Genomic DNA, 56248 nt, shown 5'->3' with positions numbered 1-56248 from the left:
CCGCCGTGGTCGCGGTTGCGCGAGGTTTCTGCGCGGTACAGGCGCTCAAAGATACGGGGCAGCTCGTGCGCGGGCACGCCGGGCGCGCTGTCGTCCAGCTGCACCTGCAGCTGAGGGGCTCCATCGGCCGGTGGCAGCAGGCGCGCCGCAATGCGCAGCAGGCCGCCCGCGTCGGTGTAGCGCAGGCTGTTTTCCAGCAGGTTCAAAAACACCTGGTGCAGCTGCTGCGCGTCGCCGCGCACCAGGGGGGCCGGCTGGGCGGCGCCTGGTGCGGCCAGGGCATCCAGGCCGCTGGTGTCCACATCGATGCCCGCCTGCGCCAGGCGGGGGCGCATGGAGGCCAGCGCTTCGTTCAGCAGCGACAGCGGGTGCACGGGCACCTGGGCCGAGGGTGCGCTGGTGCCCACCGCATCCAGGCTGGCGCGCAGGTCGCCCACCAGCTGGATCAGGCGCATCACCTGCCGGTGCAGGCGCAGCGCGGTCTTGTCGTCAAAGGGGCGGATGCCATCCTGCACGGCCTCGATCTCGGCGCGCATGGCGGCCAGGGGCGTGCGCAGCTCGTGGGCCACGTCGCCCAGCCATTGGCGGCGGCTGGCTTCGATGCTGCCCAGTTGTTCGGCCATGGTGTTGAAGGTGCGGGCCAGCTGGGCCAGTTCGTCATTGCCGTGCACGGGCACGCGGGTGTGCAGGTGGCCCTGCGCAATGCCGCGTGCGCCGGTGGCCAGGGCCTCGACCGGGGCCAGCCAGCGCCGTGCCAGCCAGCCCGACAGGATCAGCGCCAGCGCCAGGCCGACCAGGCCTGTCCACGCCACAAAGCCCAGGTGCTGAGCCAGAAAGGCCTGGTCGGCCTCGCTGCGCACGCCTTGCGGGGGCGCCAGCACCAGGTGCCCGATGGTCTGGCCGCCGGCGCCACGCAACGCCAGGCGTGCGCCCCCCGGCTGGGGCGGTGTGCCTGCGACCAGCTGATCTTGTGCATCGAGCAGGCCCAGGCGGGGGTAGATGTCATCCGGGTGGCGCTGGGGTGGCGCTGGGCCCCGGTCCAGGGGCCGCAGGTCGCCGGGTGGAGGTGGGGGCGGGCTGTTGCCAAGGTCAGCGCCACGGCCACTGTCACTGGCATTGGAAGGAGGGGGGGCCGTGCCAGGAGGCTCCGACGGTAGGCCGGGCGGCGAGCCGCTGGGGGGGCGGGCGCCACCCGGCCCGCGTGGACCGCCGCCCGGGTGGGTCAGCCGTCCCCACAGGGACGACTGCCCGCGCAGGCTGTCCCAGCCGCCTGCCTGGGTGTGGTGGGCCTGCAGGCGCTCGGCCAGCCAGTCCATGCGGGCCAGCTCGATCTCGGCCACATACGGCCCCAGGCCCCGCTGCAGGCCAAGGCGCGAGAACCCCACAAAGATCAGCAACAGCGCCAGCAGCAGGGCGGCCAGGGCGATGAAGGCTTTGCGGTGCAGCGTCAGATGGGGCACGGGGACGAGGGAGCGCAGGGGCGGCATGGTGGGTCAGCGGGCGGGGGGCGGGCCACCTGCGCCGGGGCCACCAGGCCCGCCAGCGGGCATGGCCACCAGGGTGCCGTCCATTGTGCGGCAAGTGCCTGCGAGGCTCTTGCCGTCGGGCATGGTCAGCGTGACGGAGGCGCCTTCGGTCTTGCCCTTGCAGGCGGCGTAGGCCTCGGGTGGCGGGGCGGGCGGCGTGCCGCGGGATGGCTGGGCGTGGCTGGGGAATGCTGCGGTGATGGATGCCAGGGCCAGTGCGGCCAAAAGGGTGTGGATCTTGAACATCGGGCGTCTTTCTGGTGATCGAAACAACAGGGTGAATGGAAGAAACGAGGCGCTCAGACCGCGATCGAGATCGTGATGCTGGCCGAGTAGCCGCCGCCGGTGTTGGCCTGCATGGTGGTCATCTCCAGCGTGGTGCCATCGCTGAAGACGTTGTCCGTGGCAAACGACATGGAGGCCAGGTTGCGCACGCTGGCGCTGTAGCCCGAATTGCTGCTGTAGATGCTGCTGAGCAGTGCGGTGGGGAAGGCCAGTTGCGTGGTCTTGATCTTGTTGGCGGCCTTGGTGGCCGATGCCAGCGTGGGGTAGATCTCCAGGTGCATGTGCGGCATGCGGCCCGCATAGCAGCCCGGCACGATGGTGGTGAAGGTCACGGTGCCGTTGGCGTCCGTGGCCTGCACGCCGCGCAGGTAGTTGTCGGCGATGTTGTTGGAGGTGTAGACCGAGTAGTTGCCGTCTTGCGTGCAGTGCCACAGGTAGATGGCGTAGCCCGACAGCGCCGCGCAGCTGGCACTGGTGTTCGTCAGCGTGATGGTGATGGACAGCGGCACGCCGCTGACCTGGGTGGACGATCCCACTGAACTGCGGATGTCCGAGCGCACGATGCCGCTGAGCGCGAGCACGTTGTAGGTGTTGTTGCTGGCCGTGGAGCCGTCGGCAGGGTATGGCCCTGCGGTTTCCTCGGGGACGACGGAGCAGGTGGTGGTTGTGCCGGTGCCTGTTCCGGTGCCAGTGCCCGATCCGGTACCGCTGCCAGTGCCTGACCCGGAGTCCGTGCTGCTGCCAGAGTCGGTGCTGATGCTGTCACTGCCGCCGCCGCAGCCCCACAGGGTGGCGACGCCCAGGGAGCCCAGGGCACTGAGTGCCAGGCGGCGGCTGGTGGCCGTGTTTTTGGAGGTGGCAGCGGTCTCGGCGGGTGCCGATGCGGTAGCGGTGGTTGGGGACAGAGGGGGCATGAATTTCTCCTTCGGATGGGGCTGCACCGCACTGTGCCTACCGATTGAGGAGAAATCTGGGAGCGCCCCTGGCGCCGTATGCTGACGGTGTGTTTACTTCGAATTTGATAGCTGCCGGTGCATATGCAGCCGGCGCTAACGGCATTTTTTGACTGAATTTTTTGAGCCCGGGGCTCCCGCAGCGGTGCTGGGGGCCCAGGAGCCAGTGCAGTGCTCAGTGCTTGTCGGACGAGTGCGACATCAGCCGGTCGGTCAGCGCAATCGCCAGGGCGCTGAGCAGGAACACCACATGGATGATGGTCTGCCACATCAGCACCTTGAGGTCGTAGTTGGCGGCGTTGATGAAGGTCTTGAGCAGGTGGATGGAGCTGATGCCGATGATGGCGGTGGCCAGCTTGACCTTGAGCACCGAGGCGTTCACATGGCTCAGCCACTCTGGCTGGTCGGGGTGGTCTTCGAGGTGCAGGCGCGAGACAAAGGTCTCGTAGCCACCCACGATCACCATGATCAGCAGGTTGGAGATCATCACCACGTCGATCAGCGCCAGCACCACCAGCATGATGATGGTCTCGTTGAGCGCGGTGACCTGGAAATCACTCTTGTAGCCAATGCTGGACACCAGGCTCTGCAGGGCCGCCGTGTTGCCAAACGCGGCTTCGATCAGGTGCACCAGTTCCACCCAGAAATGGAACACATACACCGCCTGCGCCAGGATCAGGCCCAGATACAGGGGCAGTTGCAGCCACCGGCTGGCGAAGATCATGGAAGGCAGGGGGCGCAGTGGCGCTGGGGGCTTGTGTTGGGGAGAGGACATGGCACTCGCAAAGGGTTGCAGGAGGCGCGATTTTAGGGGGGCAGCATGTCCCTGCGGTGGCAGGTGGGTCTGCGCAGCCGGTGGCTCGGCCCTTGGCGACAGGCGGGCCGCAATGGCGTACTCTGTAAGCTTCGCGCCAGTCAGTGGCCTGTAAGTGCCGCGCCCGACAGTACCGCCCAATTCCAATTCCCATTAGATCCAGGAGACAACACCATGAGTGCGCCCACATCCGCCATCGAGTCCGTGCTGGTTGAGAACCGCGTGTTCCCGCCCTCGGACGCCATCGTCAAAGCCGCGCGCGTGTCGGGCATGGCTGGGTATGACGCACTGTGTGCCGAGGCCGAGAAGGACTTCGAGGGCTTCTGGGCGCGCCAGGCACGTGGCAATCTGCAGTGGACCAAGCCTTTCACCCGCACGCTGGACGAGTCCAACGCGCCGTTCTTCCAGTGGTTTGCCGATGGCGAACTCAATGCCTCGGCCAACTGCCTGGACCGCCACATCGGCACCGCCACCGAGAACAAGACGGCCATCATCTTTGAAGCGGACGATGGTACCGTCACCAAGATCACCTACAAGGAACTGCTGGCCCGCGTGAGCCAGTTTGCCAACGCGCTCAAGGCCCATGGCGTGACCAAGGGCGACCGCGTGCTTATCTACATGCCCATGACCATTGAGGGCGTGATCGCCATGCAGGCCTGCGCCCGCATTGGCGCCACGCACAGCGTGGTGTTTGGCGGCTTTAGCGCCAAGGCCGTGCACGAGCGCATCATCGATGCCGGTGCCGTGGCCGTCATCACCGCCAACTACCAGATGCGTGGTGGCAAGGAGCTGCCGCTCAAGTCCATCATCGATGAAGCCCTGGCCATGGGCGGCTGCGACACCATCCGCAATGTGTTTGTCTATCAGCGCACAGCCACGGCCTGCAACATGGTGGCCGGGCGCGACAAGACCTTTGCCGAGGCACTGGCGGGGCAAAGCACCGAATGCGCACCGGTGGCCGTGGGCGCCGAGCACCCTTTGTTCATCCTCTATACCAGCGGCTCCACCGGCAAGCCCAAGGGCGTGCAGCACAGCACCGGCGGCTACCTGCTGTGGGCCAAGATGACGATGGACTGGACGTTTGACCTGCGCGCCGACGACGTGTTCTGGTGCACGGCCGACATCGGCTGGATCACGGGCCACACCTACGTCGCCTATGGCCCACTGGCTGCAGGCGCCACGCAGATCATTTTTGAAGGCATCCCCACCTTCCCGAACGCAGGCCGCTTCTGGCAGATGATCGAGCGCCACAAGTGCACGATCTTCTACACCGCCCCCACCGCCATCCGCTCGCTCATCAAGGCGGCCGAGGCTGACGAGGCGGTACACCCCGCGCGCTCTGACCTGTCGAGCCTGCGCATCCTGGGTAGCGTGGGCGAGCCCATCAACCCCGAAGCCTGGATGTGGTACCACAAGAACGTGGGCGGCGAACGCTGCCCCATCGTGGACACCTTCTGGCAGACCGAAACCGGCGGCCATGTCATCACCCCGCTGCCCGGCGCCACGCCGCTGGTGCCCGGAAGCTGCACGCTGCCTTTGCCCGGCATCACCGCAGCCATCGTGGACGAAATGGGCAACGACGTACCCAACGGCGCCGGTGGCATCCTGGTCATCAAGCGCCCCTGGCCCAGCATGATCCGCACCATCTGGAACGACCCCGAGCGTTTCAAGAAGAGCTACTTCCCCGAAGAACTCAAGGGCTACTACCTGGCCGGCGACGGCGCGGTGCGCAGTGCCGACCGGGGCTACTTCCGCATCACCGGCCGCATCGACGACGTGCTGAACGTGTCCGGTCACCGCATGGGCACGATGGAGATCGAATCCGCCCTGGTCGCCAAGACCGATCTGGTGGCCGAGGCCGCCGTGGTGGGCCGCCCTGACGACGTGACCGGCGAAGCCATTTGTGCGTTTGTGGTGCTCAAGCGCTCGCGCCCCACGGGCGAAGAGGCCAAGCAGATCGCCAACGAGCTGCGCAACTGGGTGGCCAAGGAGATTGGCCCCATTGCCAAGCCCAAAGATATTCGCTTTGGCGACAACCTGCCCAAGACCCGCAGCGGCAAGATCATGCGCCGCCTGCTGCGCAGCATCGCCAAGGGCGAGGCCATCACCCAAGACACCAGCACGCTGGAGAATCCGGCAATTCTGGATCAGTTGGCCCAGACCAACTGATCCAGAAGGCGCCGTGAAACGGCGCCAACGCGCAGCGCTTGCCGGGTCTGGGGACACTCATATCCCTTAGCGATGTGACGTGGCCACAAAACCCGTTGATCACCCCGGTACGTGATCGAAGCAGCGGGCCCGCTCACCCGGCGGGCCCGCAGCGCGCGTTGTAGGACGTGATCTCCAATCACTCCTGCGCTGGCAGCAATTGCCCGTGTATGCGTTACAACGGCAGCATGGCGTGACCGGCCACCCTGGCCGGGCGCTGCTGACCGGAGATTTCCCATGCACTTGCGTTCCATCGTTTTGCTGTTGACGGTGCTGGTGATTGCTGCGCTGGCTGCATTGAACTGGCCTGCGCTGGCCGCCCCTTCCCTGGTATCGCTGGGGGTGGTGTCATTTGAAGCGCCGCTCGGGTTGCTCATGCTGGCGCTTACCGTCTTGTTGGGCATCTTCTTCGTGGCCTACGTGTTGTCGCTGCAGGGCTCGGTACTGCTCGAAACCCGCCGCCACACCAAAGAGATGCAGGCCCAGCGCGAGCTGGCTGACAAGGCCGAGGCGTCCCGCTTCACGGAGCTGCGTACATTCCTTGAAATCCAGCACAGTCAGGCCCATGCAGCGGTTCTGGCGCGGCTGGACCACCTGGAAGCCCGCCTGGCTGCCCGGGCTGAGGAGTCAGACAACACCACGGCGGCCTATGTGGGCCAGCTGGAGCAGCAGCTGCGCTCCCGCAATTCGCTGGTGACCCCCATCGTGTAGGGCCCTATCCTGTGGGTGATGTCCTGGAAGGCGCAGGTACGGTCTGCGAACTCAGGGGTCAAACGGGCGTCGTCCGCAGGCATAAAAAAAGCCGCGTCACTGATCGTGCGCGGCTTTTTGCTGGGGCCGGGGCGGTAGAACCCGCGGCCACTACAAGGGCGGCAAATTACTTTTGCGTCAGCACCCAGGCAGCCAGCTTCTTCGCTTCGGCGTCATTCACTTGCGCATTGGCGGGCATGGGTACTGGACCCCACACGCCAGAGCCACCCTTGACGATCTTGGCGGCCAGCTTGTCCACGGCGTCCTTCTGACCAGCGTATTTGGCTGCTACGTCCTTGTAGGCAGGCCCCACCAGTTTCTTGTCCACTGCGTGGCAAGCCATGCAGTTCTTGGAGGTGGCCAAGGCCAGGTCGGCCATCGCGGGTGCCGCAACCGACAGCGTCAAGGCGAGTGTGATCAGGGAACGCTTCATGGTGGGAATTCCTGTGGTTGAGTTACAGTGCTTTTAATGCGATTGTAGTGACTTGGGTTGACACGCAGTTGTCCCTGGTCAATCCCGCTTTTCGCGGCATTCTTTGGAGAGAGCGATGTATCTGCTGGGTCTGTCCCTTCTCATGCTGGCACTGAAATATTTCGAGATCGGCCCCGTGGCCACGTGGTCGTGGTGGTGGGTGCTGGCGCCCTTCGCGGCCACAGCGCTGTGGTGGGCTTGGGCTGATTCCACCGGCTACACCAAGCGCAAGGCCATGGAAAAGATGGATCAGCGCAAGAAGGACCGCATCAACAAACACAAGGAAGCACTGGGCATTCAGCCGCGCAAGCCGCGCTGAAGCCATCACGCCTTGGCAGCAGTTTTCCGTGAGAAGTTCACCGCCAAGGGCGATTTAACCTTCGTCCATCGTTAGCTAGTCAGTCGGCTGTTGCCCAGTTAGCGAATGTTCGCCGTTCTTTACTGGCTTGTCGAACGCTCGGCAATCTCGCGTCGCTAGCGTGAGTGTTACTCTTTGCTGGGGACTGGGTTAGCGTCAGGCAATTTTGAATCACACATGGGTCTGCAATTGACCTGCAGCATCTGCGAGCTGGTTAGGTAGCCTGGAGTCTCTCCTCTGAGTATCCAGGTATCAGCGATCCTTCGTCGAGCGAAATTCCTTGGACAAACTAGAGCGGTGAGCCTACTGGCGCTGGTGCGCTCTTCGCGGCGCAGGCCGCGTATCCGTCTGGTCTTTTGCGTATTCCTTGAAGGCTTGAAAAGGAGTATCTGACCAGATAAAGCACATGGAAAAAAATCGATCAGTGGCGCTTCGTCTCACTGTGAACCGTAGTCGTATGCGGTTTGTTCTGTTGGGGTTAAGAAAGAGAGTCTGATGAAGGTTGCTTTTGGTGTAAGCGTATTGGCGCGATGTATGCAGCAGGGTGGGGTAGACGGGATTGGTACCTACACCCGCGAATTGATGGCTGCTATGCCTCAATCTGCCCAACTGACGCCCTATCTTTTCGATCTTCCTGAAAGCAGTTGGACTGGCGTAACGGCTCCGCTGTCCTTTGGTTCGTTTCGTTACCAAGCGCTGGCTGCCATGTTGCCGTGGATGGACTTTGCCCACGCACGCCGTGCGGTGGGCACTGGCGTGGATCTGATACATGCCACAGACCATCTCGTCCCTCGTTTGCGAGGTGTACCCACTGTAGCCACGATTTTCGATGCCATACCGCTGTCCCATCCGGAATGGGTGCGATACCGTTTGAAGAGCTTAAAGAACGAACTGTGGCGGCGGACTGCGTTGTGGGCGCAGCATGTCATCACCATATCCGACTATTCCCGACAAGAAATTGCGACCCACTTTGGCATTCCGGAGGAGCGAATCACTGCAATCCCGTTGGGCGTGGGGGCTCAATGGCTGAAGCCTGTCGATGCTGCCCAGGGGGCTGCTGTGCGGGCTCGGCATTCGCTACCAGAAAGCTATTTGGTGAGTGTGGGCACGTTGCAGCCGCGCAAGAATATCGGACGACTCTTGTCTGCCCACGCCAGCCTCCCGGAGCACGTGCAGAGGGCGTGTCCACTGATCGTCGTCGGCAAACCCGGCTGGGGGTGTGAGGACGTCGTGGGACGCCTTTCCAGCGGACAGCTGAAGCATGTTAGATGGCTGGGGCATCTGCCAGACACCGAGCTTCAGGTAGTCATAAAGCGTGCGACGGCGTTGGTGTTTCCGTCATTGCATGAAGGATTTGGCTTGCCAGTGCTGGAGGCCTTCGCAGCAGGCGTGCCTGTGGTGGCTTCCAATACAACCTCCATTCCGGAAGTCGCAGGTGATGCGGCGCTCCTGATCGACCCACTTCGTATCGATGAGCTATCAGACGCGATGTGCCGAATTATTGAAGATTCTGCACTCGCAGGCCAATTGCGAGCTCGCGGGCGTGACAGGGTGCGTGGATTTACCTGGCAAGCGTGCGCTCAAAAGACTCTGCAGGTCTATGAGTCGATGATTTAAGTTTTTCTGTGATGACAAAACACACTACAACACCTAATGTATCTACGCGCCAGCGACAGATTCAACTGCTTGGGCGAGATGTCTGGAATGCCATGTTGGCTTGGCGCTTTTGGTGTTTCATGGGCTGGAATGATGTTGCCAAGCAGTATCGGCGGACGTTTCTGGGGCCAGTGTGGATTACGTTCAATACGGCCCTCTTCATCGTGGCATTCGGCTTGATTGGCGCGCAGCTTTTCAAGTATCCGGCTGACTGGTACCTGCCATATTTCTGTGCGGGGCATGTGCTGTTCGGGTATTTCAGCGCCCTGATCAATGAAGGCGCTCTAACGTACATCGCGTCGGATGCCTTCCTGAAGCAGACGCCCTACCCGAAGATGGCCTTTGTCTTTCGCACCGTGTTCCGATGCACCATCTTGATGCTGCACAGTGCAGTGATTGTGCTTGCAGTGTTGTTGTGGGCGGGACGCTTAGGGGACGTGCAGTGGGGAGCATTGCTGGGAGCCTCCTTGATGACTCTGCTGGCAGCCACTTTCACCGTCGCCATCCTTGGGGGATTGGCGGCTCGTTTTCGTGATGTGACGGTAGCGCTCGGCAGCCTGATGCAGGTGAGCTTTTTTGTGACACCTGTTCTGTGGGTGCCCGACCAGCTGACTGAGCGCGCACAGTGGGTGGTGCATCTCAACCCTTTGGCGCTGTTTCTGGAGCTGATGCGTAGCCCCCTCATGGGATCCGTCCCAAGTCCCAGCAGCTGGGGCGCCGCGTTGGGGGTGATTCTGCTGCTGGCCTTGATTTTCTTCTGGCAATACGTGGCGATCCGTCGGCGGATTGTGTACTGGTTGTAATCCCCGTTCCCTTGCAGCATCCAAAAATATGGCCCATATCCAGTTGACTGGCGTATCGATTGATTTTCCCGTGTTCACCGCAAGGTCTCGGGGGTTGCTCAACACGGTGCTGGGGCTTCCCCGGCGCGAGAAGGCGCGCGTGGAATCCAGTGGTTTGCGACAGGTCAGTGTGCATGCGCTGCGCGACGTGAATCTGTCTCTGCGACCTGGCGACCGTGTCGGCCTGATCGGATCCAATGGCGCTGGCAAGACCACGCTGCTGCGTGTGCTGTCCGGTGTCTACGAGCCCATGCAAGGCGAACTGAATTTCGGTGGCAGAGTGGCAGCCCTAACGGACATCATGCTGGGCATGGATGTCGACGCCACCGGCTACGACAACATCATCATGCGGGGCATCGTCATGGGGCTGACGCGCAGGCAGGCCATGGATCTCATCCCTTCAGTAGAGACGTTCACCCAACTTGGAGAACATCTGCAGTTGCCTGTGAGAACGTACTCCCAGGGCATGCTCTTGCGGTTGGCATTTGCTGTGTCCACCAGCGTCGTTCCCGATATTTTGCTGATGGATGAAATGATTGGTGCCGGTGACGCACAATTTTTCAGCCAGGCCAAGGATCGCATCAATGGCCTGATTGAGCAGGTTTCCATCCTGGTGCTGGCGTCCCACAACGAGGTCATTCTCAAGAGCTTCTGCAATCGCGCATTGGTCATGAAGGATGGACGCATCGTGATGGACGGACCCGTGGATGAAGCCCTGGCTTTTCATAACCAGCAGCAAGGAGTGCTGTAGTGAGAGTGGCATGTACGGGCCCTCAAGAATTGCTCGATGCCGTGCTGTCGATGGGGCGAACCGAAGATGTGAGCTGGTCGCCCGATGGACGCCGCTTGGTACTTGCTGCAATCACTTTGGATCGTTTGCTTGTCGTGGGGCTGGACTGTCAGCTCGAGAGTGGTCGGCAGGTGGTTTGTCTGACGGATGCGGTGGAGATATCCTCCACCAGTCTTAGACGCCCCCACGGCGTTTGCTGGGTGGGCAATAGTGTCATCGCAGTTGCCAGCCGAGAGGGCAATGTTTCACTATTCAAAGTGCCTGAGGCAGATGGCCTGACCTCGGCATGCGACCTTCGGCCGGTGGCGGTGATAGGTAAGCGTGAGACAGAACTCCTCAGCACTCCTGGAAGCTTGTGCATACGTGATCTGGGCGCGGACCTGCACGAACTTTGGGTATGCAACGGCTTTTCCCATTACGTAACCCATCATCTGCTGGATGCCGCGAGCGGCTTTGCCCATCTGGACGCCCAACAGCTCATGCACAAGGGGCTGGAGTTGCCGGACGGGATAGCGTTAGACGCCAACGGGGAGTGGGTGGCCGTCAGCAATCACGATCATCACGCAGTAGCGCTCTACCGCAATGACGAGTTTCTTGATCCCGGCAAGGAGCCGGCAGTGCAACTCGGTGGAGTCCACTATCCCCATGGCCTGTGCTTTGTTGCGGGCGGTCGCATCTTGCTTGTTGCGGACGCGGGAGCCCCCACCGTAGCGGTGTTCTACCGCGCTGTGCCGGGGTGGCAGGATCTGCCTGAACCGCACCGTTCGATACGGGTGCTGGATGACGCAGTGTTTCAGCAAGGCCATCACAACCCCCGTGAAGGTGGCCCCAAGGGCATTGATGTGCACGAGCCCTGGGGCTTGATGGTCGTCACCTGCGCGGAGCAGCCGCTGGCCTTTTTCGATATTGGCGAGATCGTAGACGGCGCGCGGGGACAGGGGCATGAAAACGCCTGTGATGCGACGCCTGCAGACCGGATGCGCGTCAACACGCTTCGGCTGGTGCGCGATGTCACCGCGCGCGAGGCCGCGGTGACTGCTGCCGTCCGAAAAGAGGTGGAGCTGATGCGTATGAGCTGGTCGTGGCGTCTGACTGCACCATTGCGGATGGTGACTGACCAATGGATTCGGTGGCGATCCAAGCGGCACCCAATTTAAAGGGAGCTCCAGCCCCGCCTGCAGTCAGACGCGGGTGAGGGCGCAGCCGATTCCTCGCTGGGGCAGAACATGCCGCTGCGTCGCAGCCCTTCAGTCTTTTGCCTCGGCAATCAATAGGCGTCCAGCACCGCTCCCTTGCTGGCGCTGGATGCGTTGAACGCAAACTTGGCTTGCACACCACGGGTATAGCGTGGGGAAGGGGCGGTCCAGGCGGCGCGGCGCTTGGCGATTTCTGCCTCGGGCACGTTCAGCTCCAGCAGCAGCTGGCGCGCGTCGATGGTGATGCTGTCGCCTTCGTTGACGAAAGCAATCGTGCCTCCGGCTGCGGCCTCGGGCGCCACGTGGCCGACCACCATGCCCCAGGTGCCGCCGGAGAAGCGGCCGTCGGTGATCAGGCCCACGCTCTCACCCAAGCCTGCTCCGATCAGCGCACCGGTGGGTGCCAGCATTTCTGGCATCCCGGGGCCGCCCTTGGGGCCCAGGTACCGCAGCACCATCACGTCACCGGCCTTGATCTTGCCGGCCAGGATGGCTTCGAGCGCCGATTGCTCGTCGTCGAATACGCGGGCCGGGCCGGTGATGACGGGGTTCTTCAAGCCCGTGATCTTGGCCACCGCGCCTTCGGGGCTCAGGTTGCCCTTGAGGATGGCAAGGTGGCCTTGCGCGTACATGGGCTTGTCGATAGGACGAATCACATCCTGGTCGGCGCGGGGCTCGTCCGGCACATCCTTCAGCACCTCGGCAATCGTCTTGCCTTCGATGGTGAGGCAGTCGCCATGCAGCAGGCCCGCATTGAGCAAGATCTTCATGACCTGCGGGATGCCGCCTGCGCGGTGCAGGTCCACGGCCAGATACTTGCCGCTGGGCTTCAAGTCGCACAGCACGGGGGTCTTCACGCGCACGCGCTCAAAGTCGTCAATGCTCCACTCCACGCCTGCCGCATGGGCAATCGCCAGGAAGTGCAGCACCGCGTTGGTCGAGCCACCCGTGGCCATGATCACGGCCACGGCGTTCTCGATGGACTTTTTGGTCACGATGTCGCGGGGCTTGATGTCCTTCTTGATGGCCTCGATCAGCACCTTGGCCGACTCCTTGGCCGAGTTCATCTTCTCGTCGTGCGGGTTGGCCATGGTGGACGAATAGGGCAGGCTGATGCCCAGGGCCTCGAACGCGCTGCTCATGGTGTTGGCCGTGTACATGCCGCCGCACGAACCCGTGCCCGGGATGGCGCGCTTCTCGATTTCTTTCAGGTCAAAGTCGCTCAGCTTGCCCGCCGCGTTCTCGCCCACGGCCTCGAACACGCTCACGATGTTCAGGTCCTTGCCCTGGTAGTGGCCGGGCAGGATGGTGCCGCCATACACATAGATGGCGGGCACGTTGGCGCGCAGCATGCCCATCAGGCCGCCGGGCATGTTCTTGTCGCAGCCGCCCACCACGAGCACGCCGTCCATCCACTGGCCGCCCACGCAGGTTTCGATGCAGTCGCTGATGACTTCGCGGCTCACCAGGCTGTACTTCATGCCTTCGGTGCCCATGGCCATGCCGTCGCTGATGGTCGGGGTGCCGAATACCTGGGCGTTGCCGCCGGCTTCCTCAATGCCCGCGATGGCCGCATCCGCCAGCTTCTGCAGGCCGCTGTTGCAGGGCGTGATGGTGCTGTGGCCGTTGGCCACGCCCACCATGGGTTTCACGAAGTCGCCTTCCTCGTAGCCCATGGCGTAGTACATGGAGCGGTTGGGTGCGCGCGACTTGCCCTGGGTGATGTTGGCGCTGCGGCGGTTGATGGGTGCGGAGGGCTTGCTGGAGTCGGTCATCGTGGGGCGTCCTGGTCTCGGGGTTGGGGGCTGGAGCGGAATGGGTCATTCTGCCAGTGCCGTCGCAGCGCGTGGGGGCTGCCCCCGCAATCCCCAACGCCACCGCCCCGTGCGGGCCCAAAGGGCTGGGCGATAATTGACAGGTTTGCCCCCGGCACGGCTCAAGAGGTTGTCTGCACGGGCGCGCGAGGGGCCTTTATGAGTCCGGCCCGCTTCCCTTCCAGCGATTTATCAGAAGCCAGCACGATGCCCATCTACCGTTCCAAAACCTCCACCGCCGGTCGCAACATGGCAGGCGCGCGTTCCCTGTGGCGCGCCACCGGTATGAAAGACGATGACTTCAGCAAGCCGATCATCGCGGTCGTCAATTCGTTCACCCAGTTCGTGCCCGGCCACGTGCACCTGAAGGACCTGGGCCAGCTGGTGGCCCGCGAGATCGAAGCCGCCGGCGGCGTGGCCAAGGAGTTCAACACCATCGCCGTGGACGACGGCATTGCCATGGGCCACGACGGCATGCTGTATTCGCTGCCCAGCCGCGACATCATTGCCGACTCGGTCGAGTACATGGTCAACGCGCACTGCGCCGATGCCATGGTCTGCATCTCCAACTGCGACAAGATCACCCCCGGCATGCTGATGGCCGCCATGCGCCTGAACATTCCGGTGATCTTCGTCTCCGGCGGCCCGATGGAAGCGGGCAAGACCCGCCTGGCCAACCCGGTCACCAAGGTCATGGAGTTCAAGAAGCTCGATCTGGTGGACGCGATGGTGATTGCCGCCGACACCAACTACTCCGACGCCGATGTGGCCGAAGTCGAGCGCTCGGCCTGCCCCACCTGCGGTTCGTGTTCGGGCATGTTCACCGCCAATTCCATGAACTGCCTGACCGAGGCGCTGGGCCTGTCGCTGCCCGGCAATGGCACGGTGGTGGCCACCCATGCTGACCGCGAGCAGCTCTTCAAGCGCGCAGGCCGCCGCATCGTGGACCTGGCCAAGCAGTACTACGAGCAGGACGACGAACGCGTGCTGCCCCGCTCGGTAGGCTTCAAGGCGTTTGAAAACGCCATGACCCTGGACATCGCCATGGGCGGCTCGACCAACACCATCCTGCACCTGCTGGCGATTGCCAAAGAGGCCGAGATCCCCTTCACCATGGCTGACATCGACCGCCTTTCGCGCGTGGTGCCGCAGCTGTGCAAGGTGGCGCCCAACACCAACAAGTACCACATCGAAGACGTGCACCGCGCAGGCGGCATCATGGCCATCCTGGGCGAGCTGGACCGTGCGGGCAAGCTGCACACCGACGTGCCCACGGTGCACACTGCCACGCTCAAGGACGCGCTGGACCAGTGGGACATCGTGCGCACGCAGGACGACGCCGTGCGCACTTTCTACATGGCAGGCCCCGCAGGCATCCCCACCCAGGTGGCGTTCAGCCAGAACACGCGCTGGCCCAGCCTGGACCTGGACCGCGCCGAGGGCTGCATCCGCTCGTACGACCACGCCTTCAGCAAAGAGGGCGGCCTGGCCGTGCTGACCGGCAACATCGCGGTGGACGGCTGCGTGGTCAAGTCGGCCGGTGTGGACGAAAGCATCCTGGTGTTCGAGGGCACGGCCCACGTGACCGAGTCGCAGGACGAAGCCGTGGCCAACATCCTGGCCGACAAGGTCAAGGCCGGTGACGTGGTCATCGTGCGCTATGAGGGCCCCAAGGGCGGCCCCGGCATGCAGGAAATGCTCTACCCCACCAGCTACATCAAGTCCAAGGGCCTGGGCAAGGCCTGCGCGCTGCTGACGGACGGGCGCTTCTCGGGCGGCACTTCGGGCCTGTCGATTGGCCACTGCTCGCCGGAAGCCGCAGCGGGCGGTGCCATCGGACTGGTGCAGAACGGCGACCGCATCCGCATCGACATCCCCAACCGCACGATCAATGTGCTGGTGAGCGATGAAGAACTGGCCAAGCGTCGCGAAGCACAGAACGCCAAGGGCTGGAAGCCTGCGCAGCCGCGCCCGCGCAAGGTGTCGGCCGCGCTCAAGGCCTATGCCAAGCTGGTGATGTCTGCCGACAAGGGCGCCGTGCGCGATTTGTCGCTGCTGGACGACTGAGGGGCAGCCTTGCAGGGCAAAGAGCCCTGCCGCCGCACCGAAGCCGCGCCTGGAGGGCGCGGCTTTTTTGTTTTTGCTCCACTTTTGATAGCTGTCAGCACATGACGGACTAGCGCTTGCTCGGCTTTTTTCTCAGAAATGTGGTGTGTGGCTCCAGCGGATCGCCCTGGCGCGGCAATGGCCGCCCGGTGGTCCTGCCCCGGGGCAGGCGGCCCTGCGTGCGGGGTCATCCCCAGCGCGGGCACAATACCCGCCACCATGTTGACCTATCCCCACATCGACCCCGTCGCCCTGCAGATCGGCCCACTGGCTGTGCACTGGTATGGCCTGACCTATCTTGCGGCCTTTGGCCTGTTCATGCTGCTGGGCATCCGGCGCCTGCAGCACCCGCCCTTTGCTTCCATCACGGGGCCCGGCGCCTGGACGCGCAAGGATGTGGAAGACATCCTCTTTCTGGGGGTGGCTGGCGTGGTCATTGGCGGGCGGCTGGGCTACTGCCTGTTCTACAAGCCGGGCTACTACCTGAGCCACCCGCTGGAAATTTTTGCCGTGTGGCAGGGCGGCATGGCCTTCCATGGCGGGCTGCTGGGTGTGGTGGTTTCGATGCTGTGGTTTGCCCATTCGCGCCGGCGCCCCTGGCTGCAGGTGGCTGACTTTGTGGCGCCCTGCGTGCCCACGGGGTTGGCGGCAGGGCGTGTGGGCAACTTCATCAACGGCGAACTGTGGGGTCGCTTTGCCAGCCCCGATCTGCCCTGGGGCATGGTGTTTGCGCACAGCGGCTCCATGCAGCCGCGCCATCCGTCGCAGGTCTACCAGTTCCTGATGGAAGGATTGCTGCTGTTCATCCTGCTGTGGCTGTATGCCCGCAAGGAGCGTCGCCCTGGCCAGGTGGCGGCCGCTTTCCTGTTCGGCTACGGTGTGTTCCGCTTCATTGCCGAATACTTCCGCGAGCCCGACGCCTTCCTGGGCATCCTGTCGCTGGGCATGAGCATGGGACAGTGGCTGTGTGTGCCCATGATCGTGGGTGGCGCAGCGATGTGGCTGTGGGCGCAGCGGCAGCCAGTGGGGGCGTTGGTTTCAAGGTAAAACAGGCGATAGCGCCGGTGTTTCATGCCCGAGCAGCTATCAAATTGGTAGTGATTGGGGCGAGTGGCGGGTAAGCAGGCGGTCAATGCCGCGCATCACCCCGCCGCGCCATCGTCCACAGGGCGGCCCCCACGATGAGTGCACCGCCCACCCAGCCCGTGACGCTGAGCTGCTCGCCCAGCCAGAACACTGCAAACAGTGCGCCAAAGGCGGGCTCGCTGCTGGTCAGCAAGCCCACCCGCGTGGGCGAGCTGTGGCGCAGTGCCCAGTTTTGGGCCACAAACGCAAACACGGTGCAGCCTGCCACCAGGTAGACGCAGGCCCACCAGAAGGCGCTGGCTTGGGTGAGCGACGGCAGTGGAGGCAGCTTGCCCGGCAAAGCCAGCGCCAGCAACAGGCAGCCCACCCCAATCACGCCCGACTGCACCGCCGTGAGGGCCAGCACCGGCGCATTGCGGCGACGGGTGAGCCGCGTGGTCTGGCACACGGTGATCGCGCGCAGCACGGCGGCCGCCAGCATCAGGGCGTCGCCCCAACCCCACTGGCCGGTGTACCCCCCGCTGAGCAGGGCTGCGCCGAGCAGCGAGACGGCGGCAAAACCAAACATCGCACGCTCGGGCCGCTGGCGCAGCAGCCACCACTCGGCAAACGGTGTGAACACCACGCACAGGCTGATCAAAAACGCTGCATTGCTGGCCTGCGTGAGCGCCAGGCCAAAGGTCTCGCACAGAAAAATGCCCAGCATCAGCCCACCCAGCGGCAGGCCGGCCACCAACGCATCGCGCCGCTCGGGCGCAGTGGCGCGCAGCAGGGCCGGGAGCAGCACGGCAAAGGTCAGGATGAAGCGCACGGCCAAAAAGCCCAGAACCGGGTAGAACACCAGGGCCCCCTTGGCCACGCCATAGCTGGTGCCCCACACCACGGCGACCAGCAGCAAGGCCAGGTCAGAAAGGCGCGGGGCCAGCAGGGAAGGGGCGGACAGGGGCAGGGTGTGTGACATGGGACGCAGACTGGGGTGGAGGCAGTGGGGCACCGCACGTGGCGGCGATGGGCTGGGGAAATTATCAATTTGCGTCCATGCATTGATAATCGCTGCCAAAGAACTGCACTTGTTCCCCATGCGCATCAATCAACCCCTGGACAGCCTCCCTGACATGGCGGTGTTTGCGCGTGTGGTGGATGCGGGCAGCTTCTCGGCCGCCGCGCGGCAGCTGGGCATCACCCCGTCGGCGGTCAGCCGCCAGGTGGCCCGGCTGGAAGGGGCGCTGCGCGTGCGGCTGCTGGAGCGCACCACCCGCAAGCTGCGGCTGACCGATGCGGGCACGGCGGTCTACAGCCGCTGCCAGGACATGGTGTCTGCCGCGCGCGAGGTGTGGGCGCTGAGCGACACCCACTCTGCCGCGCCATCGGGGATGGTGCGCATGAGCATGGCCAAGGCGGTGGGGCGCCAACTCGTTCACCCCCTGGTGCTGCCGTTTTTGCAGAAATACCCCGAGGTCGATGTGCAACTGCTCATCACCGACCGCACGGTGGACCTGTTCGAGGAACCCATCGACCTGGCCCTGCGCGTGACCGACACGCCACCCCCGGGCCTGGCCGGGCGGCCGCTGGCCACGTTGCGCCACCTGGCCTGCGCCAGCCCGCATTACCTGGCTGAGCGGGGCCACCCCCAGCACCCGCGCGACCTGGAGCACCACGCCTGCATCACCCTGGGCGAGGACGAGCGCGACCGGCACTGGCGCTTCGAGCGCGCAGGCGAATCCGCCACGGTGGCTGTGCGCGGGCGCTATGTGGCCAACCACAGCGAGGTGCGACTGGAGGCCGCGCTGAGCCACCTGGGCATTGCCAGCCTGCCGGGCTTTACCGCGCGCGCTGCGTTGGCGCGGGGTGACCTAGTGACCGTGCTGCCCGACTGGGAGCACAAGACCTCGTACGCGGGCACGGCCTGGGTGCTGTACCCGTCCCACCGGTTTCTGCCCGCCAAGCTGCGGGTGTGGATCGACCACCTGGTGGAAGGTTTTGCGGGCGTGGAGTGAAGCGGGTGAGGGGCGTGAGGGCAGGGCGACCGTGCGGTGGGCGCAGCGGGTGTTGCACCCTCGGCCGCTCATCTGGCCCGGGGCTGATCACCCAACGACGGTGCCTTGGGGCCAGCAGCAAAGTTCGCCGCCTTTGCTGCTTCATGGCCCGCAGCGTTGCGCAACCACCGCAGTCGCCGTCTTTTGTGTAACCAAAGTCTGCAAATCAGGGTTTACACCTTGTCATTTTGCGTAATTATGAGAAATTACACACATGGCGAGGCAATCGCCTCTGTTGTCAGCTGTTAGTGGTGTGTTGCAGGCATTCGGCCTGCGCCGTGCTTCAGCCGCTGACAGCCGATGCCTCGCGGGTTGGTGCCCTGGAGCCTTGTTTTACATGCGTCCTGTCCCGAATTCACTGCACGACGAAGTCGCCTCCCGGCTGCGGGAGCAGATTTTCGCGGGCGCCTTGCCGCCCGGCAGCTTTCTGGACGAGGCGGCCTTGTGCGAGCGGCTGGAGATCTCGCGCACCCCGCTGCGCGAAGCGCTCAAGGTGCTGGTGGCCGAGGGGCTGCTGCGCCATGAGCCGCGCCGGGGTTGTTTTGTGGCCGAGGTCACCGAGAGCGATCTGGACAACATCTTTCCCGTCATCGCGTTGCTGGAGGGGCGTGCCGCACACGAGGCCACGCGCAAGGCCGTGGCGGCCGACATTGCCGCGCTGGAGCTGCTGCACGAGCGCCTGCAACAGTGCGCGGCCGATGGGCGCATGACCGACTACTACGAAGCCAACTACGCCATCCACGAGGCCTTCATCACGCTGGCGGACAACCGCTGGCTGGCCCAGGTGATTGGTGACCTGCGCAAGATCCTGCGGCTGGCACGCCACAAGACGCTGCATGCCCCCGGGCGCATGCAGCAAAGCCTGGCAGAGCATCTGGCCGTGTTTGCCGCGCTCAAGGCGCGCGACTGCGACGCGGCCGAGGAGGCCATGCGCACCCATCTGTTGCGCCAGCGCGATGCGCTGCGCGATGTAGCCCGCAACCAGCAATCGAGGTTGACCCCATGATCAACAGCACTCCCGAATGGATCACCCGCAGCGTGTCACGCCTGCGCACTGCCGCGCCTGCCGCCGACAAGGCGGGGGACAAGACCGCCGACAAGTCTGCCAAGGCCTCACTCGACAAAACCGTGACCGATGTGGTCGCCAAGGTCGCGGTGCCGCGTTCTACCAATGAGCGCCTGCAGGCCACCCTGCGGCGCGGCCAGGAGGCGTTGTCGCCCCGCGCATTGCGCCGTCTGCTGGCCGATTTGCAGGAGGTGGTGGCGCCGCAGGTGAGCGAGATCGAAGGCGGCCGCCGCGCCCAGGCCGTGGCCGAGTGGTATGCGAAGGCCGAGCCCGAGGAGCGGCGCGACATGTGGCTGCTGATGTGCGAGCAGTTCGCACCCGACGCCACACGCTTCAAGTCGGCCCGCCAGCGCTACGAGGCGGCAGCGGGTACTGCCGAAGAAGGGCAGGCCGAGATCAGCCTGCGCCGTGCGCTGGTATCGCCGCGCACGCGGCTGCTGCAGCGGTTTTCGGCATTCCCCGAGGGCATGCGGTTTCTGGTAGACCTGCGTGCCGAAATTTTGCCGCTGCTCAAGGCCGACAAGCGCCTGCTGCCGCTCGATGCCGAGCTGGAGCATTTGTTTTCGACCTGGTTTGACGTGGCCTTTCTGGAGCTGCGCCGGCTGTCGTGGGACTCGCCCGCATCGCTGCTCGAAAAGCTCATCAAGTACGAGGCCGTGCACGACATCCGCAGCTGGGCCGACCTGAAGAACCGGCTGGACAGCGACCGCCGCTGCTATGGCTTCTTCCACCCGCGCCTGCCCAACGAGCCGCTGATCTTTGTGGAGGTGGCGCTGGTGGACAAGATTTCGTCCAGCATCACGCCGCTGCTGGATGAGGCTGCTGCGCCCGTGGACATCACACGGGCCACCACGGCCATCTTCTATTCCATCAGCAACACGCAAACAGGCCTGCGCGGCGTGAGCTTTGGCGACTCGCTCATCAAGCATGTGGTGGAAACGCTCACGGCCGAGTTCCCGCGCCTGCGCACCTTCGCCACGCTGTCGCCCATTCCGGGTTTCCGCGCTTGGCTGAGCAAACATGCAGGGGCCATGCTGGACCGCCTGGACGACAAGCGCCGCAGCGAACTGGGCCGCGCGGTGGGCTTCGAGCCGCCGCAGGCCACGCATTTGCTCGGGGCGGTGGACAAGGCGCTGGAGCTGGACGCCAAATCCCCCGTGCGCCAGATGTTGCTGGAATGCGCCGCGTACTATCTGGGCCGCGAGCTGCAAGAGGGCAAACCGGCAGACCCCGTGGCCCGCTTCCACCTGGGCAACGGCGCGCGGGTAGAGCGCCTGAACTGGGCGGGTGACCCGTCCGGCAAGGGGCAGAAACAATCGTACGGGCTCATGGTGAACTACCTGTACGACTTGAAGCGCATCGACAAGCATCGCAGCTTGCTTGCGCAGGGCAAAGTGCCAGTGTCGGGGGACATCGACAGCCTTTGCCGCGACTGACGGGGCGGCCGGCAAGATGCCGGGTGGACCAGTGACCGCGTATTTTTACAACGACAGGAGACAAGGAATGACTGATTTGCGAATCCAACGCCGGGGTGTATTGCTCGGCGCGGCGGCTGCAGGCCTGGGCTTGGCCAGCAGCAACAGCTGGGCCCAAAGCACCTGGCCCAGCAAGCCCGTGACGGTGGTGGTGCCGTTCCCTGCCGGTGGCGGCACCGATGCGTTTGCCCGGCCGCTGGCTGCGCAGTTTTCCAAAAGTACGGGCAAGACGCTGGTGATCGACAACCGGGGGGGCGCCGGGGGCACGCTGGGTGCCAGCATTGCGTCCAAGGCGGCGCCCGATGGCTACACGCTGTTCATGGGCGCCGTGCACCACGCGATTGCCCCTGCGATGTACCCCAAGCTCGACTACGACATCGAGAAAGACTTCATTCCCCTGGCGCTGCTGGCCAACGTGCCCCAGGTGCTGGTGGTCAATCCCAAGACGCCGTCAACCAACTTCAAGCAGTTTCTGGACTACATCAAGCGCAACCCTGCCAAGCTCAACTACGGTTCGGCCGGAGCGGGCACCTCGCACCATCTGGCGGGCGAGCTGTTCAAGCAGCAGACAGGCACCTTTATCACCCACATCCCCTACCGGGGCGCGGGCCCCGCGCTGCAGGATCTCATTGGCGGCAACGTGGACATGATGTTCGACGGCCTGGGCTCGTCAGCCAATCACATCAAGAGCGGCCGTATCAAGGCGCTGATGGTGTCCGGCGCCAAGCGCAACCCCGCATTCCCCGACGTACCCTGCGCCTCCGAAGTGGGCCTGCCCGACTACACCGTGACCACCTGGTACGGCCTGTGGGCGCCCAAAGGCACACCGGCCGACGTGCAGGCCCGCATCGTGGATGAGATCAAGCGCCTGGGCACCGCCGATGAACTCAAGGCCGTGTGGGCCAGCAACGGCGCGGATTACGGCGGCATGACGCAGCAGCAGTTTGGCGCGTTTGTGAGCAGCGAGGTCAAGCGCTGGGCGGCGGTGGTGAAGGCGTCTGGCGCAAAGCTGGACTAACCCCCAAGGAGAACGCCATCCGTGGCCTGCCAAAGCCAGTTCCACGGTGGCGCTGGCGATGGCATGGCGGGGTGAGAAGGTCGTCGGCGGTATGTGAAGGAAATGGATACCAGGATGTCGGGTGAAGTGTTGATGAATGCTGGTGAGGGCGGGGTGGTGCATGTCACCCTGCGCCACACCGGGCGGCTGAACGCCATGTCGCGGCCCATGTGGCGGCAGTTGCGTGCGGTGTTTGAAGACGTTCAGCGCTCGGCCGATGCGCGCTGTGTGCTCATCGCGGGCGAGGGCGGGGCGTTCTGTGCGGGCGGAGACATTTCAGAGTACCCCGGCTTCCGTTTTGACGCGGCCGCGCTGCGCGACTTTCATGAAAACGACGTGTGGGGCGGGCTCAATGCCATGCTCCAGTGCGACGTGCCCATCGTGGCCCAGATCAGCGGCGCCTGCATGGGCGCCGGCGTGGAGATTGCCAGCTGCTGCGACATCCGGGTGGCGGGCAATGGCGCGCGTTTTGGCGCGCCGATTGCCAAGCTGGGTTTTCCGATGGCCCCGCGCGAGGCGCAGCTGGTGGCAGGTGCAGTGGGTGACGTGACCGCACGCCGGATGCTGCTGGAAGCCGCCACCTTCAGCGCTCCCGACATGCTGGCACGCGGCTTTTTGAGCCGCGTGGTGGCCGACGACATGGTGGCCACCGAAGCCCTGGGCAGTGCCCAGCGCATTGCCGCGCTGGCGCCCCAGGCCGCCCGCATGAACAAACAGACGTTTCGGGCGCTGAAAGCGCCTGTAGCGCTACAGAATCATGCCTTGTTTGCTATTGAAAACATAGTAAATGGCCCTGCCGACCCCTATGCCTACGCCGCCAGCGCCGAGCATCGCGAAGGGATCTCTGCCTTTCTGGACAAGCGCGCGCCGGTGTTCTGACCGACGCCTCCGTCCCCGCTTTCTCCCATTCAGTCGGTCCCAACCTCTCAACCCAGCCACCCAGCCCATTGAAGTCTGAGCCATGAGCCAACACAACCTCTTCAGCGCCCTGCGCGCCGCTTTCCCGTCCGACCTGGACAGCACTGCCGTTGAGACCACGGCGGCAGACGGCACCCCGCTGTTCTACACCTGGCGCGATCTGGACCGCGCCAGCGCCCGCATCGCCAACCTGCTTGCATCGCTCAAGCTGCCCGAAGGCAGCCGGGTGGCCGTGCAGGTCGAAAAGTCGGTCGAAGCCATGGCGCTGTACCTGGCCACGCTGCGTGCGGGCTACGTCTTTTTGCCGCTCAACACCGCCTACCAAAGCGCCGAGATCGAATACTTCATCGGCAACGCCGAGCCGGCCGTGGTGGTGTGCTCGCCCGGCAACTTTGGCTGGGTCAGCAAGATTGCCTTCACCCTGGGCACGCAGCATGTCTTCACCCTGGGTGACGACCGCACCGGCAGCCTGCTGGAGCGTGCAGCACACCACGGCGACGAGCACCAGGCCGTGTCCCGCAGCGCCGACGACCTGGCCGCCATCCTGTACACCAGCGGCACCACCGGCCGCAGCAAGGGCGCCATGCTCACGCACGGCAACATGCTCAGCAATGCCGTCATGCTCAAGGACTACTGGGGCTGGAAGAAGGGGGACGTGCTCATCCACGCGTTGCCCATCTTCCACGTGCATGGCCTGTTCGTGGCCATCCATGGCGCGCTCATCAACGGCAGCAAGATGATCTGGATGGCCAAGTTCGACCCCAAGGCCGTCATCGCCGCCATGCCCCGCGCCACCGTGTTCATGGGCGTGCCCACACTGTACGTGCGCATGCTGGCCGAGACTGGTTTGAACAAACAGGCCGTCAAGAACATGCGCCTGTTCATCGCAGGCTCTGCACCGCTGCTCATCGAAACCTTCAAGGAATGGCAGCAGCGCACCGGCCACACCATCCTGGAGCGCTACGGCATGAGCGAAACCATCATGCTCACCAGCAACCCCTACAGCGCCGACCAGCGCTACAAGGGCCAGGACGAACGCCGTGGCGGCACCGTGGGCTTCCCTCTGCCGGGCGTGAGCCTGCGCGTGCAGGGCGACGACGGCAAAGACCTGCCCGTGGGCGAGATCGGTGGCATCCAGGTCAAGGGTCCCAACGTGTTCAAGGGCTACTGGCGCATGCCTGAAAAGACCGCCGAAGAGTTCACGAAAGACGGCTACTTCAAGACCGGCGACGTGGGCAAGGTCGATGAGCGCGGCTACGTGCACATCGTGGGCCGCAGCAAAGACCTCATCATCAGCGGCGGCTACAACGTCTACCCAGCAGAGATCGAGGGCTACATCAACGACATGCCCGGCGTGGCCGAAAGCGCCCTGGTGGGTGTGCCGCACCCTGACTTTGGCGAAGTGGGCGTGGCCGTGGTCATTGCCAAGCCCGGTGCCAGCCTGGACGCCGATGCCATCGTGGCCCAGCTCAAGTCGCAGTTGGCCAACTTCAAGATCCCCAAGAAGTGCTTCGTGGTGTCCGAGCTGCCGCGCAACACCATGGGCAAGGTGCAAAAGAACCTGCTGCGGGATCAGTACAAAGGGTTGTTCGCCTGAGGCAGGCCCGCAAGTGGAGGCCTTCGCACTGGCAAAAATAGTGTGAACAGGCCCTAGCCCGCTGCAGAGGCCTGGGGGTTGCAGAAAATGCAGGGCGTGGCGGCTGGCGCCGCGGCGCCCTCGGCATGGTTGCAGCAGTGTTCCAGCCACCCCGCCACCAGCCGGTACACCGACAAATTGGTGCGTGCCGTGGGCGCGCACAGGTAGTAGCCGAGCGGGCTGTCAAAGCGGTCTTTCAGGGGCTCTACGAGAGTGCCTGCCTGCAATTCGTCTTCTACCAGGCAGGTGGGCACGATGCCCACGCCAAAGCCTGAAACCGCTGCGCGGATGATGAGTGAATACAGGTTGAAGCCCGGCCCGAAGCGGCTGGCGCTGGTGTCCAGGCCGTGGGCTTCCATCCAGTCCTGCCAGGCCAGGGGCACCTCAATGTGCTGCAGCAGCGTGGCGCGCATCAAATCTTGTGGGGTGTTCAGGGGCAGGGCGGCCTGCAGTTGCGGGCTGCACACGATGCTGGTTTCCTTGCCAATCAGGTAGCGCGCATTGGCGCTGGGCCAATTGCCGTAGCCGTACTGAATGGCCGCGTCGAATTCATGCGGTGTCGCAAAGTCGTGCGCATGCTGGTAGCGCACAAAGTTCAGCGACACCTGCGGCAGCGTGCGCTTGAAGTGCCCCAGGCGCGGAAACAGCCACTGCGCCGCAAACGTGGGCGGCACGGACAGGTTGAGCGAGCCGCCATCGCCCCCGTACGACATGAGCTGTGCCGTGGCAGATTCCAGCGCGGCCATGGCCGGGCGGGTGGCGTTGAGGTAGGTAGCGCCCGCCTCGGTCAGCTCCAGCCCGGTGGCTTTGCGGATGAACAGCTTCTGGCCCAGGTAGTCCTCCAGCGCCGCGATGTGGCGGCTGATGGCGCTTTGTGTCACGCACAGCTCGCGCGCTGCCATGGTGAAGGCCTGGTGCTTGGCGGCGGAGTGAAAGGCGTTCAGCTCAGAGATGGTGGGGCACAGGCGGCGCATAGATGTGGCCTAGGGGGTATGAGTAGGGCTCATGGGATGGTGAGATTTTAGGCGTTGCGGATAAGGTCAATTGGCCCGATAAATGCGTCCTGTGACAGCAACGTGTCAAGCGCCACACTCTGTAGATGCTGCAATGCACCAGATGGATGCTTGATGGTCTTCATGGCCCTCTGAAAAAGCAGGCTATGAGTAATTTTGAAGCCATCGCGCCCACTTTGACGAATCTCATGACCTCTTTGTTGATTGAAAACAGCCGTGTGCTGGATGTCCACGCACTCACACTGCGCACCGGCCTGTCCGTTCTGGTGCAGGACGGCCGCATTGCGGCGGTAGGCACCGACCTGCAGGTGCCAGAAGGGACCACCACGCTCGACGCCAAGGGCATGACCCTGATGCCCGGCCTGATCGACTGCCACGTGCACGTGGTGGCGTCTTCGTTCAACTTGGGTGCCGTGGCCAAGATGCCCAACGTGTTCACCATGATGCGCTCGCTGCCCATCATGAAGGGCATGCTGGAGCGGGGCTTTACCACCGTGCGTGATGCGGGCGGCGCCGACTGGTCGCTGGCCGAGGCGGTGCGAACGGGGCTGGTGCAGGGGCCGCGCATCTTCCCTGCGGGCAAGGCGCTGTCGCAAACCGGCGGGCATGCGGATTTCCGCCAGCGCAACGATGACCTGGATGTGTGTTCGTGCGCCTACAAGCTGGGCAACATCGGCCGCGTGGTCGATGGCGTGGATGCTTGCCGCCTGGCGGTGCGTGAAGAAATTCTGAAGGGCGCCACGCAGATCAAGGTGATGGCTTCGGGCGGCGTGGCATCGCCCAACGACCCGATTGGCAACCTGGGCTATTCCGAGGCCGAGCTGCACGCCATTGTGGAAGAAGCATCCAATGCCAACACCTATGTCATGGCCCACGCCTACACGCCCCGCGCCATCGCCCGCGCCGTGCGCTGCGGCGTGCGCACCATCGAGCACGGCAATCTGGTGGATGCGCCCACGGCAGAGTTCATGGCCGAGATGGGCGCTTTCATGGTGCCCACGCTCATCACCTACGAGGGCCTGGCCAACGAGGGCGAGCGTTATGGCCTGCCTGCGGTGTCGATTGCCAAGATCGACTCGGTACGTGGCCAGGGCAAGCAGGCCATCGAGATCCTGGCCAAGGCGGGCGTGAAGATGGGCCTGGGCAGCGACTTGCTGGCCGAGACGCATTACCTGCAGTCGGACGAGTTGCGCCTGCGCGCGGAGATTCTGGGCAATGGCCCGGTGCTGCAGCAGGCCACGCTGATTGGCGCGGAGATTCTGGGCCAGCAAGGCCAGCTGGGCGAAGTCACGGCCGGTGCCATTGCCGACATCTTGCTGGTCGATGGCAACCCGCTCACCGACATCACCTGCCTGCTGAACCAGGGCGAGCGCATTCGCGCCATCGCCAAGGACGGCGTGTGGGTCAAGAACACCCTTTGAGTCCCTTTCACCCCCTCACCCCCATCCCATTCCCCTACCGGAGATCACCATGCAACGTAGAAATTTCGTCAAGCTCGGCGGCGCCGCTGCGGCTCTGCAGTTCCTTCCCTCCATCGGTTTCAGCCAGCAAGGTGAGGTGTTCCGCATTGGCTCGCTCACGCCCATCACCGGTGCAGGCAGCCCCTACGGCCCAGGCATGCAGCAGGCCATCCGCCTGGCCGTGGATGAGGTCAATGCCGCGGGCGGCGCGGGTGGGCGCAAGCTCGAACTCTTCACCGAAGACGACCAGACCAAGCCTGACGCGGCCGTGCTGGCCGCCAAGAAGCTGATCGAAGTGAACAAGGTGCAGGCGGTGCTGGGCACCTGGGCCTCGGGCGTGACGCTGGCAGTGATGCCGCTGACCGACGCGGCAGGCATCATCCAGATGAACGTGTCGGGTGCGCCCGCCATTTCCACGCTGGACACCAAGGACCTGGTGTGGCGCTTTCAGGCCACCAACGACCGCTTTGGCGCGGCCTTCGCCGAGATTTGCACCAAGCGCGGCTTCAAGCGCCCGGCCACGATGGCGTTCAACAACGCATCCGGCCTGGGCAACGTGGAAGGCTTCACCAAGGCCTGGGAGAAACGCGGCGGCAAGGTGGCGGCCCATGTCACCTACGAGCCCAGCCGCCCCAGCTACCGCAGCGAGCTGCAGAAGATTCTGGCCGCCAAGCCGGATGTGATCGTGATGGGCTCGTACCTGCCCGACACCACCATCATCCTGCGCGAGTGGTTCCAGTCCGGTGCGGAAACGAAGTGGATCATCCCCGGCTGGGCGGCCAACCCCGACCTGGTGAAGGCCTTGGGCGCAGAGGTGTGTGAAGGCATCATTTCGGTGGACACGGTGTCCAACGAAAAGAGCGCCTCCTACGCCCAGTTTGACGCGGCCTTCACCAAGGCCACGGGCAAGGCCGCGTCCACCAACATCTACGCCGCCATGGCGTACGACATGGTGATCTCGCTGGCGCTGGCCATGGAGGCCGCTGGCCCCAAGGCCACGGTAGAGCAGGTCAACGCCAAGATGCGCGATGTCTCCAACGCCCCCGGCACGGCAGTGTTCACCTTTGCCGAAGGCAAGGCGCAACTGGCCAAAAAGGCCAAGGTGAACTACGAAGGCGCATCGAGCAAGCTGGACTTTGACAAGGCGGGCGATGTGACGCCGGACTTTGGCGTGTTCATCATCGAAAAGGGCCAGCTGGTGCGGCGCGACGTGGTGTCCATCACGATGTGATGGACCGCGCCCGGTGCGCCTGCCAGGTGCAGGCCCCGGGCATTTTTTTTGCGGCGCACAGCGCAGATGTGCATGGGATGACGGAATGACGCAATGACCTGGATCGACTTTGTAAACCTGCTGATCAACGGATTGATCGAAGGCCTGGTGGTGGCACTGCCTGCCCTGGCCATGACCCTGGTGATGGGCGTCAACCGCTTTCCCAACGCAGCCACGGGCGACATGCTCACCACCGGCGCCTACGCTGCCGTGGCGGTGCAGCTGTTGGGGGGCTGGCCGCTGTGGGCGGCGGCGCTCATCAGCATGGTGGTCACGGCCGTGGTGTCGGCGGGCTCGTACACGCTGATCTTTCGCAAGCTGGCCGGGCGGCCCATGGTGTCGTCCATGCTCGCAGCCATTGGCCTCGGGTTTTTGCTGCGCAGCCTGATCGGTTTCTTTGCTGGGCATGAACAGCGCACGTTTGACCTGCCCCTGGTGCGCGCCTGGAACTTTGGTGGCATTCGCGTGTTGCCCACCGACCTGGCCATTGCGGCGGTGGCTGCCGTTTGCCTGCTGGTGGTGTTTGTGCTGATCTACCGCACCAGCTTTGGCCGCCAGCTGCGCGCCGTGGCCGATAGTGCGGACCTGGCGCGGGCCAGCGGCATCCGCGCCAATGGGTTGATGCTTAGTTTGTGGCTGCTGGTGGGGGCCTTGTCCTCGCTGGGTGGCGTACTGCTGGGCATGAAGGCCGTGGTCAGCCCCGAGATGGGGTGGGAGAGCCTGATCCCCGCGTTTGCCGCCATGGTGCTGGGCGGCATCGGTAGCCCGGTGGGCGCGGTGCTGGGTGCGCTGCTGCTGTGTGTGGCGCAAGAGCTGGCGGTGCCACTGATGGGGCCGTCGTACAAGCTGGTGCTGTCGTTTGTGGTGTTGGCCCTGGTGCTGCTGGTGCGCCCGGCCGGCATCATGGGCCGCGTGCAGCTGGTGCGGTAAGGAGTTCGACCGATGATTGCTTACCTCTGTGCCATTGGCATCGTTGCCCTTATTTACTGCCTGCTGGCGCTGGGCCTGAACCTGCAGTTCGGCCTGACCCGGCTGGTCAACTTTGGCGTCGTGGCGTTCTTTGCCGTGGGCGCCTACACCTCGGGCCTGCTGGCGCTGCAAGGCGTGCCGCTGGTGCTGTGTTTTGTGGCGGCGGCTGTGCTCTCGGGCTTGCTGGCGCTGCCCATTGGCCTGCTGTCGCTGCGACTGCGCGATGACTACCTGGCCATCGTGACGCTGGGCTTTTCGGAGGCGGTGCGCATCTCCATCCAGCAAGAAAGCTGGCTGACCAAGGGCGTGCAGGGCTTGCCCGGCTTGCCCAAGCTGTTTGCGTCCTGGGGCAGTGGTGTGTCGGACATGGCGATTTTTGCCACGCTGCTGGCGGTGGTTGCGGTGGTGGCCTGGGGCACGGTGCGCCTGGCGGCCAGTCCGTTTGGCCGGCTGCTCAAGGCCATTGGCGACGATGAGCCCGCGTTGTCGGCCCTGGGCAAGGACCCGGCCAGGTTCAAGGTGCAGGTGTTCATGCTGGGGGCGGCGCTGGCTGGCGTGGCGGGGGCGTTCTATGCGCACTTCATCACCTTCATCACGCCAGAGCAGTTCATCCCGCTCATCACGTTCTATGTGTGGATGGGACTGGTGATGGGCGGCTCGGGCACGGTGCGCGGCGCGGTGTTTGGCTCGCTGCTGCTCATGGTGTTTCTGGAGGGCTCGCGCTTTGCCAAGGACTGGGTGCCGGGCGTGTCAGAAGTTGGCATGGCCAGCCTGCGTTTGGCTGCGGTGGGCCTGGCGCTGATTCTGGTCACCCTGTACAAGCCCAACGGCCTGTTTGGAGGCAAAACCCAATGACCGCAACAACGATGCTGAAAGTGGAGGCCGTCACGCGGCAATTCGGGGGCTTCAAGGCGGTGGACGGTGTGTCGCTGCAACTGGGCACGGGCGAGATTCTGGGCATTGCAGGCACCAACGGTGCGGGCAAGAGCACACTGTTTGCGGCCATTGCCGGGCAGCAGCCAGCGGACGCGGGGCAGATCCACTTTGAGGGGCATGACATCACCCGCATGCCCCCCTACCGCCGCGCGCGGCTGGGGCTGGTGCGCACGTTCCAGATTCCGCGTGAGTTCAAGAGCCTCACGGTGCACGAGAACCTGATGGCGGCTGCCGCCAACCCGCAAGGGGAGCGGCTGGTGAACGCCTTCTTCCAGACGCGCAGTCTGCGCGAGCACGAGGCGCAGTTGTCTGCCAAGGCGGACCGAATCCTCCAGTTTTTGAACCTGGCACGGGTGCGCGATGTGACGGCGGGGGGCTTGTCGGGCGGGCAGAAGAAGCTGGTGGAGTTGGGCCGGGTGCTGATGCTGGACCCGCGCTGCATCTTGCTGGACGAGCCGTTTGCCGGGGTGAACCCGGTGCTGATCGAAGAGATCTGTGACCGCGTGCGCGAGCTGAACGGGCAGGGCATTGCGTTCATCGTGATCGAGCACCACCTGCAGGCGCTCAAGTCGCTCTCCAACCGCATGATCGTGATGGACCGGGGCTCCATCCTGGCCGAGGGCGACCCGCACACGGTGCTGGACGACCCGCGTGTGCAGGAAGCCTATATGGGAGGGGTGGTATGAGCGGCGCAGACAACTTGCTGCAGATCGCGCAATTGCGCGGCGGGTATTCCGAGGTGGACATCATCCACGGCATTGACCTGGCCGTGGCGCCGGGCGAGATCGTGACCATTGCGGGCACCAACGGCGCAGGCAAGTCCACCCTGGTGAAGGCGCTGCTGGGCCTGCTGCCACGGGTGGCAGGCACCATCCACTTGGGGGGGCGCGACATCACGGCCTTGTCGGCCGAAGACCGCTTTGACGCAGGGCTGGCCTACGTGCCGCAGGTGGCCAATGTGTTCCCTTCGCTCACCGTGCGCGAGAACCTGTTGGTGGTGCGCGGCGTGGCAAACGTCAAGCGCCGCATGGACGAGGTGCTGGCCGACTTTCCGGCGCTGGTGGAACGTTTGCCTCAGCCCGCTAGCAACCTCTCGGGTGGCGAGCGCCAGCAGCTCGCCTTTGCGCGGGCCCTCATGCCATCGCCGCGCATCATGGTGCTGGACGAACCCACGGCAGCGCTGGCGCCCTCGCTGGTCGGCAAGGTGTTTGACATGGTGCAAAAGCTGCCCGCCGCAGACGTGGCGGTGCTGATGGTGGAGCAGCGCGCGCGCCAGGCGCTGCAGATCAGCCAGCAGGGCTACATCCTGGACCAGGGGCGCTGCGTGCTGCAGGGCCCGGCGCAGGGGCTGCTGGCCGATGAGCGCATGGCGCAGCTTTACCTGGGCAACCACTGAGCCACAGGGCACCCAGCCCTCAATGAAGAACACCGAGGAGGCTGCACGCCTGCTCGGTGTTTTGCTATATATTTGATAGCTACTAGTGCATGTTGTACTGGCGCTAGCAGCTGTTTTTATGCTTAGCGAAGCACCAGCACAGGGATGTGCGAATGTGTCAGCACATGCTGCGTTTCGCTGCCCAGCAGCAGGCGCTTGAGGCCCTTGCGGCCGTGCGATGCCATCACGATCAGGTCGCACTTGTGCTTCTTGGCGGCTGCAATCACGGCTTCGGCCACCAGGTCGGACTTGGCGACCACGGCCTTCACGGTCACGCCTTGTGCGCCGCCCTGGGCTTTCACGCCATCGACCATGGCCTGTGCGGCATCGCCCCACTGGGCTTCGATGCGTTTGACGTCGTTCATGTCCACCGGCATGCCGCCTTCAAAGTAGCTGCGGGGGTAGCGGGGCACCACCTTGAGGGCGACCACGGTGGCGCCGGTCAGTGCGGCCAGGGACAGGCCATGTTCCACCGCTTTGTCCGACAGAGGGGATCCGTCTGTAGCGATCAGGATGCGTTTGTACATAAAAGGGCTCCTCAAAGTGATGGAACAAGCTTAGGATGAATCATGTTCCGGGGCTTGATCCAGGTCAATGTAGTTGTCATGCCCCACAGATAGGCTTGAACCATGTCCATGTTTCAACCCGGTGCGCCGGCTTCTTCTGCGGTGCATCCTTCTGACAGCGTGGCAGATCCGTTGCCGCCGCAGCGGGTAGAGCTGCTGGATGACCCCCAGGAATGGCTGGCGTTCGGCCGACCCTGCACCCCTGCCGGCAGCCCTTTGCCCAGCGGTGCAGCCGATAACGTCGCCGCTGACGCCGCAGCCACCGCATGGGACTCCCATGTGGTGCTGGAGGGCATGCACTGCGCGGCCTGTGCCCTCACGATCGAAGACGCCCTGCGGGCCGTGCCCGGCGTGTTGCAAGCCGATGTGAGCGCCGCTACGCGCCGGGCGCGCGTGGTGTGGCAGCCTGGCCGGGTATTGCCGTCGCAGTGGATGGAGGCCGTGCGCCACGCGGGTTACCGTGCCATGCCCGCCATGGATGCGTTTGCGCGCGACCAGCGCCTGCGCGAGAGCCGCCGTGCGCTGTGGCGCTGGCTGGTGGCGGGCTTTTGCATGATGCAGGTGATGATGTATGCGTGGCCCGCCTACGTGGCACAGCCGGGCGACCTGTCGGGCGAGATGGAGCAGCTGTTGCGCTGGGCCTCCTGGGTCATCACGCTGCCCATGGTGGTGTTTTCCTGCGGTCCATTTTTTACCAGCGCGCTGCGCGACATTCGCCTGCGCCGCGTCAGCATGGACCTGCCCGTGGCGTTGGGCATGGCCATCACGTTCGTGGTCAGCACCGCTGGCACTTTTGACCCTGCAGGTATCTTTGGCAAGGAGGTGTACTACGACTCCTTGACCATGTTCGTGTTCTTCCTGCTCACCGGCCGCTGGCTGGAGCTGCGCCTGCGGGATCGCACGGCGGGTGCGCTGGAGGCCGTGATGAACCGCCTGCCCGACAGTGTGGAGCGGCGCGCGGCGGATGGCAGCTTCACCCGCGTGGCCACGCGGCGCATTGTGGTGGGGGACACCATCCGTGTGCTGCCCGGCGAGGCGTTTCCTGCCGACGGCCGCATCACAGCAGGCAGCACCCACGCCGATGAGGCTCTGCTGACGGGCGAATCCACACCCGTTGCACGCCCTGTCGGCAGCACCGTGACGGCGGGCAGCTACAACCTGCAGGCGCCGGTCGAGGTGCTGGTGGAAGGCACAGGTGGGCAAACCCGCTTTGCGCAGATCGTGGCACTGATGGAGAGCGCATCGCTGCAAAAGCCACGGCTGGCGCAGCTGGCGGACCGCATTGCACGGCCTTTCCTGGTCGCCGTTTTGCTGGCGGCGGCGCTGGCGGCTGCCTATTGGTGGCCGTCGGACCCCGGGCATGCGCTGATGGTGGCGGTGGCCGTGCTCATCGTCACCTGCCCGTGCGCGTTGTCACTGGCCACCCCGGTGGCCATGCTCACGGCGGCAGGCACGCTGGCGCGCCACGGCGTGCTGGTGCGCAATCTGCAGGGGCTGGAGGCGCTGGCCCAGGTAGACACCATGGTGTTTGACAAGACCGGTACGCTGACCCGCGACGGCATGGCGCTGCAAGCGGTGCATCCTGCGGGCGGTTGCAGCGCAGAAGAGGCACTGGACCTGGCCGCAGCGCTCGCGCGCCAGTCCATGCACCCGGCTTCGCGGGCCTTGGCTGCGGCGGCTTCTGCACAGCAGCTGCCGTTGGGGCGTTGGCAGGTGACGGGTCTGCAAGAGGATGCAGGGCAGGGGCTGACTGCTACCGTGGAGGACACCACCGGGGCAGCAGTTGCTCGCACGATCCGCCTGGGCTCTGCCCGCCATGCGGGCGTTGCCAACGATGCCGGCGGTGCTGCGCTGCAGGTCGTGCTCTCTGAGCAATCGGCAGATGGAGTCTTGCGCGAACTGGCCCGCTTTGATCTGGTGGAAGACCTGCGGGCTGAGGCCTCCGCCGTGGTGCACGCCTTGCAGCAGGACGGTGTGGCCGTGCAATTGCTGTCGGGTGACCGCCGGGGTGCAGTGCAGCGGGTGGCCACGCAGGCGGGCATTGCCCAGGCCCAGGGCGAGTGCACTCCGCAAGGCAAGCTGGCCGCGCTGCAGGCACTGCAGTCGCAAGGACACCACGTGGCCATGGTGGGCGATGGCCTCAATGACGGCCCGGTGCTTGCGGGGGCCCATGTCTCTTTTGCCTTCGGCCGCGCAGTGCCACTGGCGCAGTCCCGGGCGGACTTTGTGGTGCTGGGCGACAGCCTGGTGCTGGTGCCGCAAACGGTGCTGCTGGCACGCCGCACCCTGCGCGTGGTGCGCCAGAACCTGTGGTGGGCTGCGGCCTACAACGCGCTGTGTGTGCCGCTGGCGGTGCTGGGCTGGATGCCCGCCTGGCTGGCCGGGCTGGGCATGGCGCTGAGTTCGCTGCTGGTGGTGCTCAACGCAGCGCGCCTGGCGCGCGACCTGCCTTCCTTGCCTGGTTTGCACAGTGCGCCATTGCCCACGGTGGCGTTGCCTGCACGATCCGACCCCATGGCTGGCAGCGCGCCGCAGCCGCCCCTTGATCTTTCCAAGACCCCGCTGGAGCTTGTCTGATGGACATACTTTATTTGCTGATTCCTCTGTCCGTGATGCTGGTGCTTCTGATTCTGGGAGGCCTGTGGTGGGCCGTGTACCACGGCCAGTTCGAGAGCGTAGAACAAGAGGGGGAGCGCATTCTCCGAGACGGTTGACTTGTGTCAATGCCCGATAGCCGCGACTGCAACAAACTCTTACTGCAATACAAAGAGGTGCCCGATGGATTTTCCAAAAACAAATGCTGCGCACTACAACGATACGGTAGTGCGGCAGTTCTCTATCCTGGCCGTGGTGGTGGGGGTGGTCGGCATGCTGGTGGGCGTCATCATCGCCGCCCAGTTGGCCTGGCCAGAACTCAACTTTGGCATTCCGTGGCTGAGTTATGGCCGCTTGCGACCCTTGCACACCAATGCGGTGATCTTTGGTTTTGGCGGCAGCGCGCTGTTTGCTACCAGCTACTACGTGGTGCAGCGCACCTGCCAGGTCCGGCTTTTTGCCGGCCCACTGGCTGCATTCACCTTTTGGGGCTGGGTGCTGGTCATTGCGGCAGCGGTCGTCAGCCTGCCCATGGGTTACACCCAAGGCAAGGAATACGCTGAACTTGAATGGCCCATTGACATCCTGATCACGCTGGTCTGGGTGTCCTATGCCATCGTGTTCTTCGGAACCATTGGCACCCGCAAGGTCAAGCACATCTATGTGGCCAACTGGTTCTTTGGTGCCTTCATCCTGGCCGTGGCTCTGCTGCACCTGGTGAACAGCGCAGCCATCCCTGCGGGCATGATGAAGAGCTACTCGGCCTATGCCGGTGTGCAGGACGCCATGGTGCAATGGTGGTACGGCCACAATGCAGTGGGCTTCTTCCTGACCGCTGGCTTCCTGGGCATGATGTACTACTTCATCCCCAAGCAGGCGGGCCGTCCGGTGTACAGCTACCGCCTATCGATCGTCCACTTCTGGGCGCTGATCTTCACGTACATGTGGGCGGGCCCACACCACCTGCACTACACCGCGCTGCCTGACTGGACGCAATCGGTGGGCATGGTGTTCTCGCTCATCCTGCTGGCCCCCAGCTGGGGCGGCATGATCAACGGCATCATGACCCTGTCGGGCGCATGGCACAAGCTGCGTGACGACCCCATCCTCCGCTTCCTGATCGTGTCGCTGTCGTTCTACGGCATGTCCACGTTCGAAGGCCCGATGATGTCCATCAAGACCGTCAATGCCCTGAGCCACTACACCGACTGGACCATTGGCCACGTGCACTCCGGCGCCCTGGGCTGGGTGGGTCTGATCTCGATGGGTTCGCTGTACTACCTGGTGCCACGCCTGTTCGGCAAGGACAAGATGCACTCTGTCAAAGCGATCGAGCTGCACTTCTGGATGGCCACCATCGGCATCGTGCTGTACATCGCAGCGATGTGGATTGCCGGCGTGATGCAGGGCCTGATGTGGCGCGCGGTCAACCCCGACGGCACCCTGACCTACACATTCGTGGAAAGCGTGAAGGCCACCTATCCCTTCTATGTGATCCGTGTGGCGGGTGGCTTGCTGTACCTGGGCGGTATGCTGGTCATGGCCTGGAACGTGTGGCTGACTGCCATCTCGGGCCGTTCGGTCAAGGTGGCCATTCCTGCTGTGAACGCGGCCCACGCTTGAGTCCGAAGGAGATCATTCATGTCCAACAACAACACATCTGCTTCGACCGGTTTCTCCCATGAAAAGGTGGAGACCAACAACTTTCTGATGATCGTGCTCATCCTGATCGTGATCGCCATTGGCGGTCTGGTCGAGATCGTGCCCCTGTTCTTCCAGAAGTCCACGACCGAGGCGGTCAAGGGTGTGGAGCCCTACAACGCCCTGCAGCTGGCGGGCCGCGACATCTACATCCGCGAGGGTTGCTACAACTGCCATTCGCAGATGATCCGCCCCTTCCGCGCCGAGACGCTGCGCTATGGCCACTACTCGGTGGCAGGCGAGTTTGTGTATGACCACCCCTTCCAGTGGGGCAGCAAGCGCACTGGGCCTGACCTGCACCGCGTGGGTGGCAAGTACAGCGACGAATGGCATCGCATCCACCTGAACAACCCCCGCGATGTGGTGCCCGAGTCCAACATGCCCGCGTACCCCTGGCTCGAAAAGAACCAGGTGGACCCTGCAGTGATGGCTCCCCGCATGAAGGCCCTGCGCACCGTGGGCGTGCCTTACACCGACGAGCAGATCACTGCTGCGGCGGGCGAGGTCAAGGGCAAGACGGAGCAGGACGCGCTCATCGCCTACCTGCAAGTCATGGGCCGTGCGCTCAAGTAAGCAAAGGAGATATCCCATGGACATCACCACCATGCGCATCGTCGCCACCCTGGCATCGATGGCCTGCTTCATTGGCATCTGGGTCTGGGCCTACCGAGGCCGCAACAAGGCCCGGTTCGACGAGGCAGCCCAGCTGCCTTTCGAGACAGATTGACCTTCACCAGAACGAGAACACCCCATGAGTGACTTCACCAGCAATTTCTGGTCGGTCTTTGTGACCACGCTGACCCTGGTCGGCATCATCGCCTGCGGCATCCTGCTTTGGATGGCAGGCCGCAAGAAGGTGGTTGCCACCTCCGACAACACCACCGGCCACGTCTGGGACGAGGACCTGGTTGAAATGAACAACCCCCTGCCGCGCTGGTGGGTGTGGCTGTTCGTCATCACCATCGTCTTTGGCCTGGGCTACCTGGCTGCCTACCCAGGTCTGGGCAGCTTTACCGGCAAGCTCAACTGGACGCAAAAGGGGGAGTACGAAGCCGAAATGGCCAAGGCCAAGACGGAGCTGGAGCCCCTGTATGCCCGCTTTGTATCCATGAAGCCCGAAGACGTGGCCAAGGACCCGCAGGCCCATGCCATTGGCGAGCGCTTGTTCATGAACAACTGCGCGCAGTGCCACGGCTCGGATGCACGCGGCAGCAAGGGCTTCCCGAACCTGACGGACAACGACTGGCTGCATGGCGGCACACCCGAAAAGATCCGCGAGACGCTGGAGAAGGGCCGCATCGGCAACATGCCTCCCATGGCAGCGGCCGTGGGCACCCCAGAAGACGTGCGCAACCTGTCGCATTACGTGTTGAGCCTGTCGGGTAGCCCGCACGACTCGCTGCGTGCATCGCTGGGCAAGTCCAAATTTGCGGCTTGCGCGGCCTGCCACGGCATGGATGGCAAGGGCAACCAGGCACTGGGTGCACCCAATCTGACCGACGATATCTGGCTGCATGGCTGGGGCGAGGCTGCCATCACGGCCATGATCAACAACGGAAAGGTCAACCAGATGCCTGCACAAGCCGAGAAGTTGACCGAGGCGCAGATCGGCGTACTCTCTGCCTATGTGTGGGGCCTGTCGAACAAGCAGGTGGCTGCACGTTGATATGTCCACCGGGCGGTGCTTGAGGCACTGCCCGGGTTTCCTTTTCAAAGTAAGCCTGTCCTCCGTTCATAAAGCGACACCATGAGCACACCCAGCGAGCCTGCTCGCAAGGTCATCCCGATTACGCCAGTCGCCGCCGATGCGTCCTCTGCGGGCGAGATCATCTCGCTGTACGAAGCGCAAAAGAAGATCTACCCGCGCTCGATCAGCGGATTGTTTGCGCGCTGGCGTTGGGGCATGGTGCTTTTGACGCAGCTGGTGTTTTACGGGCTGCCGTGGTTTGAATGGGGCCAGCGCCAGATGGTGCTGTTTGATCTCGGGGCTCGCAGGTTCTACATCTTTGGCCTGGTGCTCTATCCGCAGGATTTCATCTATCTCACCGGCCTTCTGATCATTTCGGCGCTGTCGCTGTTCCTCTTCACCGCCGTGGCAGGGCGCCTTTGGTGTGGCTTTGCCTGTCCGCAGACGGTGTACACCGAAATGTTCATGTGGATCGAGCACAAGATCGAAGGTGATCGCAGTGCCCGCCTCCGTCTGGACAACGGTCCCTGGACGTTCGAGAAGATCCGCAAAAAGTTTCTCAAGCAGGTGGTGTGGATCGCCGTGGCCCTGTGGACCGGGTTCACTTTCGTAGGGTACTTCGTGCCCATCCGCGAACTGGGCAGCGAGCTGCTGGCGTTTGAAGGCGGCTGGCAGATTTTCTGGGTGCTGTTCTACGGTTTTGCCACCTACGGCAACGCAGGCTTCATGCGCGAGCAGGTCTGCAAGTACATGTGCCCCTATGCGCGCTTTCAGAGCGCAATGTTTGATAAAGACACGCTCATCGTCACCTACGACCCTGAGCGTGGCGAGCAGCGCGGCCCGCGCAAGAAGAACATTGACTACAAGGCCCAGGGGCTTGGCGACTGCATTGACTGCTCGCTGTGTGTGCAGGTCTGTCCGGTGGGCATCGATATCCGCAAGGGCTTGCAATATGAGTGCATTGGTTGCGGGTTGTGTGTGGACGCCTGCAATACGGTGATGGACAAGATGCAGTACCCGCGTGGCCTGATCCGCTATTCCACCCAGAACGGCGTGGCCAAGCGCTGGACGCAGTCCCAGATGCTGCGTCGCGTGTTGCGTCCCCGTGTGCTGATCTACACCGCCGTGCTGGTAGCACTGTGCGTTGCCATGCTGGCCAGCCTGGTGGTGCGCACGCCGCTGAAGGTGGATGTCGTGCGTGACCGGGCCGCGCTCTCGCGCATTGTGGCGGGGGGCAAACTGGAGAATATTTACCGGCTGCAGATCATGAATGCCACGGAGGGCGAACAGCGCTACCGCATCAGTGCGCGTGGACTGGAGGGGCTGGAGGTGGCCTCCGAGGTCGAAGTGGATATTGGCGCAGCAGAGTCGCGCTGGGTGGCCGTGCGTTTGCAGATTCCGTACGGTTCCGCCACGTCGGGCTCGCATGCGGTTCAGTTTGACGTGCAGGCCGTAGGGGCAGCTGCCCACGTGACGGAAAAATCCGTGTTTCTTGTGCCGCGTTGAGCGGCATCCCGGTGGGGCCTTTCAGGGCCGCACTTTGACCGATATTGTTGAGGAGTAGAGCACCATGTCTTCAAACCCTGCCATCGCTACACCGGCAGTTCCCGTGCCCTGGTGGAAGTTCGGCCATGTGTGGCTGGTGATTGCCGGGCCTGCCATCGTGATCGTGGCTGGCTTTGTGACGCTGTGGCTGGCGATTTCTCGGCCTGACCCGGTGGTGGCCGAGGATTACTACCGCCAGGGCATTGAGATCAACAAGACCTTGGTGGCGCCGGAGAAAAGCCTGGCACCGGCCCTCAAGGCCCGCAACCATGCGGCCACCCCCGTGCAAGACCAACCACGCTGACAACCCGCCGGTCGCTGCCCCCAGCGACCCCAGGCAGCACCAGGAGACAGAACCGATATGTGGACGCAACGCCTGATGTGGATTGCATGGCCCGCCTTCTTGATGGCGGGCGTGCTGGAGATGCTGGTTTTTGCCATGGTGGACCCCCAGGACCTGCACTGGTTCGGCCAGCCCCTGGCGCTGTCACGGCAAGGGGTGTACACCCTCGCATTTTTTGTGTTTTGGGCCATCACCATGGCCACGAGCGCATTGACGACACTGCTGTCCATGTCTCCGTTCGAGGTCAACCGGTGCCCGGTGCCCGATGGGGAGCGCCCCGACGATTGCCGCAAGACTTCGTCCTGCCCCTGAACCCTTTTCGCCTGCTTGTCTGGGCATGCAATGCATGCCGTTTCGCAAGAGATGGTTGTACTTTGTGCGGAACCGACCCTCTGCGTGGAAGTGGCTCGGTGTCAGTGTCGTCAGTGGCAGGTCTGCTGGCTGTTCACGATGCGTCGCAGGGCATCGGTGTCGAGAATGCGCACATGGCGCTGTTTGACTTCCACGATCCCTTCTTCCACAAACTTGGAGAAGGTCCGGCTGACCGTTTCGAGTTTGAGGCCGAGGTAGCTGCCGATTTCTTCGCGCGTCATGCGCAACACCAGTTCCGACTGCGAGAAGCCCCGTGCATGCAGGCGCTGCACCAGGTTCAGCAAAAAGGCGGCCAGGCGTTCCTCGGCACGCATGCTGCCCAGCAGCAACATCACGCCGTGCTCGCGCACGATCTCGCGACTCATGATTTTGTGCACGTGGTGCTGCAGGGCTGTGACTTCGCGTGACAGCTCTTCAATGCGGTCGAAGGGCATGACACACACTTCGGCGTCTTCAAGTGCCACCGCATCACAGGTATGGTGGTCATTCACGATGCCGTCGAGCCCGATGATCTCGCCCGCCATCTGAAAGCCCGTGACCTGGTCGCGACCGTCTTCCGTGGCCACGCAGGTCTTGAAGAACCCGGTGCGGATGGCATACAGGGACGTGAAGGACTCGCCATTGCGAAACAGCGTGCCTCCGCGTTTGACTTTGCGACGGACGGCAACCACCTCGTCAATGCGCTGGAGCTGCTCTTCGTTCAAGCCCACGGGCATGCACAGCTCGCGGAGGTTGCAGTTGGAGCAGGCGACTTTGATGGTGAGCGGGTTCATAGGCACATGGACTTGGGTTGTTGGTCGAGCATATCGTGCTTGCCGTACACGAACCTGAATACAGGGCGCGGGCGAGCGGCTGACCTTCATCAAATTGTCGCCGTATCGCTTGTTGGTTCACTTGATGCAGGTCAAGGACATGTCCCGGAGCCTACGGCACAGTCAAGGTGTACGCAAGGAAATTTCCCCATGACTGCTGTTTCGCCAGATCTTCTGCGCCGCTTTGACGTGCCAGGGCCCCGTTATACGTCCTATCCAACGGCCGACCGATTTGTGGAGGCCTTCGGTCAGGAAGATTATGTGCTGGCGCTGCAACAGCGCCGTTCGGGCACGCTGGCCAAGGCCATGCCGCTGTCCCTGTACGTGCACATCCCGTTTTGCGAATCCCTGTGCTACTACTGCGCCTGCAACAAGATCATCACCAAACACCATGACCGCGCCGAGGTCTACTTGCGCTACCTGAGCCGCGAGATCGACCTGCACACCGCGCACTGTGGCGTAGGACAGGTGGTGAGTCAATTGCACCTGGGCGGTGGCACGCCCACCTTCCTCTCCGATGCGGGCTTGCGGGAGCTGATGGCCATGCTCAAGCGCAGCTTCACGCTGGCGCCCGGTGGCGAATACTCGATCGAAGTGGATCCGCGCACGGTCAACTCCGAGCGTCTGGCGCTCCTGGCTGAATTGGGCTTTAACCGCCTGAGTTTTGGCGTGCAGGACTTTGATGCCGAAGTGCAAAAGGCCGTGCACCGCATTCAGCCTGCAGAGCAGGTTTTTGCACTGGTGGAGTCCGCCCGCTCGCTGGGCTTTGATTCGGTGAACGTGGACCTGATCTACGGCCTGCCGCGCCAGACGCCAGAGTCTTTTGACCGCACGCTGGCGCAGGTGGCGCAGCTGCGGCCTGACCGTATTGCGTTGTATGCCTATGCACACTTGCCGGAGCGTTTCAAGCCGCAGCGTCGCATCATCTCCGCCGAATTGCCCACGGGCGCGAGCAAGCTGTCCATGCTCTCGCGCTCACTCGATGCGTTCATGGACGCTGGGTATGTCTATGTGGGTATGGACCACTTTGCTCTGCCTACCGACGCACTGGCTGTGGCCAAGCGCCAGGGACGCTTGCACCGCAACTTCCAGGGCTACAGCACGCAGCCAGACTGCGACCTGATTGGGCTGGGCGTATCGGCCATCGGCCGGGTAGGGGCGACTTACAGCCAGAACTCCAAGACGCTGGACGAGTACTACGACTTCCTGGACCAGGGGCGGCTGCCTGTGGTCCGCGGGCTGGCCCTGACCCGCGACGACCTGGTGCGCCGCGCGGCCATCATGGCCCTGATGTGCCAGGGCGAGTTGCTGTTCGAGCCGATGGAGCAGGCGTGGCTGATCGATTTCCGCCAGTACTTCGCAGCAGAGTTGGCGCAGCTGGAGGGTATGCAGGAGCAGGGGTTGGTACGGGTGGGGCCGGAGGGCATTGAAGTGACCGCCACCGGGTGGTTCTTCGTGCGCGGTATCGCCATGGTTTTTGACCGTTATCTGCAGGCGGACCGCAACCGCGCCCGGTTTTCGCGCATCATCTGACACCTATGCTTGCCACGGTTGGCTGGACTGCTTTGCTCATGGGACTCGCCGGCGGGTCCCATTGCTTGGCCATGTGTTCCGCGCCCTGCGGAGCGTTGGTGCGGCAGGGCGGCGCACCACAGGCGGACGGTGGTGCGGAGCAGGAGGTGCGCTGGGCGCCGCGTGGCGGTGCGCTGCAGCGCACCATGGCCTTTCACGCAGGGCGCCTGGTGGGGTATGCCAGCGCAGGTGCACTGGCGGCCTTGGCCATGGACAGTCTGGCATGGCTGACCCAGCAGACTAGCGCGCTGCGTCCCGCCTGGACACTCATGCATGTGGCGGTGATGGCCTGGGGGCTCATGATGATGGTGCAGTCGCGGCAGCCTGCCTGGGTGGAGCAGGCGGGCCGCTCCGTGTGGGCGCGTGTTCGTCCGCTGGTCGGGGCTCCGGGCGGAGTGATGGCGGCCGGGGTTCTGTGGGCCCTGATGCCTTGTGGACTGCTCTATTCGGCCCTGTTGGTCGCGGCGCTCAGCGGGGGGGCGCTGGAGGGGGCCCTCACCATGGCTCTGTTTGCAGTGGGCAGCGGGGTGTGGCTGGTGGGCGGCCCCTGGGCTTGGAGCAGCCTTCGCAACCGGCTGAACCTCGCGCGGGCGCAGTGGGGCACGAGGGCCGCAGGCGCCATGCTGTGCGCGGTAGCTGCCTGGGCACTGTGGATGGATCTCATTTACAAGCCGTCGCTCTGGTGCCGCTGAGCGCGCGGCGCTGATCCGTCCACATCCCCCCAGTCGCCCCGGGGCTGGAAGGTGGGCGATGCCTTTGTCGCGGGGACTGGGGCGGTCCAGCCAGGCCCGCTTTCAGTCAAGTGTTGCCGGATCGCTGCGCGGCCTGTCGGTTCTTCGCCACGTCACTGGAACTGGTGATAATCTGCGTAACTATTGGTGGCATTGATGTCGCCATGTATCGTGCGCCTGACGTGAACTCATCCATCCTCATCGACATCAGCCAACTGCGTGTCGGCATGTACATCCAGCTCGACGTGGGCTGGATGCATCATCCGTTCCCGATCAGCAGTTTTCGGGTGGCGTCGTCGGATCAGATCACCACCTTGCGGGAGCTGGGACTGACCGAAGTGCGTTACGTCCCCAAGAAGAGCGATCCTGAACTCCCGGAGCTGGTGCCGGCCGCCTGGAGCGTGCCTGAAATGACAGTGCCGCCGCCCAACGGCCTGGATGCGCCCGCGTCTGGCACGACCACTGTCGTGGACCCCGAAGCACAGCGTCGCCGTGAGCTGCTGGAAGCGCAAAACCGGGCCTTGGCCGCCTGCAACCAGCGTTTCTCGGAAGCCACGCGGCAGTACCAGTCCATGGAGCGCACGGTGTCAGAGCACCCGGACCAGGCCAGGGCCAAGGGGGAGGCGCTGGTCTCTGGATGCGTGACCGAACTGCTGGAAAACGGCGACTCCGTCATCCGGCTGCTATCCGAGGGCGTGGGCGAGCGCAACGGGTTGCATCCGATCAATGTGATGGTGATTTCGCTGCTGCTGGGGCGATCCCTGGGCATGAAGAGCGAGGAGCTGCACGATCTGGGTGTGGCCGCATTGATCCACGACATTGGCAAGCTCAAGCTTCCGCCCAATCTGCGCCAGCCCACCCCGTCCATGATCCCCATGGAGCGCACGCGCTACGAGACCCACGTGGTGGAATCCGTGGCCTTGGCCAAACGTATGGGGTTTGCCGATGCGGTACTGACTGCAGTGGCCCGGCACCACGAGATGTGTGACGGCAGCGGGTTTCCCCAACGCTTGAAGGGGCCTGACCTGGGGCGCATGAGCCAGATCCTGGCCCTGGTCAATCAATACGACCGGATGTGCAACCCGGCCATGGGTGTGACGGCGCTGACCCCGCATGAGGCGCTATCCGTCATCTTTGCCCAGCTCAAGGCGCGGTTTGATTCGGTGGTCCTGGGGGCTTTCATTCGCATGATGGGGGTGTACCCGCCCGGCTCCATCGTGCAGTTGGTCAACGACCGGTATGCCATCGTGGCATCGGTCAACTCGTCGCGGCCCCTGCGGCCCAAGGTCATCGTGCACGACCCGCGCGTACCGAAGGATGAAGCGCCGATACTGGATCTGGAAACCGTACCTGAACTGGGCATACGGCGCAGCCTCAAGCCCGCGCAGCTCCCGCGTGACGCGCTGGACTACCTGTCGCCTCGACAGCGGATCTGTTACTTTTTTGAGCGAGCGGTCAGTCCCGGCCCTGACGAGGCCTCGGCGTGAACGACTTGCAATCGCTCGGATGGCTGGATGGCCTGCAGGAGGCCGTGTGGCTGCTGGATGAGACAAACCAGCACATTCTGCAAGCCAACGCAGGCGCCGAGCGTCTGACAGGGCTGTCTGCCGCCGACATGCAGGGGCGGTCTGTGCTGGATCTGGCCAGCACGCCCCAGGAGCTGGCGTTCTGGTCCGAGCCGGCCGATGTGATTGCCCAAGGCGTTCCTGCCCACACCAGTTTGCTGCGTGCCGATGGCAGTCTGGTACCGGTGCAGCGTTGCGTCCGGCGAGTGCCCTGGGGGGCGAGTGGCACCAGTGTGCTGCTGCTGACCATGCTGGACCGCAGCCGCCAGGAGACCACCGAGCGCGAGTTGGAGACATTGCTTTCTGAGTTGCGTGCCACGCTGGATTCCGCTGCCGACGGCATGCTGGTGTGTGGACTGGACCGCGGTGTGCGGGCATTCAACCAGCGCCTGGCGCAACTGTGGAACCTGCCGCGCCAGCTGCTGGTAGAGCGTGACGATGCTGCTGTATACGCCTTCATGGCGGACCAGGTCGCAGACGCCCGTTTGTATGCCGAGCGCTTGGCAGCCATCGACCGCGAGCCGACGCAAGAGAGCACCGACATCGTCGAGTTGCGCAATGGTGTGGTGCTGGAGATGCGCACGGTGCCGCAGTTCAGCCAGGGCCGTGCGGTGGGCCGGGTGTATTCGTTCCGGGACATTACCCGCCAGACCGAGGTCCAGGCCAGCCTTCGCCTGGCTGCGCGCGTGTTCGAGTCCAGTCTGGATGCGATCTTCATCGCAGACAGCCAGCACCGCATCATGCGCATGAACCCGGGGTGTGAGCGGCTCGTGGGGCCCACGGCCAAGGGTTTTGAAGGCTGTGTGGCGGCCTCGCTCTTTGGCGGTGGCTCGGATGCCTCGTTCATGGAGCAGGTGCTGCAGGGCTGGGCGCAGGATGGCTTCTGGGAAGGCGAGTTGTGGCTGCCCCGTGACAACGGCGCGTATTGTGCTGTCCAGTTGTCCTGGGTGGCCCTGCGGGATGATGAAGGGCGGCTGGTGCAAAGCATTGGCTTCATGCGCGACCTCACACTGCAGCACGCCGCACAAAAGCGAATCGAAGAGCTGGCCTACAGCGATGCCCTCACCGGTCTGCCCAACCGCCTGCTGCTGTCTCAGCGGGTGGATACCGCCATCCAGGGAGCTCGCCAGAGCGACACCGGCTTTGCGATCCTGTTTTTGGACATGGACCGATTCAAGATCATCAATGACTCCCTGGGGCACCCCTTTGGGGACCGGGTGCTGCAATTGGTGGCCGAGCGTCTGCAGACCTGTTTGCGGCAAACCGACATGCTGTGCCGCCTGGGGGGGGATGAATTTGTCATCTACCTGCACGGTGGCGACGCATCCGTTGCGGAGAGCGTGGCGCGCCGGATTCTGGACGACATGCTCAAGCCCTTCATGCTCGACAGCATGGGCTTTTCGATCCAGTGCAGCATCGGTATTGCGCTGTACCCGCAAGATGGCGCTACGCTGGACGACCTCATCAAGCAGTCCGACACCGCGATGTACCGCGTCAAGGAGCGTGGGCGCGGCAGTTATGGCTTCTACCAGCCGCAGATGAACGCCAACCTGCTCGCGCGCATGCAGATGGAACATGCGATGCGCCAGGCGCTGGGTCTGCAGCGCATGGCTGTGCACTACCAGCCTCAGGTCAATATGGCGACCGGGCGCATCACCGGCGCCGAGGCGCTGTTGCGCTGGACGGATGCAGAGTTCGGCGCCGTGTCGCCTGCCGTGTTCATTCCCTTGGCCGAAGAATCAGGTTACATCGTGACGCTGGGCGCCTGGGTGATGGAGCAAGCGGTGCGCGAGGCCGCCCTGTGGATGCACAGCGGCACGCCCATCATGATTTCCGTGAACGTGTCTGCGCTGGAGTTTCGCCAGCCCGATTTTGTGGATCGCATCACGCGCCTGCTGGCGGTGCATCAGCTGCCACCGACGTTGCTGGAGCTGGAACTGACAGAAACCATCCTGCTGCAGGACGCACAGGAGATGGAGCAGCGCCTGCGCGTGCTGGCAGACCTGGGCATTGGCCTGGCGATCGACGATTTCGGCACCGGCTATTCGAGCCTGGCCTATCTCAAGAAGCTACCCATTCACAAGCTGAAGATCGATCAGTCCTTTGTGCGCGGCCTGCCCGACGACGATGGCGACCGTGCAATTGTCAGTGCCATCATCAGCATGGGCCGCGCCATGCACATCGAAGTGGTGGCCGAAGGGGTGGAGACTGAAACCCAGCAGGCGGTGCTGCAGCAAATGCAGTGCGAGCACTACCAGGGCTTTTTGTGTGCGCCGGGGCTGCCGGCAGACCAGTTCCGCGCCATGCTGAGCCAACCCCTGCCGCTGAAGGCCCAGGGGCGTCACCGACCGCTGAGCACCTGAAGCTCCAGCGCTCAGCGACCGGAGGCTGCGGCTCGGCAGACGGCCGAGAGTCCGCCTCTGTGTCGGCCTTATACGGCCGAAACGCCCTTCCAAAGCATGTAGGCCGCCAGGCCAAACAGCAACGAGGCAAACACGCGCTTGAGCTGCTTGACGGGAAGATTGTGCGCCGCCTTGGCTCCCAGCGGGGCCGTCAGCACGCTGCAGCTGGCAATCACCCCCAGTGCCGGCAGCCAGATATAGCCCAGCGATGCCGGTGGCAAGCCGCTCACGTTCTGTCCGCCAATGGCGTAGCCGATCACGTTGGCCAGCGCGATGGGAAAACCCAGAGCGGCGCTGGTGGCCACCGCGTTGTGGATGGGCACATTGCACCAGGTCATGAAGGGCACGCTGACAAAGCCGCCACCCGCGCCGACCAGACCCGACAGAAAGCCGATCACGCCGCCTGCTGCCACCTGGCCTGCGCCACCCGGCATCTGGCGCGTGGGCGCAGGCTTCTTGTCCAGAAACATCTGCGTGGCAGAAAAGCTCACAAACAGCGCGAAGAAGACCGCCAAAAACGAGCCCTTGAGCAGTGCAAACACACCCAGGCTGGCGACGAAACCACCCAGCACAATGCCGGGCGCGAGGCGCTGGACGATGTCCCACCGCACGGCGCCGCGCCGGTGATGGGCACGCACGCTGGAGATGGAGGTGAACATGATGGTGGCCATGGAGGTGGCAATCGCCATCTTCACCGCCAAGTCAGGCGCCACCTGACGAGCGCCCAGGATGTAGGTCAGGAACGGCACCAGCAGCATGCCGCCTCCAATGCCCAAGAGCCCCGCCAGAAAACCTGTGGCCAGGCCGAGCACACCGAGTTCAACAATCAGCAAGGGATCGAGCATGGCGGGATATCAGGCAACAAAGGACAACAAAGCACGCGGAGAGCCGCGAAAAATGCCCTGTCATGGACGCAGCAGCAAGTGCTTGCAATGACAGGGCATGGGGAAGAGGGTGTCTGCGAATACCACCGAACTCTCATCCTGAACCGGGGGTTCAGGTGGGCGAGGGCAGCCTGGCGTTGGGTTCATCTGACGCGAGATGATCACGCTCACCGGACGATGTACCAAGCCCGAGCTCAATGAGCATTGGTTCAAGGAAATATAAAGCCCGACAGCTTCGCAGACCCGCCAATTGTAGGTGCTGCCAGCGGGCGCTGCGCGCTCGGGGTGATGTAAAGCCCGCAAGCGGCTGTGACGGACGGGTAGGAGGAGCGGTGTGCCTCAGCGTACCAAGGACTAGAGAAGGCGTCCGTCGTCGCCCAGAGCGTCGTCCAGACGCTGCACCAGGCTATGCAGGCGCTGCTGGTCGGTATCCGGCAGCTGGCTTTCCTGGTGCCCCACCACGGGAGCGCTGGCGCTGCCAGATGGACTTGCCACGGGCTGTGCTGCAGCCGCAAGGTCTGCGGCTTCGCGGTCGGCGATCTCGAAGGCCAGGTTCAGCGCGGCCAGTACGGCGATACGTTCCCGCGCCCGGACCTTGCCCGCATCGCGGATGCGCGTCATCGCGGTGTCCACGCGCTCCACGGCGTCCAGCAGGCGGCTTTCGTGGCCCTCGGGGCAGGTCAGCAGATAGCTTTGCTGCAGGATCTGCACCTCGATTTGCTTCATTCGGCTTCTTTCGTGAGCGGCGCGGCGGCGGGCAGGCGTTCGAGCAGGGCATCCACCCGGGCGCGTGCTGCGCTCAAGCGGGATTTGAGCGAGTCGCGCTCCTGCGTCAGTGCCGCAACTTGATCAGCCAGCAGGGCATTGGTGCGCTGCAACTCCGCATGTCGCAGCAGCAGGCGCTCCACGCGCTCGGCGATCTGGTCGGTGGGGGACGGTATTGCCATACAGCCTTGGATTGTAGGCGGTGTGACACCGAGCGGTCCCTGGCCCCAGGCTGCGGTGGTGTGCAATGCGCAACAGATACAAGTGCATTGTCGGCCGCGTGGGTGCCATGCGGAGTTGCCCACTTGATCTGGCGTGCTGGGAGCAGCTTGTAAACGGTCGTAAAATCCCGACGTTGGTGCTCGCGGTGTGGTTCACATGCCGCAGTTCAACGGGAAGCAGGGAGGCGCCGTACCACCGGTACCCGCCCAGCCTGCGCTGCCCCCGCAACGGTCAGCGGACGAATCACCTGATTCTCTCTCCATCCATAAGCCACTGGGCGCCTTGAACAAGCGCCTGGGAAGGCATTGGGGGGGTGTTCCGCCAGCCCGGATACCGGCCAACACGGTGGCTGCGTGCGCCCTTTTTTGGCGCTGCGCGGCTGTATCACCCACATGCTGGCGGGAGGCCGGCCCGGGTTGTTTGTTGACCTTGATCCCCATGAAAATCCGTACCCTTCGTGCGCGCCCTGTGGCGTCGTTGCGCCTGCCCGCCCCACGCCTGGCCCTGCTGTCACTGTTGGCTGGCAGCGCCTGCGGCACTTTCGCACAGACCGCCCTGGCCACCGGCGAGCTGCTGGCGCAAAACCTGCGCGCACCGTCGTTGTCTGAAACGGTGGTGGCAGCCACGCGCACCCCGCAGCCGCTGGCCGATCTGGTGGCCGACATCTCCATCGTGGACCGCGAAACCATCGAAAGCAGTGGCGCCACCGGTCTGGCCGACTTGCTGGCCCGTCTGCCCGGTGTGGAGTTCTCGCGCAACGGTGGCCCTGGCACCACCACTGGCGTGTTTTTGCGTGGCGCGGAATCGCGCTTTACTGCGGTGTACATCGATGGGGTGCGCATCGACTCGCAATCCACCGGTGGCGCGCCCTGGGAGAGCATTCCGCTGGGCCTCATCGACCGCATTGAAGTGCTGCGCGGTCCGGCGGGTGCTGTCTATGGCTCGGACGCCCTGGGCGGCGTGGTGCAGATCTTCACCAAGCGCGGTGAAAACGGCACGGCGCCTTACGTGGGCGTGGGCGTTGGCAGCCATAACACCACCAAGCTCGAGGCAGGGATCAGTGGTGCCAGCGGCACGCTGGACTACGCCCTGGGACTGGCGCGTGATGACAGCAAGGGCTTCAACGCGCGCCCCATCGCTGGACAGAACCCCGACCGTGACGGCTACCGCAGCACGGCAGGCCACGCGCGGGTAGGCCTGCAGGTGAACGCAGTGCATCGCCTCGAAGGCACCCTCATGCTGAACGACACCAACAGCGGCTACGACAGCGGCCTGGGCAAGGACGACCGCAACCTGCACACCATGCACGCGTTGGGCCTCAACTGGATCGCGCAGTGGAGCAGTGCCTACAAGACGCGCTTTTCCATCACCGACTCGCGCGACGAATACGAAACCCGCCCCTCGCCGTACCTGAGCGATACGCGCCTGCGCGGCTACTACTTCCAGAATGAATGGCGCCAGGGCGCACACCTGGTCACGGCGGCCCTGGAGCGCCGTGAAGATCGGCTGGAGAACAAACCCATCGACGCCAAACGCTCGCAAGACGCGCTGGCGCTGGGCTATGGCTACAACGCTGCAGGCCACACGGTGCAGCTCAACCTGCGCCACGACTCGGACAGCGAGTTCGGTGGCAAGAGCACTGGCAGCGTGGCCTACGGCTACGCCATCACCCCGCAGTGGCGCGCCACGGCGTCGGTGGGCACGGCCTTCCGTGCGCCCACGCTGTACCACCGCTTCAGCGAATATGGCGTGGCCACGCTGCGCCCCGAAAGCAGCCGCAATGCCGAAGTGGCGCTGCGCTACGCCCAGGGCAACAGCACCTTCTCTGCCACGCTGTTCCGCAACCGTGTCAGCAACCTGATTTCGTTCTCTGGCCCAGGCACGTGCCTGTCGGACTTTGGCTGCTACGCCAACACGGCCCGCGCCGAATACAAGGGCGTGACGTTTGCGGGCTCGCACCGCGTGGGCGACGTGCAATTGCATGGCTCCATTGACCTGCAACGCCCGCGTGATCTGGACACTGGCAAGCAGCTGGCGCGCCGCGCCAAGCAGCACGCCACCTTCGGCGCCGACACCCGTCTGGCGGGCTGGACCGTGGGCGCCGAAGTGCAGGCATCAGGCCGCCGCTTCGACACCGTGGCAAATACCAATGTGCTCGGCGGCTATGCGCTGGTCAACCTGTATGCCAGTACCCGCCTTGCACGCGACTACACGCTGCTGGCGCGCATCGACAACCTGGCCGACAAGGACTACCAGCTAGCCCGCACCTACGCCACCGCAGGCCGCACGGTGTACGTCGGTGTGAAGTGGGCGCCGCAGTGAAGCCCCCCCTGAGGCGCTGCGCGCCTTCCCCCCACGGGGGGACGCCACGCGTGGCCTGGCGGAGCCAGTTCCACGGTGGCACTGGCATCGTGCGTGCCAGTTTCATAGGCATGCTGGGCATGTGTTCCCCAGGGTGGCTGAAATGACCAGGTGCCCCGCGTTGCTGATTGCAGCCCCGGCTTCCGGGCAGGGCAAGACCACCGTCACTGCCGCCTTGGCGCGCCTGCATGCGCGCCAGGGCCGGCGGGTGCGAGTGTTCAAGTGCGGGCCGGATTTCCTGGACCCGCATTGGCACCAGCTGGCCAGTGGTGCGCCGGTGCACCAGCTCGATTTGTGGATGAACGGTGAGGCCGACTGTGCGCAGCGTCTGCACGATGCTGCGCGCGAGTCGGACCTGATCCTGATCGAAGGCGTGATGGGTCTGTTTGACGGCAACCCCAGCGCAGCCGACCTGGCCCGGTACTTTGCGGTGCCGGTGCTGGCGGTGGTCGATGCCTCCGCCATGGCGGGCACGTTTGGTGCGCTGGCCTATGGCCTGCGCCACTACCGCCCGGGCCTGCCCTGGGCCGGTGTGCTGGCCAACCGCGTCGGCAGTGCCCGCCATGCCGACATGTTGCGTGACGGCTTGCACGATGTGGATGACTGGATGGGGGCGCTGATGCGGGTGCAGCCTGGTGCTGCCTCTGCTGCGGGCAAGGCTGGCGCCGCGCTGCTGCCCGAGCGCCATCTGGGCCTGGTGGCCGCGCACGAGCTGGACGACAGCTTGCAGCGGCTGGACGCAGCGGCCGATGCCCTGGCCGCTACCCCCCTGGGCCAGATGACGCTGGAGGATATGCAGCGCTGGGCTGCGGACTTTCCGGCGCCCGCCTCGAAGATTGCTGCGCCATCGCTGCTCGCGGGCCGCACCGTGGCCGTGGGGCGTGACGCGGCGTTCTGTTTTACCTACGCCGCCAATGTGCAATGCCTGGAACAGATGGCCGCCCGCGTGGCGTTCTTCTCGCCCCTGCAAGACACGGCGTTGCCGGACTGCGATGCCGTGTGGCTGCCCGGCGGTTACCCCGAGCTGCACACCGCGCAGATCGCGGCCAACACCGGCATGTTGGCCAGCCTGCGTGCCCATGTGGCCGCAGGCAAACCCCTGTGGGCCGAGTGCGGCGGCATGATGGCGCTGTTTGATTCCATCACGCTGGCCGATGGCAGCGCGGCTCCGCTGTGGGGCCTGCTGCCCGGCCGCGTGACCATGCAAAAGCGCCTGGCGGCCCTGGGGCCGCAGCAGCTGACCGTGGCAGGACATACGCTGCGCGGCCACACCTTCCACTATTCGACCAGCGACAGCAGCGCTCCCGTGGTGGCCCGCACGGCGCGGCCCAACGAGGCGGTTGCGCCGGATGCGGGGGAGGCTCTGTACCAGCAGGGCAGCATCCATGCCAGCTACTTCCATGCGTGGTTCCCGTCCAGCCCCGAGGCGGTTGCGCATCTTCTCGGCGGCCAGAGCAAAGCATGACATCCGCGTCGCATCCCATCACTACCCAACTCATCCTGGGCGGTCAGAAAAGCGGCAAATCCCGCCGCGCTGAGCTGCTGGCACGCGACTGGCTGGCCCGGTCCGCCGACCACCGCGCCGTGCTGATCGCCACCGGGCAGGCCTGGGACGACGAGATGCGCGACCGCATCGCCCGCCACCAGCGCGACCGTGCCGAGCGCGTGCCAGGTTTGCAGACGGTGGAAGAGCCGCGCGATGTGGCCGCTGCCGTTGCGCGGCACAGCGCGCCGCAAACCCTCGTGGTGGTGGACTGCCTCACGCTGTGGCTCACCCACTGGACCATGCCCCTGGGGTTCGAAACCATGGATTTGAAGCAAAAACAGGCGCAAGCGCTAGAGTGGAATGCCCAGGCCGCTATGTTTTTGGAAGCAATTCGGCAGTCCCCCGGGCCCGTTGTTCTGGTGGGCAACGAAATTGGCCTGGGGGTCATCCCGATGGGGCGCGAGGTGCGCGCCTTTGTCGATGCGCTGGGCATGCTCAACCAGCAGGTGGCGCAGGTGTGTCCACGGGTCACGTTGATGGCTGCCGGTCTGCCTCTCACTTTGAAGGAACCCTGCTGATGAAACCAACCCCCGTGCGCCGCATCCTGTGGGTCATCGCCATCCTGGTGCTGCTGGGCCTGCTGATGGCCGGCCTCGCGCGTGCGCAGCCGGTGCACATCCGGGACGACCGGGGCCGCGAGGTCTCGCTGCCCCGGCCCCCCCTGCGCATCGTCAGCCTGTTGCCCTCGTTGACCGAAAGCGTGTGCGAACTGGAGCAATGCCACCGGTTGGTGGGTGTGGACCGCTACTCCAACTGGCCGGAGGCCGTGATTGCCAAGCTGCCCAAGGTGGGGGGCGGGCTGGACCCGAGCATCGAGGCCGTCGTGGCACTCAAGCCCGATGTGGTGCTGATGTCCGTCAGCTCGCGCGCCAGTGACCGGCTGGAGGCGCTCGGCCTCACCGTGGTGCAGCTGGAGCCCAAGACGCATGCCGACGTGCGCCGCGTGCTGGGCACGGTGAGCGACCTGCTGGGCGTGCCCCGCGCGCAAGGCTCCGACCGCCTCTGGCGTGTGATCGACGCGGGCGTGCTGGCGGCTGCACAGTCCCTGCCGCCCAAGGCCAAAAATGTGCGTGTGTACTTCGAGGTGAGCCGTGGGCCCTATGCCGCGGGCGAGGCGTCGTTCATTGGCGAATCGCTCACCCGGCTGGGCGTGCGCAACGTGGTGCCAGCATCGCTGGGGCCGTTTCCGCGCCTGAACCCCGAGTTCGTGGTGCGCGCCAACCCCGACATCATCATGATCGGCAACCGCAGCATGCAGGCCATGGTGCCGTACCCCGGCTGGGCTTCCATGCGTGCCATCCGCGAGAACCGGCTGTGCGTGTTTGGCCCCGGCGATTCCGATGTGGTGGTGCGCCCTGGGCCGCGCATGGCCGAGGCGGCCCGCATCATGGCGCGGTGTCTGGTGGACAAGGCGTCATGACCAGCAGTGCGATCGACTTGCCCACGGGTTCCGCCAGCCGCCGCGCCGCATGGTGTGCCGCCTGGCTGTTGCTCGCCAGCGCGTTGCTGGCGGTGTGTGGCGCCAGCGTGGGCAGCACGGGTTTTGACAGCGTGCTGCGCATGTACGGCGACTCCGTGGCCTGGCAGATCGTGTGGGACATCCGCTTGCCGCGCACGCTGGGCGCGTGGCTGGCTGGCGCGCTGCTGGGCCTGTCGGGCGCGGTGGCGCAGGGTTTGTTTCGCAACCCGCTGGCCGATCCGTACCTGCTGGGCAGCGCCTCGGGCGCAGCGCTGGGCGGGGCTGTCGCCATGGCGCTCTTCGGGGTGTCGCCGGTGGCGGCGCAGTGGATGGCCCGTATCGGCATCACGGGCATGGCATTTTTGGGCGCGGCGGGGGCGGTGGTGCTCACGCTGCTGCTCGCCAAGGGCGTGCAGCACACGCTGCGCTTGTTGCTGGCGGGGGTGATTGTGGGCGTGGTGCTGGGTGCGCTGCGTGACCTGGTGGAACTGGCCTCGCCCGACATCCTGCAGGCCATGCAGGCCTTCACGCTGGGCAGCACGGCTTTTGTGGGCTGGGCGGCCTGCTTGCTCATGGCCGTGGCCTGGGCGCTGTGCTCGGTGGTTGCCTGGATGCTGGCACGTGCGCTGGACGGCCTCACGCTGGGCGAGGCCACCGCCGCCAGCCTGGGCCTGCCGCTCATGCCCATGCGTGTGGGGCTGGTGGCTGCCATGGCGCTGGCCACGGGCACGGCGGTGGCGCAGACGGGGCTCATCGCCTTTGTGGGGCTGGCGGCCCCGCACCTGGTGCGTTCCATCGTGCGCGTGACACACGAACGGCACATCGTGCTCTCCAGCCTGATGGGCGCGGTGCTGCTCATGGCGGCCGACATCCTGGCGCGCTGGCTGCTGGCGCCGCAGGAGCTGCCCGTGGGCGTCCTAACGGCGGCCCTGGGCGGCACCTATCTGCTGTGGCTCATGCACCGGCGCACCTCGCAGGGGGGCGCACTATGAA

At 64.4% G+C, this 56248-nt stretch carries 53 protein-coding genes and 1 riboswitch (2 of these 54 running past the window's edge); of the genes, 40 read left to right on the top strand and 13 right to left on the bottom strand.

Annotation, left to right across the window (positions count from 1 at the left end; translation table 11 throughout):
* From IB236_RS17320 to IB236_RS17305, 4 genes are all read right to left on the bottom strand, one after another.
* Positions 1 to 1487, bottom strand: partial view of an ATP-binding protein gene (locus IB236_RS17320; RefSeq protein ID WP_192421574.1) — the 5' portion only. It extends 133 nt beyond the left edge of the window; the window shows 1487 of its 1620 coding nt (coding positions 1-1487); the start codon lies at positions 1485 to 1487; its stop codon lies off the left edge, out of view.
* A 6-nt stretch (positions 1488 to 1493) separates the two neighbouring features.
* Positions 1494 to 1772 (bottom strand): hypothetical protein, encoded by a 279-nt coding sequence (locus IB236_RS17315; protein ID WP_192421573.1) that lies wholly within the window; start codon positions 1770 to 1772, stop codon positions 1494 to 1496.
* A gap of 53 nt (positions 1773 to 1825) precedes the next feature.
* Positions 1826 to 2725, bottom strand: coding sequence for an intradiol ring-cleavage dioxygenase (locus IB236_RS17310; protein WP_192421572.1), 900 nt, complete (start codon positions 2723 to 2725; stop codon positions 1826 to 1828).
* A 214-nt stretch (positions 2726 to 2939) separates the two neighbouring features.
* Entirely contained in the window at positions 2940 to 3539 is a 600-nt protein-coding gene (locus IB236_RS17305; protein WP_192421571.1) for a TIGR00645 family protein, read from the bottom strand.
* Between the two features lie 213 nt (positions 3540 to 3752).
* Here IB236_RS17305 and acs point away from each other — a divergent pair, with 213 nt between their 5' ends.
* Together acs and IB236_RS17295 are read left to right on the top strand one after the other, a co-directional pair.
* Positions 3753 to 5747 (top strand): acetate--CoA ligase, encoded by a 1995-nt coding sequence (acs, locus tag IB236_RS17300; protein WP_192421570.1) that lies wholly within the window; start codon positions 3753 to 3755, stop codon positions 5745 to 5747.
* A gap of 276 nt (positions 5748 to 6023) precedes the next feature.
* Positions 6024 to 6497 (top strand): LapA family protein, encoded by a 474-nt coding sequence (locus IB236_RS17295; RefSeq protein WP_192421569.1) that lies wholly within the window; start codon positions 6024 to 6026, stop codon positions 6495 to 6497.
* A 166-nt stretch (positions 6498 to 6663) separates the two neighbouring features.
* Here the strand turns inward: IB236_RS17295 and IB236_RS17290 are convergent, their stop codons facing one another.
* Positions 6664 to 6969 carry a c-type cytochrome gene (locus tag IB236_RS17290; RefSeq protein ID WP_056064447.1) on the bottom strand — a complete coding sequence of 102 codons (306 nt, stop codon included), beginning with the start codon at positions 6967 to 6969 and terminating at the stop codon, positions 6664 to 6666.
* Positions 6970 to 7084: 115 nt separating this feature from the next.
* On the opposite strand from IB236_RS17290, the gene IB236_RS17285 reads away from it, so the two are divergent.
* The 5 genes from IB236_RS17285 (at position 7085) to IB236_RS17265 (ending at position 11811) form a co-directional block, all read left to right on the top strand.
* Positions 7085 to 7327: a TIGR04438 family Trp-rich protein gene (locus tag IB236_RS17285; protein WP_056064444.1), complete on the top strand. Its 243-nt coding sequence runs from the start codon at positions 7085 to 7087 to the stop codon at positions 7325 to 7327.
* Between the two features lie 534 nt (positions 7328 to 7861).
* Complete coding sequence (locus IB236_RS17280) at positions 7862 to 8983, top strand: glycosyltransferase family 1 protein (RefSeq protein WP_192421568.1); 1122 nt, start codon at positions 7862 to 7864, stop codon at positions 8981 to 8983.
* An 11-nt stretch (positions 8984 to 8994) separates the two neighbouring features.
* On the top strand, positions 8995 to 9825 hold the full coding sequence (locus IB236_RS17275) for an ABC transporter permease (RefSeq protein ID WP_121942545.1): 831 nt from the start codon (positions 8995 to 8997) through the stop codon (positions 9823 to 9825).
* Between the two features lie 28 nt (positions 9826 to 9853).
* Entirely contained in the window at positions 9854 to 10615 is a 762-nt protein-coding gene (locus IB236_RS17270) for an ABC transporter ATP-binding protein (RefSeq protein ID WP_056747136.1), read from the top strand.
* Between the two features lie 29 nt (positions 10616 to 10644).
* Complete coding sequence (locus IB236_RS17265; RefSeq protein ID WP_156401046.1) at positions 10645 to 11811, top strand: YncE family protein; 1167 nt, start codon at positions 10645 to 10647, stop codon at positions 11809 to 11811.
* A 110-nt stretch (positions 11812 to 11921) separates the two neighbouring features.
* On the opposite strand, the gene ilvD (IB236_RS17260) is transcribed toward IB236_RS17265, so the two are convergent.
* Positions 11922 to 13625 (bottom strand): dihydroxy-acid dehydratase, encoded by a 1704-nt coding sequence (gene ilvD / locus IB236_RS17260; RefSeq protein WP_192421567.1) that lies wholly within the window; start codon positions 13623 to 13625, stop codon positions 11922 to 11924.
* A 246-nt stretch (positions 13626 to 13871) separates the two neighbouring features.
* On the opposite strand from ilvD (IB236_RS17260), the gene ilvD (IB236_RS17255) reads away from it, so the two are divergent.
* Both ilvD (IB236_RS17255) and lgt read left to right on the top strand, forming a co-directional pair.
* The gene (gene ilvD, locus IB236_RS17255; RefSeq protein ID WP_192421566.1) at positions 13872 to 15731 is read left to right on the top strand and encodes a dihydroxy-acid dehydratase; all 1860 of its coding nucleotides are present in this window, start codon (positions 13872 to 13874) and stop codon (positions 15729 to 15731) included.
* Between the two features lie 258 nt (positions 15732 to 15989).
* Positions 15990 to 16817 (top strand): prolipoprotein diacylglyceryl transferase, encoded by an 828-nt coding sequence (lgt, locus tag IB236_RS17250; RefSeq protein ID WP_192421565.1) that lies wholly within the window; start codon positions 15990 to 15992, stop codon positions 16815 to 16817.
* 82 nt (positions 16818 to 16899) lie between these two features.
* Here the strand turns inward: lgt and IB236_RS17245 are convergent, their stop codons facing one another.
* Positions 16900 to 17817: a DMT family transporter gene (locus IB236_RS17245; protein WP_192421564.1), complete on the bottom strand. Its 918-nt coding sequence runs from the start codon at positions 17815 to 17817 to the stop codon at positions 16900 to 16902.
* Between the two features lie 118 nt (positions 17818 to 17935).
* Here IB236_RS17245 and IB236_RS17240 point away from each other — a divergent pair, with 118 nt between their 5' ends.
* From IB236_RS17240 to IB236_RS17215, 6 genes are all read left to right on the top strand, one after another.
* Positions 17936 to 18853: a LysR family transcriptional regulator gene (locus tag IB236_RS17240; protein ID WP_146871368.1), complete on the top strand. Its 918-nt coding sequence runs from the start codon at positions 17936 to 17938 to the stop codon at positions 18851 to 18853.
* 376 nt (positions 18854 to 19229) lie between these two features.
* Positions 19230 to 19898 carry a GntR family transcriptional regulator gene (locus tag IB236_RS17235; protein ID WP_056064427.1) on the top strand — a complete coding sequence of 223 codons (669 nt, stop codon included), beginning with the start codon at positions 19230 to 19232 and terminating at the stop codon, positions 19896 to 19898.
* Positions 19895 to 21394 (top strand): malonyl-CoA decarboxylase, encoded by a 1500-nt coding sequence (locus tag IB236_RS17230; RefSeq protein ID WP_225581223.1) that lies wholly within the window; start codon positions 19895 to 19897, stop codon positions 21392 to 21394. The genes IB236_RS17235 and IB236_RS17230 overlap by 4 nt, the downstream gene beginning before the upstream one ends.
* Positions 21395 to 21461: 67 nt before the next feature.
* Positions 21462 to 22451, top strand: coding sequence for a tripartite tricarboxylate transporter substrate binding protein (locus IB236_RS17225; RefSeq protein ID WP_056064424.1), 990 nt, complete (start codon positions 21462 to 21464; stop codon positions 22449 to 22451).
* A gap of 114 nt (positions 22452 to 22565) precedes the next feature.
* Positions 22566 to 23369 (top strand): enoyl-CoA hydratase/isomerase family protein, encoded by an 804-nt coding sequence (locus IB236_RS17220; RefSeq protein WP_192421796.1) that lies wholly within the window; start codon positions 22566 to 22568, stop codon positions 23367 to 23369.
* Positions 23370 to 23451: 82 nt separating this feature from the next.
* Positions 23452 to 25005 (top strand): malonyl-CoA synthase, encoded by a 1554-nt coding sequence (locus IB236_RS17215; RefSeq protein WP_056747145.1) that lies wholly within the window; start codon positions 23452 to 23454, stop codon positions 25003 to 25005.
* Between the two features lie 53 nt (positions 25006 to 25058).
* Here the strand turns inward: IB236_RS17215 and IB236_RS17210 are convergent, their stop codons facing one another.
* Positions 25059 to 26018: a LysR substrate-binding domain-containing protein gene (locus IB236_RS17210; RefSeq protein ID WP_056064417.1), complete on the bottom strand. Its 960-nt coding sequence runs from the start codon at positions 26016 to 26018 to the stop codon at positions 25059 to 25061.
* 227 nt (positions 26019 to 26245) lie between these two features.
* Between IB236_RS17210 and IB236_RS17205 the strand changes: the two genes are divergently transcribed.
* The 6 genes from IB236_RS17205 (at position 26246) to IB236_RS17180 (ending at position 32088) form a co-directional block, all read left to right on the top strand.
* Positions 26246 to 27478, top strand: a complete 1233-nt coding sequence (locus tag IB236_RS17205; protein ID WP_056747221.1) for an amidohydrolase family protein — start codon at positions 26246 to 26248, stop codon at positions 27476 to 27478.
* A 49-nt stretch (positions 27479 to 27527) separates the two neighbouring features.
* Positions 27528 to 28748 carry an ABC transporter substrate-binding protein gene (locus tag IB236_RS17200; protein WP_056747147.1) on the top strand — a complete coding sequence of 407 codons (1221 nt, stop codon included), beginning with the start codon at positions 27528 to 27530 and terminating at the stop codon, positions 28746 to 28748.
* Positions 28749 to 28841: 93 nt separating this feature from the next.
* Positions 28842 to 29717, top strand: coding sequence for a branched-chain amino acid ABC transporter permease (locus IB236_RS17195; protein WP_192421563.1), 876 nt, complete (start codon positions 28842 to 28844; stop codon positions 29715 to 29717).
* A 12-nt stretch (positions 29718 to 29729) separates the two neighbouring features.
* Complete coding sequence (locus IB236_RS17190; protein ID WP_056747149.1) at positions 29730 to 30611, top strand: branched-chain amino acid ABC transporter permease; 882 nt, start codon at positions 29730 to 29732, stop codon at positions 30609 to 30611.
* A complete protein-coding gene (locus IB236_RS17185; RefSeq protein ID WP_082565070.1) occupies positions 30608 to 31378 on the top strand; it encodes an ABC transporter ATP-binding protein in 771 nt (256 codons plus the stop codon). Before IB236_RS17190 ends, IB236_RS17185 begins: the two co-directional genes overlap by 4 nt.
* Positions 31375 to 32088: an ABC transporter ATP-binding protein gene (locus tag IB236_RS17180; protein ID WP_056747151.1), complete on the top strand. Its 714-nt coding sequence runs from the start codon at positions 31375 to 31377 to the stop codon at positions 32086 to 32088. Before IB236_RS17185 ends, IB236_RS17180 begins: the two co-directional genes overlap by 4 nt.
* Positions 32089 to 32210: 122 nt before the next feature.
* On the opposite strand, the gene IB236_RS17175 is transcribed toward IB236_RS17180, so the two are convergent.
* Positions 32211 to 32654 (bottom strand): universal stress protein, encoded by a 444-nt coding sequence (locus tag IB236_RS17175; RefSeq protein ID WP_056747152.1) that lies wholly within the window; start codon positions 32652 to 32654, stop codon positions 32211 to 32213.
* Positions 32655 to 32762: 108 nt separating this feature from the next.
* On the opposite strand from IB236_RS17175, the gene IB236_RS17170 reads away from it, so the two are divergent.
* The 9 genes from IB236_RS17170 to IB236_RS17130 all read left to right on the top strand — a co-directional run bounded on the left by IB236_RS17170 (position 32763) and on the right by IB236_RS17130 (position 40876).
* Positions 32763 to 35270 (top strand): cation-translocating P-type ATPase, encoded by a 2508-nt coding sequence (locus tag IB236_RS17170; protein WP_225581245.1) that lies wholly within the window; start codon positions 32763 to 32765, stop codon positions 35268 to 35270.
* On the top strand, positions 35270 to 35407 hold the full coding sequence (gene ccoS / locus IB236_RS17165) for a cbb3-type cytochrome oxidase assembly protein CcoS (RefSeq protein WP_010460651.1): 138 nt from the start codon (positions 35270 to 35272) through the stop codon (positions 35405 to 35407). Before IB236_RS17170 ends, ccoS begins: the two co-directional genes overlap by 1 nt.
* 64 nt (positions 35408 to 35471) lie before the next feature.
* The gene (gene ccoN / locus IB236_RS17160) at positions 35472 to 36911 is read left to right on the top strand and encodes a cytochrome-c oxidase, cbb3-type subunit I (RefSeq protein ID WP_056747153.1); all 1440 of its coding nucleotides are present in this window, start codon (positions 35472 to 35474) and stop codon (positions 36909 to 36911) included.
* An 18-nt stretch (positions 36912 to 36929) separates the two neighbouring features.
* On the top strand, positions 36930 to 37562 hold the full coding sequence (gene ccoO / locus IB236_RS17155; protein WP_056747154.1) for a cytochrome-c oxidase, cbb3-type subunit II: 633 nt from the start codon (positions 36930 to 36932) through the stop codon (positions 37560 to 37562).
* A gap of 16 nt (positions 37563 to 37578) precedes the next feature.
* On the top strand, positions 37579 to 37716 hold the full coding sequence (locus tag IB236_RS17150) for a CcoQ/FixQ family Cbb3-type cytochrome c oxidase assembly chaperone (RefSeq protein WP_015014811.1): 138 nt from the start codon (positions 37579 to 37581) through the stop codon (positions 37714 to 37716).
* Between the two features lie 24 nt (positions 37717 to 37740).
* Positions 37741 to 38655, top strand: coding sequence for a cytochrome-c oxidase, cbb3-type subunit III (ccoP, locus tag IB236_RS17145; RefSeq protein ID WP_056064389.1), 915 nt, complete (start codon positions 37741 to 37743; stop codon positions 38653 to 38655).
* 81 nt (positions 38656 to 38736) lie between these two features.
* A complete protein-coding gene (gene ccoG / locus IB236_RS17140; protein ID WP_056064386.1) occupies positions 38737 to 40182 on the top strand; it encodes a cytochrome c oxidase accessory protein CcoG in 1446 nt (481 codons plus the stop codon).
* A gap of 64 nt (positions 40183 to 40246) precedes the next feature.
* Positions 40247 to 40525 carry a FixH family protein gene (locus tag IB236_RS17135; RefSeq protein ID WP_056064383.1) on the top strand — a complete coding sequence of 93 codons (279 nt, stop codon included), beginning with the start codon at positions 40247 to 40249 and terminating at the stop codon, positions 40523 to 40525.
* 57 nt (positions 40526 to 40582) lie between these two features.
* Positions 40583 to 40876 (top strand): hypothetical protein, encoded by a 294-nt coding sequence (locus IB236_RS17130; protein ID WP_056064380.1) that lies wholly within the window; start codon positions 40583 to 40585, stop codon positions 40874 to 40876.
* A 110-nt stretch (positions 40877 to 40986) separates the two neighbouring features.
* Here the strand turns inward: IB236_RS17130 and fnr are convergent, their stop codons facing one another.
* The gene (gene fnr, locus IB236_RS17125; RefSeq protein ID WP_015014806.1) at positions 40987 to 41709 is read right to left on the bottom strand and encodes a fumarate/nitrate reduction transcriptional regulator Fnr; all 723 of its coding nucleotides are present in this window, start codon (positions 41707 to 41709) and stop codon (positions 40987 to 40989) included.
* A 189-nt stretch (positions 41710 to 41898) separates the two neighbouring features.
* Between fnr and hemN the strand changes: the two genes are divergently transcribed.
* The 4 genes from hemN to IB236_RS17105 all read left to right on the top strand — a co-directional run bounded on the left by hemN (position 41899) and on the right by IB236_RS17105 (position 47979).
* Positions 41899 to 43281 (top strand): oxygen-independent coproporphyrinogen III oxidase, encoded by a 1383-nt coding sequence (gene hemN / locus IB236_RS17120; protein ID WP_056064378.1) that lies wholly within the window; start codon positions 41899 to 41901, stop codon positions 43279 to 43281.
* A gap of 5 nt (positions 43282 to 43286) precedes the next feature.
* Entirely contained in the window at positions 43287 to 44012 is a 726-nt protein-coding gene (locus IB236_RS17115; protein ID WP_192421562.1) for a sulfite exporter TauE/SafE family protein, read from the top strand.
* A 203-nt stretch (positions 44013 to 44215) separates the two neighbouring features.
* Positions 44216 to 45538: an HD-GYP domain-containing protein gene (locus tag IB236_RS17110; protein WP_192421561.1), complete on the top strand. Its 1323-nt coding sequence runs from the start codon at positions 44216 to 44218 to the stop codon at positions 45536 to 45538.
* Positions 45535 to 47979: a GGDEF and EAL domain-containing protein gene (locus IB236_RS17105; protein WP_192421560.1), complete on the top strand. Its 2445-nt coding sequence runs from the start codon at positions 45535 to 45537 to the stop codon at positions 47977 to 47979. The genes IB236_RS17110 and IB236_RS17105 overlap by 4 nt, the downstream gene beginning before the upstream one ends.
* A gap of 68 nt (positions 47980 to 48047) precedes the next feature.
* Here IB236_RS17105 and IB236_RS17100 read toward each other — a convergent pair whose 3' ends face one another.
* The 3 genes from IB236_RS17100 to IB236_RS17090 form a co-directional block, all read right to left on the bottom strand.
* Complete coding sequence (locus IB236_RS17100; RefSeq protein WP_192421559.1) at positions 48048 to 48863, bottom strand: sulfite exporter TauE/SafE family protein; 816 nt, start codon at positions 48861 to 48863, stop codon at positions 48048 to 48050.
* Positions 48864 to 49256: 393 nt separating this feature from the next.
* Positions 49257 to 49628: a cell division protein ZapA gene (locus tag IB236_RS17095; protein WP_192421558.1), complete on the bottom strand. Its 372-nt coding sequence runs from the start codon at positions 49626 to 49628 to the stop codon at positions 49257 to 49259.
* Complete coding sequence (locus IB236_RS17090; RefSeq protein ID WP_015014799.1) at positions 49625 to 49849, bottom strand: hypothetical protein; 225 nt, start codon at positions 49847 to 49849, stop codon at positions 49625 to 49627. The genes IB236_RS17095 and IB236_RS17090 overlap by 4 nt, the downstream gene beginning before the upstream one ends.
* A 157-nt stretch (positions 49850 to 50006) precedes the next feature.
* Positions 50007 to 50246: riboswitch (cobalamin riboswitch) on the top strand.
* Positions 50247 to 50327: 81 nt separating this feature from the next.
* Between IB236_RS17090 and IB236_RS17085 the strand changes: the two genes are divergently transcribed.
* The 6 genes from IB236_RS17085 to IB236_RS17060 all read left to right on the top strand — a co-directional run.
* Positions 50328 to 52211 carry a TonB-dependent receptor domain-containing protein gene (locus tag IB236_RS17085; protein ID WP_192421557.1) on the top strand — a complete coding sequence of 628 codons (1884 nt, stop codon included), beginning with the start codon at positions 50328 to 50330 and terminating at the stop codon, positions 52209 to 52211.
* Between the two features lie 142 nt (positions 52212 to 52353).
* The gene (locus IB236_RS17080) at positions 52354 to 53715 is read left to right on the top strand and encodes a cobyrinate a,c-diamide synthase (RefSeq protein ID WP_192421556.1); all 1362 of its coding nucleotides are present in this window, start codon (positions 52354 to 52356) and stop codon (positions 53713 to 53715) included.
* Positions 53712 to 54314 carry a bifunctional adenosylcobinamide kinase/adenosylcobinamide-phosphate guanylyltransferase gene (locus IB236_RS17075; RefSeq protein ID WP_192421555.1) on the top strand — a complete coding sequence of 201 codons (603 nt, stop codon included), beginning with the start codon at positions 53712 to 53714 and terminating at the stop codon, positions 54312 to 54314. Before IB236_RS17080 ends, IB236_RS17075 begins: the two co-directional genes overlap by 4 nt.
* Entirely contained in the window at positions 54314 to 55216 is a 903-nt protein-coding gene (locus IB236_RS17070) for an ABC transporter substrate-binding protein (RefSeq protein ID WP_192421554.1), read from the top strand. Before IB236_RS17075 ends, IB236_RS17070 begins: the two co-directional genes overlap by 1 nt.
* Positions 55213 to 56247, top strand: coding sequence for an iron ABC transporter permease (locus IB236_RS17065; RefSeq protein ID WP_192421553.1), 1035 nt, complete (start codon positions 55213 to 55215; stop codon positions 56245 to 56247). Before IB236_RS17070 ends, IB236_RS17065 begins: the two co-directional genes overlap by 4 nt.
* Positions 56244 to 56248 carry the start of an ABC transporter ATP-binding protein gene (locus tag IB236_RS17060; protein WP_146871354.1) on the top strand. The gene runs 790 nt beyond the window's last position, so 5 of the gene's 795 nt are visible here — the first part of the coding sequence; its start codon is at positions 56244 to 56246; its stop codon lies off the right edge, out of view. The genes IB236_RS17065 and IB236_RS17060 overlap by 4 nt, the downstream gene beginning before the upstream one ends.

Source organism: Acidovorax sp. ACV02, assembly GCF_014851475.1.
Taxonomy (GTDB): Bacteria; Pseudomonadota; Gammaproteobacteria; order Burkholderiales; family Burkholderiaceae_C; genus Acidovorax; species Acidovorax delafieldii.
This window is presented reverse-complemented; position numbering and strand designations above follow the sequence as displayed.

Coding starts and splice junctions, on each gene's coding strand:
- IB236_RS17315 (WP_192421573.1), bottom strand. CDS start 1,772: ATGTTCAAGATCCACACCCTTTTGGCCGCACTGGCCCTGGCATCCATC.
- IB236_RS17310 (WP_192421572.1), bottom strand. CDS start 2,725: ATGCCCCCTCTGTCCCCAACCACCGCTACCGCATCGGCACCCGCCGAG.
- IB236_RS17305 (WP_192421571.1), bottom strand. CDS start 3,539: ATGTCCTCTCCCCAACACAAGCCCCCAGCGCCACTGCGCCCCCTGCCT.
- acs (WP_192421570.1), top strand. CDS start 3,753: ATGAGTGCGCCCACATCCGCCATCGAGTCCGTGCTGGTTGAGAACCGC.
- IB236_RS17295 (WP_192421569.1), top strand. CDS start 6,024: ATGCACTTGCGTTCCATCGTTTTGCTGTTGACGGTGCTGGTGATTGCT.
- IB236_RS17290 (WP_056064447.1), bottom strand. CDS start 6,969: ATGAAGCGTTCCCTGATCACACTCGCCTTGACGCTGTCGGTTGCGGCA.
- IB236_RS17285 (WP_056064444.1), top strand. CDS start 7,085: ATGTATCTGCTGGGTCTGTCCCTTCTCATGCTGGCACTGAAATATTTC.
- IB236_RS17280 (WP_192421568.1), top strand. CDS start 7,862: ATGAAGGTTGCTTTTGGTGTAAGCGTATTGGCGCGATGTATGCAGCAG.
- IB236_RS17275 (WP_121942545.1), top strand. CDS start 8,995: ATGACAAAACACACTACAACACCTAATGTATCTACGCGCCAGCGACAG.
- IB236_RS17270 (WP_056747136.1), top strand. CDS start 9,854: ATGGCCCATATCCAGTTGACTGGCGTATCGATTGATTTTCCCGTGTTC.
- ilvD (WP_192421567.1), bottom strand. CDS start 13,625: ATGACCGACTCCAGCAAGCCCTCCGCACCCATCAACCGCCGCAGCGCC.
- ilvD (WP_192421566.1), top strand. CDS start 13,872: ATGCCCATCTACCGTTCCAAAACCTCCACCGCCGGTCGCAACATGGCA.
- lgt (WP_192421565.1), top strand. CDS start 15,990: ATGTTGACCTATCCCCACATCGACCCCGTCGCCCTGCAGATCGGCCCA.
- IB236_RS17245 (WP_192421564.1), bottom strand. CDS start 17,817: ATGTCACACACCCTGCCCCTGTCCGCCCCTTCCCTGCTGGCCCCGCGC.
- IB236_RS17240 (WP_146871368.1), top strand. CDS start 17,936: ATGCGCATCAATCAACCCCTGGACAGCCTCCCTGACATGGCGGTGTTT.
- IB236_RS17235 (WP_056064427.1), top strand. CDS start 19,230: ATGCGTCCTGTCCCGAATTCACTGCACGACGAAGTCGCCTCCCGGCTG.
- IB236_RS17230 (WP_225581223.1), top strand. CDS start 19,895: ATGATCAACAGCACTCCCGAATGGATCACCCGCAGCGTGTCACGCCTG.
- IB236_RS17225 (WP_056064424.1), top strand. CDS start 21,462: ATGACTGATTTGCGAATCCAACGCCGGGGTGTATTGCTCGGCGCGGCG.
- IB236_RS17220 (WP_192421796.1), top strand. CDS start 22,566: ATGTCGGGTGAAGTGTTGATGAATGCTGGTGAGGGCGGGGTGGTGCAT.
- IB236_RS17215 (WP_056747145.1), top strand. CDS start 23,452: ATGAGCCAACACAACCTCTTCAGCGCCCTGCGCGCCGCTTTCCCGTCC.
- IB236_RS17210 (WP_056064417.1), bottom strand. CDS start 26,018: ATGCGCCGCCTGTGCCCCACCATCTCTGAGCTGAACGCCTTTCACTCC.
- IB236_RS17205 (WP_056747221.1), top strand. CDS start 26,246: ATGACCTCTTTGTTGATTGAAAACAGCCGTGTGCTGGATGTCCACGCA.
- IB236_RS17200 (WP_056747147.1), top strand. CDS start 27,528: ATGCAACGTAGAAATTTCGTCAAGCTCGGCGGCGCCGCTGCGGCTCTG.
- IB236_RS17195 (WP_192421563.1), top strand. CDS start 28,842: ATGACCTGGATCGACTTTGTAAACCTGCTGATCAACGGATTGATCGAA.
- IB236_RS17190 (WP_056747149.1), top strand. CDS start 29,730: ATGATTGCTTACCTCTGTGCCATTGGCATCGTTGCCCTTATTTACTGC.
- IB236_RS17185 (WP_082565070.1), top strand. CDS start 30,608: ATGACCGCAACAACGATGCTGAAAGTGGAGGCCGTCACGCGGCAATTC.
- IB236_RS17180 (WP_056747151.1), top strand. CDS start 31,375: ATGAGCGGCGCAGACAACTTGCTGCAGATCGCGCAATTGCGCGGCGGG.
- IB236_RS17175 (WP_056747152.1), bottom strand. CDS start 32,654: ATGTACAAACGCATCCTGATCGCTACAGACGGATCCCCTCTGTCGGAC.
- IB236_RS17170 (WP_225581245.1), top strand. CDS start 32,763: ATGTTTCAACCCGGTGCGCCGGCTTCTTCTGCGGTGCATCCTTCTGAC.
- ccoS (WP_010460651.1), top strand. CDS start 35,270: ATGGACATACTTTATTTGCTGATTCCTCTGTCCGTGATGCTGGTGCTT.
- ccoN (WP_056747153.1), top strand. CDS start 35,472: ATGGATTTTCCAAAAACAAATGCTGCGCACTACAACGATACGGTAGTG.
- ccoO (WP_056747154.1), top strand. CDS start 36,930: ATGTCCAACAACAACACATCTGCTTCGACCGGTTTCTCCCATGAAAAG.
- IB236_RS17150 (WP_015014811.1), top strand. CDS start 37,579: ATGGACATCACCACCATGCGCATCGTCGCCACCCTGGCATCGATGGCC.
- ccoP (WP_056064389.1), top strand. CDS start 37,741: ATGAGTGACTTCACCAGCAATTTCTGGTCGGTCTTTGTGACCACGCTG.
- ccoG (WP_056064386.1), top strand. CDS start 38,737: ATGAGCACACCCAGCGAGCCTGCTCGCAAGGTCATCCCGATTACGCCA.
- IB236_RS17135 (WP_056064383.1), top strand. CDS start 40,247: ATGTCTTCAAACCCTGCCATCGCTACACCGGCAGTTCCCGTGCCCTGG.
- IB236_RS17130 (WP_056064380.1), top strand. CDS start 40,583: ATGTGGACGCAACGCCTGATGTGGATTGCATGGCCCGCCTTCTTGATG.
- fnr (WP_015014806.1), bottom strand. CDS start 41,709: ATGAACCCGCTCACCATCAAAGTCGCCTGCTCCAACTGCAACCTCCGC.
- hemN (WP_056064378.1), top strand. CDS start 41,899: ATGACTGCTGTTTCGCCAGATCTTCTGCGCCGCTTTGACGTGCCAGGG.
- IB236_RS17115 (WP_192421562.1), top strand. CDS start 43,287: ATGCTTGCCACGGTTGGCTGGACTGCTTTGCTCATGGGACTCGCCGGC.
- IB236_RS17110 (WP_192421561.1), top strand. CDS start 44,216: ATGTATCGTGCGCCTGACGTGAACTCATCCATCCTCATCGACATCAGC.
- IB236_RS17100 (WP_192421559.1), bottom strand. CDS start 48,863: ATGCTCGATCCCTTGCTGATTGTTGAACTCGGTGTGCTCGGCCTGGCC.
- IB236_RS17095 (WP_192421558.1), bottom strand. CDS start 49,628: ATGAAGCAAATCGAGGTGCAGATCCTGCAGCAAAGCTATCTGCTGACC.
- IB236_RS17090 (WP_015014799.1), bottom strand. CDS start 49,849: ATGGCAATACCGTCCCCCACCGACCAGATCGCCGAGCGCGTGGAGCGC.
- IB236_RS17085 (WP_192421557.1), top strand. CDS start 50,328: ATGAAAATCCGTACCCTTCGTGCGCGCCCTGTGGCGTCGTTGCGCCTG.
- IB236_RS17080 (WP_192421556.1), top strand. CDS start 52,354: ATGACCAGGTGCCCCGCGTTGCTGATTGCAGCCCCGGCTTCCGGGCAG.
- IB236_RS17075 (WP_192421555.1), top strand. CDS start 53,712: ATGACATCCGCGTCGCATCCCATCACTACCCAACTCATCCTGGGCGGT.
- IB236_RS17070 (WP_192421554.1), top strand. CDS start 54,314: ATGAAACCAACCCCCGTGCGCCGCATCCTGTGGGTCATCGCCATCCTG.
- IB236_RS17065 (WP_192421553.1), top strand. CDS start 55,213: ATGACCAGCAGTGCGATCGACTTGCCCACGGGTTCCGCCAGCCGCCGC.